Raw genomic sequence first — 42,353 nt, forward strand, 5'->3', positions numbered from 1 at the left:
GGACAAGGCCGATCTGCACAGGATCCGGATGGAGGCGGCCCCGCTCCCCCGCCTGGACCTTGATAAGTACTCCGGCGTGATCGTCGGCGGCAGCCCCTTCACTTCCAGCGACCCCGCGGACGGGAAAAGCGCCGTCCAGCACCGGGTGGAGCGGGAACTAGCTGCTCTTCTGGACCGGATTGTGGCTGAGGACTTTCCCTTCCTGGGCGCCTGCTACGGCGTCGGCACCCTGGGCCTGCACCAGGGCGCTGTGATTGACCGGACATACGGCGAGGGGCTGGGCGGCGTCACCATCAGCCTGACGCAGGAGGGCCGGCAGGACCCGCTCCTGCGCGGCCTGCCGGAACAGTTCACGGCCTTCGTCGGCCACAAGGAAGCGTGCACCGTGCTGCCGCCCGGCGCCGTGCTGCTGGCAGGCTCCGCGGCGTGCCCTGTGCAGATGTTCCGGATCCGCGCCAACCTCTACGCCACCCAGTTCCACCCCGAACTCGACGCCGAGGGCCTGATCACCCGGATCGACATCTACCGGCACGCCGGCTACTTCCCGCGCGACTCGGCCGAGGACCTGATGGACGACGCCCGGCAGTTCAGCGCGACGGAGCCGATGAAGATCCTGCACAACTTCGCGGAGCGGTACGCCCGCTAGGGCCTTCGTGGAGCGGTACGCGCGCTAGGTAGTTAGTCCGGCGTGCCGGGCGCGCCGCCGTCGTACACCCGCACTGGTGTCCCGGCCCGTATCCCCGCGCCTGCCGCGACACGCAAATGCCCGGCGTGTTCAGCGAACACACCGGGCATTTTTCGCCAGCCAAGGCCGGAGCGTCAGGCTACGTTGTTCTCGTAGTCCAGGTCGCGGGTTTCCTTGCTTACGAACAGGGCGACCAGGGTCAGGACGGCCATAACGGTGAGGTAGACGCCCACCAGCACCGAACTGCCCTTGGCAGCTTCCCAGAGCCAGACGGCGATGAACGGTGCCACCGCAGCGCCCAGGATGCTGGAGAAGTTGTAGCTGATGGCCGAACCCGTGTAGCGGACGTTGGTCGGGAACAGTTCCGGCAGCAGCGCACCCATCGGTCCGAACGTCAGGCCCATCAGCGAGAAGCCGATGATCAGCAGGGCCATGGTGCCCACGAAGCCGCCGCTGAAGAGCGGAACGAACAGCAGGCCGAAGACGAAGATGCCGGCGGTGACCGCGATCAGCATCTTGCGTCGGCCGTACTTTTCAGCCAGCGGACCGGAGACGAGGGTGAAGATGCCGAAGAAGACGACGCCGGCAATCAGCATCCAGAGGAAGTCGTTGCGGGTGAACCCCAGGCCCGGGACGAAGGCGGCGGCTGCCGCATCGGTCATCGGCTTGCCGGCCTTCTCCGCGGCGGCCTTAGCGGCATCCAGGCTGGATGCGCGGGTGCCGTAGGTCAGGGTGAACGTGGTCATCAGGTAGAAGAGCACGTAGGTGGCCAGCATGATGAAGGTGCCCAGGATCAGCTGGCGCCAGCTGCTCTTGAAGACCCGGCCCAGGGGCAGCTTGGCGACCTCGTTGGACTCGATGACCTTGGTGAAGGCCGGGGTTTCGATCAGCTTCAGGCGGACGTACAGGCCGATGATGACCATCACGGCGCTGACCAGGAACGGCACACGCCAGCCCCAGGACTCGAAGGCCGCAGGGGTCAGTGTGTAGCTGAAGACCAGGAAGATCACGTTGGCGATGATGAAGCCGATGGGGGCGCCCAGCTGCGGGAACGTGCCGTAGATGGCGCGCTTGTTGGCCGGGGCGTTCTCGGTGGCGAGCAGGGCTGCGCCGCTCCATTCACCGCCGAGGGCCAGGCCCTGGGCGAAGCGCATGACCACCAGCAGGGCCGGGGCCCAGAAGGACCAGCCAGGGACGGTCGCCGTCGGAAGGCAGCCGATCAGGAAGGTGGCGATGCCCATGGTGAGCAGGGACGCCACGAGGGTGCCCTTGCGGCCGAACTTGTCACCAAAGTGGCCGAACACGATCGAGCCGAGCGGGCGGGCGATGAACGCGACGCCGAAGACGGCGAAGGAGCTCAGGAGCTGGGTGGTTTCGTTCTGGCCCGGGAAGAAGAGCTTCGGGAAGACCAGCACRGCGGCSGTSGCGTAGACGTAGAAGTCGTAGAACTCRAYSGWSGTGCCGATSAGGCTGGCGACGATCACGCGGCCGCGCGAGTTCACCTTCTTGGCAGGCGCCTGCTCCGTCGAAGTGGCAGTGGATGACATGTAGTGACGCTTTCATCGAGACCGGCTGGCGACCGCACAGGCTGCGCGGGGACGTCCGGCAAGGGAGTGGATATATGTCTGATAATAGTTCCCCCCGTCCAGTCAATGGACAAATGTTCCACTATTTGGACGCGGCGTGTCGTCCCGCGTCATGGACACCCCGACGGCGGCCTGCACTAACGCCTCACACCGTCACAAAAGCGCCGATAGCCAAACGTCACAGCACGTTAACAAAGCGCGAGCGTCCCGGAAACGCGGCCTCCCTAGTTTGGAGGGACACCTGAAGGAGGTCCCCGTGACTGTTGACCGCATTGCAGACGCCGCTACCGGTGTTTCCCCGAACCACAACGCCGGCCCCGACGGCGGCTCCGTACGCACCGCAGCCGGCGCCCCCGCACTGGAGTTCCGCCCGGGCCGCTGGATCGCCAACTGGGACGCCGAGAACAAAGCCCAGTGGGAGTCCGTGGGCCGCGGCATCGCACGCCGGAACCTGAACTGGTCCATCTTCGCCGAGTTCCTGGGCTTCGTGGTCTGGCAGCTCTGGTCCATTGTGGTGGTGCAGCTTCCCGCGGCCGGGTTCCGGTTCTCCACCAACGAGATCTTCTGGCTGATCTCCATGCCCAGCCTGGTGGGCGCCACCCTCCGGATCCCCTACACATTTATGGTCCCGCGCTTCGGCGGCCGGAACTGGACCATCGTCTCGGCCATGCTGCTGCTGGTCCCCTCGACCGGGCTGGCGCTGTGCGTCGCGAACCCCGGCACACCGTTCGGCGTGATGTTGCTGGTGGCCGCCCTGGCCGGGTTCGGCGGCGGCAACTTTGCCAGCTCGATGGCAAACATCACGTTCTTCTATCCGGCCCGCGAAAAAGGCTGGGCGCTGGGACTGAACGCCGCAGGCGGAAACCTGGGCGCCGCCGTCGCACAGCTCGCCGTGCCCGTGGCCATCACGGTCCTGGCCGCCGGGGCCGTGAACCTGCCGGTGGCCGGGCTGATGTGGATCCCGCTGATCCTGCTCGCCGCGTTCGGTGCATGGAAGTACATGGACAACCTGACCAGCGCCAAGGGTGACGTCGCGGGCTCACTGGCGGCGGTCAAGGAACCGCACCTGTGGGTCATGGCGCTGCTTTACATCGGCACCTTCGGTTCCTTCATTGGCTTCGCCGGAGTGTTCCCGAAGCTCATCAAGGACTACTTCCCGGCGTTCTCCACCTTCGGCGTCGGGACCGTGGCCCTGTCCCTGGCTTTCCTCGGCCCGCTGGTGGGATCGCTGGCCCGGCCCTACGGCGGCCGGATGGCGGACCGGCTCGGCGGGGCCCGGATGACCGTGACCGCGTTTGCGGCGATGGCGGTGATCACCCTGACCATGGTCTGGACCCTGCCGCTGGGCAACTTCTGGCTCTTCCTCGTCCTGTTCCTGGCCCTGTTCACCGCCAGCGGCTTCGGCAACGGCGCCACCTACCGGATGATCCCGGTGATCTTCGCCCTCCACAGCCGCGCCGCCCTGTCCGGGGCCAGCACGGTGGCCACACAGCGGCTGGCATCGTCGGCGCTGGGCCTGATCTCCGCGATCGGCGCCTACGGCGGATTTGTGATCCCGCAGGTCCTGAACGCCTCCAACACGGCCAGCGGATCCTACACACCGGCGTTCTACGGCTTCGTCGCCGCCTACGTGGTGATGCTGGCCGTCTGCTGGGCCTGCTACCTGCGCCCGGCCACCCGCCACGGGAAGGACCACGTCTAAATGGCCGACGGCGCCGCGACCCACTGCCCGTACTGCGCGCTCCAGTGCGCCATGACGCTGACCGTTCCGGCCGGAGCCGCCGGGGCTCTAACCCCCGGCGCGCCGGCGGACGCCCCGCCGTCGGACGCTCCACTGGAGGTCGCCGGACGGGACTTCCCCACCAACCGCGGCGGCCTCTGCCGCAAGGGCTGGACGTCGGCGTCGTTGCTGGGCCACGCCGGGCGCGTCACGGAGCCCCTCCTCAAGGGCCCCGACGGCGTGCACCGCCCGGTCAGCTGGGACGCGGCGCTGGAGCTCATCACGGCGGCCGTCACCCGCACCCGCGCCACGTACGGTCCGGACGCCGTCGGGGTGTTTGGCGGCGGCGGACTCACCAACGAGAAGGCGTACCAGCTGGGCAAGTTCGCCCGGCTGGCGCTCGGAACCTCCAGGATCGACTACAACGGCAGGTTCTGCATGTCCTYGGCGGCCGCGGCGGGGATGCGCGCCTTTGGCTTGGACCGGGGCCTGCCGTTCCCGCTGACGGACCTCGATACCGCCAGCACCATCCTGCTGCTGGGCTCGAACGTCGCCGAAACCATGCCGCCGTTCGTCCAGCACCTGCAGGGTGCCCGCGACGCCGGCGGCCTGATCGTCGTCGACCCCCGCCGGTCCGCGACCGCGGCCTTTACGGCCGACGGCGGCGGACTGCACCTGCAGCCGCTGCCGGGCACCGACCTCGCCCTGCTGCTGGGCCTCGCCCACGTGGTCATTCACGAGGGCCTCGCGGATGAGCTCTACGTCGCGTACCGGACCACCGGCTACGCGGCCCTGGCCCGCAGCGTCGCCCCGTTCTGGCCCGAGCGGGTGCAGACCCTGACCGGGATTCCGGCCGGGCTGCTGCGCGACACCGCCCGGCGGCTGGCCGACGGCGCGCGGCGGGGCGGCAGCTACATCCTCACCGGCCGCGGCGTGGAGCAGCACGTGGACGGCACGGACACCGCCACGGCCGCCATCAACCTTGCCCTGCTGCTGGGCCTGCCGGGCTCGGCGCGCAGCGGCTACGGCACCCTCACCGGGCAGGGCAACGGCCAGGGCGGCCGGGAGCACGGCCAGAAGGCGGACCAGCTTCCCGGCTACCGCAAAATCACCGACCCCGCTGTCCGCGCCCACGTGGCCGCAGTCTGGGGGGTGCCGGAGTCCGCCATTCCCGGCCCAGGACTCCCGGCCGTCCAGCTCCTGGCCTCGCTGGGACAGCCTGACGGCGTCCGCTGCCTCTTCGTGCACGGCGCCAACGTTGCGGTCTCCGCCCCGGACGCGAACGCGGTGATCGCAGGTCTGCGCAGTCTGGACTTCCTGGTGGTCTGCGACTTCTTCCTTTCCGAGACGGCCGCCGAGGCGAACCTGGTCCTGCCGGTGACCCAGTGGGCCGAGGAGGAAGGGACCCTGACCAACCTCGAGGGCCGGGTGCTGCGCCGCCGCCGGGCCATCGCTCCCCCGCCGGGCGTCCGCAGCGAGCTCTGGATCATGACCCGCGTCGCAGCGCTCCTGGAGGCGCCCTCAACGTTCAGCGAGGACCCGGAGACGGTGTTCGAGGAGCTCCGGCTCGCCTCGGCCGGCGGGCTGGCCGACTACTCCGGGATGGACTACGCCATGCTGGACCGCGGCGAGGAAGCCTACTGGCCCTATCCGGCCGGCAGTACGGGGACCCCCCGTCTCTTCCGGGACTCGTTCGCGCATCCGGACGGCCGGGCCGTGTTCACTCCGGTGGCGCCCCGCCGTCGCCCGTCATCTGCCGCGGAGTCAGGCACGTCGGGAGCGGCCGGGACGCCCATGACCCTGATCACCGGGCGGCTCCTGGAGCATTACCAGTCCGGCGCCCAGACCCGCCGCGTCCCGGCCCTGGCCGCCGCRCAGCCCGAGGCCCGGCTGCAGATCCATCCCGCCGCCGCCGCGGCCCAGGGCATCGCCGAGGGCGACGTCGTCGCCATAACCAATGGCCGCGGCGAAGTGCTCTGCCGGGCGGAACTGAGCACCACGATCCGGCCCGAAACGGTGTTCCTTCCCTTCCACTTCCCGGAGCTTGGAAGCGCCAACCGGCTCACCGAGGCGGCCACTGATCCCGTCTCCGGAATGCCTGAGTTCAAGACCAGCAACGTATGGGTACGGGCGGCCGCGGCTGGACTGCGCGCCGACGTGCCGCAGATGGAAGGTGCCCTGTGACGGAACGGATTGTGGTGGTGGGCTTCGGCCCGGTCGCGGCACGGCTGATCGACGAGCTGCTGCCGGCAGTGCGGGACGGATCCGTGGAACTGACTGTGGTCGGAGAGGAAACGGCGCCGGCCTACAACCGTGTCCTTGTGGCCGACCTCGGGGTGGGCCGGACCACGGCCGGCGCCCTGGCCCTCGCGGACGCGGCGGCCCTGGTTGCCGACGGTGTGGACGTCCGGCTCGGCGTCCGGGTCCGCCGGGTGGACCGGGCCCGGCAGCGGGTCGTGCTGAGCGATGGCACCTCCCCCGGGTACGAGCGCCTGGTTTTCGCCACCGGTTCCCGCCCYGTGATTCCCAATCTCACCGGGCTGAACCCGGACCCGACAGCCCCGGTGCTCCCCGCTGGCGTCACGGCGCTGCGGGACCTGGCCGACGCGGCAGCGCTGCAGGCCGCGGTGGCCGGCGGCAAGCGCGTGGTGGTGCTCGGCGGCGGAGTGCTCGGCCTGGAAACAGCGCTGGCCGCGGCCGAGGAGGGCGCCACCGTCACCGTGGTGCACAACGGCCCGCACCCCCTGGGCCGCAACATCGACCGCGGCGGCGGGGCCGTCCTTGCGGCGTCCCTGCGGAACTGCGGGGTGCGGGTGGCCGGCAACGCGCGCTCGGTTGCGGTGGAGACCGGGCMCGACGGCGGGTTCTCGGCGCTGCTGCTGGCCGACGGTTCCGCGATCGACGGCGACCTGCTGGTGCTCTCCTGCGGYGTCCGGCCGCGGACCGAACTCGCAGTCGGCTGCGGCCTGTCCACCGCTGCCGGCATCCTGGTGGACCACCGGCTGCGGGCGCACCACGAGCCGCACATCTTCGCGATCGGCGACTGCGCCGAAGTCCGCTGCCCCGACCCCGACTGCCTCCCCTGCCGGACCGCCCGGGGCCCGTCCGGCCTGGTGGGACCGGGCTGGCGGCAGGCCGAATGGCTCGCCGGGTACCTTACTGCCCTGGCCTCCGGCGCCACCGCCGAGGCGGAAACCCTGGCGCCGCTGCCGGCCGAAAGGCCGGGGGTGGTGCTCCTGAAAGCCCGCGGGCTGACCATGGCGGTGGCCGGCGACGTCGCCGCCGAGCCGTGGGACGRGGACGCTTTGACGGCCGGCGCCGTGACCGGCCGGCCCCGGCTGCAGGTAGCCCAGTGGTCCGATCCCGAGCACGGCCGGTACGTCAAGATGACCACCCGCGCCGGGGTGCTGGAGGGCCTGGTGGCAGTGGGCATGCCGCGCACTGCGGCCGAGCTGGTGCAGTTGTTCGAACGCGGAGCGGAACTCCCCGCGGACCGGTCGCTGTTGCTGCGCCTGGACGGGCCGGACCAGGAAACGGCTGCCACGGCCGACCCGGAACGGACCGTGTGCCGGTGCGCCGGGGTGAGCGGCGCGGCCATTGCCGGCGCGGTGACCGGCGGGTGTGGGACGGTGGCCGAGGTCTCCGCGTCCACCCGCGCCGGGACCGGCTGCGGCGGCTGCCATGGGGACATCAAGGGGATTATCGAGAAGCACTTCCAGGGCGCACCCGCCTAGGCGGGCGAACTCGCCTAGGAAGGGCCCGGGCGGAAGTGGTGCCGGCTAGAACGGGTTCAGCAGCCGGTCCACGAACTRCCGGGTGCGTTCCTCGCGCGGGTCGCGGAGCACCGTGTCCGGGTGGCCGCGTTCCACCACAACGCCGCCGTCCATAAAGATGACCTCGTCGGCCACCTCACGGGCGAACGCGAGCTCATGGGTGACCACCACCATGGTCCAGCCCTCGTCCGCGAGTTCCTTGATGACCGTCAGGACGTCGCCCACGAGCTCCGGGTCCAGCGCCGACGTCGGCTCGTCAAAAAGCAGAAGCTGCGGCCGGAGGGCCAGTGCGCGGACGATGCCGACGCGCTGCTGCTGGCCGCCGGAGAGTTCAAAGGGGTAGCTCTTTTCCTTGTCGGCGAGCCCCACCCGGGCCAGCAGCTCGCGCGCCTCCTGGGCGGCCTCGGCTTTGGGCCGCTTCTGCACCTGGACCGGGCCCTCGATGACGTTCTCCAGGACGGTTTTGTGCGGGAACAGGTTGTAGTGCTGGAACACCATCGCGCTGCGGTCCCGCATGGCCGCCAGCTGCTTCTTGGACACGGCCGCGGAAAAGTCCACGGTGAGGTCACCGGTAAACGCGACCACGCCGCCGTCGGGCACTTCGAGTCCGTTCAGGCACCGTAGGACCGTCGTCTTGCCCGAGCCCGAGGGCCCGATCAGGGTGACCACCTCGCCCCGGCGCACGGTGACGTCGATGGATTTGAGGACCTCGTGGTCGCCGAAGGCCTTGCGGAGTCCGCGGACTGAAAGCAGCGGCGCGGAGTCCGGGAGACCGGCGTCGGGCTGGCCGGATTCAGTGGGCGACATAGCGGTCCAATCTCTTCTCGAGGACGGACTGTCCGCCGGCGAGGACCAGGCAGATGATCCAGTAAATGACGGCCGCTTCCAGGTACAACAGCATAAATTCCTGGCTGAAGGCGGCCACCTGCTGGGCCTGGCGGAACAGCTCGGTTACCAGGATCAGCGATGCCAGGGAGGTGTCCTTGACCAGGCTGATGAACGTGTTGGACAGGGGCGGGACCGAGACCCGCGCGGCCTGCGGGAGGATGATCCGGATCAACGACTGGCGCCGGGACATGCCGATGGTGTGCCCGGCCTCCCACTGGCCCTTCGGGACAGACAGGATGGCGGCCCGGATGACCTCGGCCGCGTAACCGCCCACGTTCAGGGAGAAGGCGATGATCGCGCTGGGCCACGGGTTGATGGTGACCCCGATGGACGGCAGCCCGTAGAAAATCACGAACAGCTGCACCAGCAGTGGCGTCCCGCGGATCACCGAGATGTAGACCCGGGCGATCGCGGACAGGACCGGGTTCCGGCTGAGYCGCATCAGGGCGACCATGAGGGCCAACAGCAGCCCCAACGCGAAGGAGGACAGCGCCACGGGGATGGTGCCGGTGATGGCGCCGGAGAGGATGGGGCCCAGGGAGCCCCAGACGAGGTCCCAGTTCACCGTCATGGCGTTGCGCTGCGTTCTTCGGCGGTCTCCATCGGGTTACTTGGAGATGTCGGCGTCGAAGTACTTCTGCGAGATCTTCTTGAGGGTGCCGTCGGCCTGGAGTTCGGTGAGGGCCTTGTCGACGGCGGCGGACAGGCTGGTTGATCCCTTGCGGAAGGCGAAGGCGCTGAGCGACTTGTCGGTGGTTTCGGCGGCGATCTTGATGCTGTCGTCGTGTGCCGTCTTCTGCTGGTCAAGGTAGGTGAGCTTGTCGTTGATGGTGGCGTCCACCCGGCCCTGCTTCAGCAGCGTGATCGCCTGGGCCCAGCCCTCGACGGACTGCACGTTGGCACCGCTCTTCTGGGCCAGCTTGTACCAGTTGCTGGTCAGCGACTGCGCCGTGGTCTTGCCCTTGAGGCTGTCGAACGAGGTGATGTCGGAGTTGTCGGACTTCGTGACGATCACACCCGTGCTCACGGTGTACGGGGTGGAGAATTCGTACTTCGCCTTGCGCTCATCAGTGATGGACACCTGGTTGGCGACGACGTCGAACCGCTTGGCTTCGAGGCCGGCGAAGATGGCGTCGAACTGGGTCTCCTGGAACGACGGCTTCACGCCGAGCTTGCCGGCGACGGCGGTGATGACCTCGACGTCGTAGCCGGTCAGTTCGCCATTGCCGTTGGCGTGGAAAGAGAACGGCTTGTAGGTGCCCTCGGTGCCGACGCGGAGAACGCCGGCGCTCTTGACGTCGCTCAGGGAGGTGTCCGGACCGCCGGCCGGCGCCGAGCTGGCGGGGGTGGTGGACGCCGACCCGCACCCGGCCAGGGCCAGTCCTGCAGCTGCAATCAGGCCGATGACGGAAAGTCGTGTGCGCTTCATGATGGTCCTTCGTCCAGGCGCCCTTACCGGCTCGCCAGCTTAGCCGCAGGGCGGCATTCCTACCTGCGACGATAGCAAGTTCGCCCGTCGATGGAAGACCCTGAATGACGGCATGTGACGCGCGGGCGTGAGACGGAGTTGACGGGGGCCGGGATTCCCGCGTTACCCGCGCGAACGCCCTCCGTCGGGAGGACCTGCTGGCCGATGCCCCGCCGGAGTGAGGGTGCTGGCAACCACGGCGAGGGCGATCTTGGGGCTTTGCAAAGCGCCCAACTCGGCTAGGCCGAAACCCTGTCAAGCACATCTCAAGTAGATGCTCCAGGCCGAGGTCTGACGTCGTAAGTAGCTCGTGCGTGTCGGGTCAAAGGGCACCATCTCCCTCTAATACATTCAATGTATGTATCCGATGGATGGCAGCGCCCCTGACAACTTCTCCGGAGTCGACTATGCGGCTCTCGTGAGCGCCGCTCAGATATACGACGAGCGGAAGCTTGAGGGCCAAGTGGCCAAGGTCGTTGAGGACTTCTTTGAGTCGCGTGGGGTGCCAACCCGCCGCTGCCTCATTGGCGGTTTGGGCGCCGCCGCGGGCGGCCCATGGATGGATGTGTACCTGTGGGTTCAAGAAAATTGGGAAGCCTTGCAGAAGATCGCGTCCGCTGCGATTGGCTTCGCCCTAGGAGTCACCGCCAAGTGGAGGGCGGTCAGGAAGAAGCTCGACAACAAAGTTCTCGACCGACACGTACCTACGGTCGTTCTTGAACTCGGCGCTCGCACGAAAGGCACGGGCCCAGGTTTGGATGGGGAGGCCTCGCGATCCTTCAACAGCCTCTTGAGGCTGGTGCCTGCTCTTGACGAGTCCCTTCGCACTCAGTTTCCCAGCCAGAAGTTCTCCGTGCGCGTTCTTGGCGCTTCGGAGCAGAACGCGGGTCGTGACGCGCTTTTCAAAGCCGGGGGCATAACCGACTCGGACGTTGCTAGGGTTCTGCGCTACTTCGGGAAAATAGAGCGCCAGCCCGATACGGGCACCGTCCTGCTCTATCGACAGTTTGGTTTCATTACTCGGCTGCGGCGTGCGCGAGGCCTCTCCGAGAGCACGAGTCTCATGATGGGAACCAATCCTTGATGGGCCAAGAATCCTTGCACATCCCGGCTCATTATCGGGCTCACTAAAGGAGGTAGTAGGCTCTGCTGGAATCTGACCGAAGGCAGTCGAGCCTGTTCGGCAGGCTGATTAGGCAGGTATTTGGGGATGCTTCGAAGGGCCGACAATGTCACCTACTCGCTGGAGCGAGTCAACTTCCTGACCGGGCGGGGGCGGGCCGTGCTTGCAATTGGTAGGAGCGTCTATGAACTAGGCAAGTGGACCCGTGAAGAATTTGCCGAGCGTCTAGACTTCCAACGGAGACGCCCGCTGAGGATCACCACCATAGGCGGTAGACGCTATTGGATGTTCGCGAACCGGATGTACTGGGAAAATGACGGGCTTACTGCTGACGAAGTACACGCCCTGGCGGTAACTCGACAGCAGCGTTCCAGGCAAACTATCGACCGGGCCCAAGCCACTGTCGCCATGGGGGCCACGCCACGGAGTTCCTCAGTTCGGCGGGCTATTCCCGATGATCTGAAGCAGTACATCTGGACTCGCGATGAGGGTCGATGCCGGTCCTGCGGATCAACAACCGAGCTGCAGTACGACCACATCATTCCGCTCAAGATGGGCGGGAGTAGTAACGCTGAGAATCTCCAGGTACTTTGTGGGCCATGCAACCGTTCAAAGTCTGCTGGGCTTACTACCCGTCGGTGACAGGGACGCCCAGGAGGCGACGCCCTTCAAAGGACAATGTACTCGGCGATCCGGGCGGTCTGGCCCTCCACCGTTCCGTACGGAATGTATACGTTGGCCATGCCCCACTGTCTTCGCGGCCCATGGCGGGGTGCTAGGGCCGAATGTCACGGCCCCGGGCCGCACCGCAACTACATGTGGACGTGCAGGCGCCGGGCGGCCTCGGAGATGGAGCCGCTCAGTGACGGGTACACGGTGAAGGTGCTGGCGACGTCGTCGACGTGCAGCTTCTGCGTGACGGCCAGCGAGATCGCGAAGATCAATTCGGAGGCGTTCGGGCCCACCACAACGCCGCCGATCACTGTTCCGGAGCCCTTCCGGGCGAAGATCTTGATGAAGCCGTCCTTGTGGTTGCGCATCTTGGCGCGGGCGTTGCTCTTCAGCGACAGCTTGACCACGGTGCCCTGGTACTTGCCGGAATCGATCTCGGCTTCAGAGACACCCACGTTGGCGATTTCGGGCGAGGTGAAGATGTTCGACGCCACCTGGTGCAGCTTCAGCGGGGTGACACTGTCGCCCAGGAAGTGCGCGATCGCGATCCGTCCCTGCATGGCCGCGACCGAAGCCAGGGCCAGCACGCCCGTGCAGTCGCCGGCAGCGTAGATGTTCGGGGCTGTGGTGCGGGAGACGCCGTCGACCTTGATATGGCCGCTCTCGGTCAGCGCCACGCCGGCTTCCTCGAGGCCGATGCCCGCGGTGTTCGGGATGGAACCGACGGCAACCAGGCAGTGACTGCCGGTGACCTTGGAGCCGTCGCCGAGGGTGACCACAACGCCGTCGTCCGTGCGCTCCACGGTCTCGGCGCGGGCCCGGGACAGCACCTTCACGCCGCGGCGTTCGAAAACGCCCTCGAGGACCTCGGCGGCGTCCGTGTCCGAGCCGGGCAGCACCCGGTCACGGGAGGAAATCAGGGTGACTTTGGAGCCCAGGCCGTTGTAGGCGGAGGCGAACTCGGCGCCGGTAACGCCGGAGCCCACCACGATCAGTTCCTCGGGAAGCTCGTCCAGGTTGTAGATYTGCGCCCAGTTCAGGATGCGCTCACCGTCGGGGCGGGCCGTGGGCAGCTCGCGCGGGTGGGCGCCGACGGCGAGGAGGACGGCGTCGGCTTCGATCGTCTCGGTACCGTCGGCGGTGAGGACCTCGATGGTGTGGCTGTCCAGCATCCGGCCGGAGCCCAGCAGGATGCGCACACCCTGGCCCTCCAGGCCCTTCTGGATGTCGGAGGACTGCTGCCGGGCCAGGCCGAGGAGGCGGTCGTTGATGTGTTTCAGGTCCGCCCGCATCGTCGGGGTGCAGTCTCCGCCGTCGAGGTCGAACTTGACGCCCAGCTCCCCTGCCTCGCCAACGCGGGTCATGAGGTCCGCCGTCGCGATCAGGGTTTTGGAGGGCACAACGTCGGTCAGCACGGCGGATCCGCCGAGTCCCGCGCGCTCAATGATGGTGACCTGCGCTCCCAGGGAGGCGGCAACGCTGGCGGCTTCATAGCCGCCAGGACCTCCGCCGAGAATTGCGATACGGGGTGCGTTGAAATCGGGATGCGTAGTCACAATCATCCATTCTCCATCATCCGAACCGGCGCCACCAATAAAGGTGCTGGGCAGCGCGGGACCGGCACGGTAGCTTGTACCAGTGAGTAATACAGAATTCCTGAACACGGACCCCTTCGACGCCGCCCGCGCGGCCGCGGACTACATTGCCTCGGAGACCGGCGTTGACAGCCACGACGTAGCACTGGTGCTCGGCTCGGGCTGGGGCGACGCCGCCGAACTGATCGGCGAGACCACCGCCACCCTGTCCGCGGACGAGGTCCCCGGCTTCTCCTCCCCCTCCGTAGTGGGCCACGTGGGCACCATCCGCTCGGTGCTGACCCGCGAAGGCAAGCGCGCCCTCGTCCTGGGCGCCCGCACGCACTACTACGAGGGCAAGGGGGTCCGCGCGGTGGTGCACGGCGTGCGCACCGCAGCGGCTGCCGGCTGCAAGACCCTGGTCCTGACCAACGGCTGCGGCGGCCTGAATGAGGACTGGGCGCCCGGCACCCCCGTGCTGATCAGCGACCACATCAACCTCACCGCCACGTCACCGCTCGAGGGCGCCACGTTCGTGGACCTCACCGACCTCTACTCCTCGCGGATACGCGGACTGGCCCGCGAGGTGGACCCCAGCCTGGACGAGGGCATCTACGCCCAGTTCACCGGCCCGCACTACGAAACCCCCGCCGAGGTGCAGTACGCCAAGCGGATCGGGGCCTCGCTGGTGGGTATGTCCACCGCCCTTGAAGCCATCGCGGGCCGCCACGCCGGTATGGAGGTCTTCGGCATCTCCCTGGTGACCAACCTCGCGGCCGGCATCAGCCCGGTGCCGCTGAGCCACGCGGAGGTCCTCGAGGCCGGCCAGGCCGCCGGCCCGCGGATCTCCAAGCTGCTCGCGGAGATCATCGCCAAGCTCTAGGACACGTCAGCCGGGGGCTGCCGTTCGGGGGCTCCTAATCAGGGGCCCCTGTTCGGGGGCTCCTGTCCGGCGGTTCCTGTCCGGGGGTCAGCCGGCGGCGAGGTGCCGCACAGCCTTGTCCCGGTCCCCGGGCAGCCGGCGGTCCATGGAATCGGCGATCCCGGCGATGGTCTGCCGGGCCAGGGCCTGCCGCCACGCCAGCTCCGCCTGCCGCATGGTCTGCGAGATCAGGCACGTCCGCATAAAATTCTCCTGCCTGTCTGCTTCCGGCGCATCACCCAGGATCGCCTCACAGCGGAACGCCGGCTCCTGGCCCTCGAGCGCCAGGACCACATCCAGCACCGTGATGTTCTCGGGTCTGCGCGCCAGGTGGAATCCGCCGCGCGGGCCGGAGACCGAGGTCAGGATCCCGGCGCGCACCAGGGCCTGGAGCTGCTTGTTCAGATACGCTGCAGGAAGTTTGTAGTAGGCGGCCAGCCGGGCGCTGTTCACGGCCTCCCCGGGCGGAGTCCAGGACATGTTGACGCACGAGTGCACGGCCCATTCCACCCCACGGCCCATTTTCATATTCCAGACGTTACGTGTCCGGAAAATTGGGTGTCAATGACCCGAACCCCCGCCGCCGAACTCCTGCGCGGATCCTTCGCCGGCCCTGCGCCGCGCCGCCCGGGAATCGCTCCGGCGGGGCCAGTGTGATGGAACTGTGAGGCGGGACCGCGCTTGTCGGCGCGCGCCCGCCCCGGGTTTGGCGCTAGTTTGGTACCCATGACGTCTTCCGATGCCGCATTGACCCAACTCCTCAGCGACGCCCGGGCCTGGGCTGCCCAGGATCCGGATCCCGCCACCGCGGCCGCCCTGGCCGAGCTGGTCCGCCTCGCCGACGAGGGGACGGCCGGGGCCCGGCAGGAACTTGCGGACAGCTTCAGCGGCACGCTCCAGTTCGGCACCGCCGGCCTGCGCGCGGCCCTCGGACCGGGACCGAACCGGATGAACCGCGTGGTGGTGCGCCGCGCCGCCGCCGGGCTCGCCGCCTTCCTGGCCGACGCCGTCGCGAAAGCCGCCCCCGGAACCACACCACGCGCCGTCGTCGGCTACGACGCCCGCTACAACTCGGACATCTTCGCCGAGGAAACCGCCGCGATCTTCACGGCCGCCGGGATCGACACGTTCCTGATGCCCGCGGCACTGCCCACTCCCCTGCTCGCCTACGCGGTCCGCGCCCTGGACTGCGACGGCGGCGTTATGGTCACGGCCAGCCACAACCCGCCGCAGGACAACGGCTACAAGGTCTACCTCGGCCGGCACGCCGTGGAGGAAAGCGGACGCGGCGCCCAGATCGTGGCGCCCTACGACRCCCTGATCGCCGCCCGCATCGACGCCGTCGGTGAACTGGACTCGATCACCCTCGCCGGGCAGGGCTGGACGGTCCTCGACCCGTCCATCGCCGACGACTACCAGGCCGCCGTCGCCGCCCTGGCCCTCCCGGAGCCGTTCCCGGCCCGCGACCTCAAAATTGTCCTGACCCCCATGCACGGGGTGGGGGGCGAAACCGCGGTCGCCGTGCTTAATGCCGCCGGCTTCGCCGATGTCACGCTGGTCGCCGAGCAGGCAGACCCGGACCCCGACTTCCCCACTTCAAGTGGATTGCCCGCGTGCCGGGGCTGCTCTACGGCTACGAGGAAGCGCTGGGTTACTGCGTGGCGCCCTCATTGGTGCGGGACAAGGACGGCATTTCGGCCGCCGTCCTCATCGCCGAACTCGCCGCAGCCGCGAAGGCCGAGGGCAAGACCATCTTCGACACCCTGGACGAGCTCTACCTGGTGCACGGCCTGCACGCGAGCGACCAGCTCAGCATCCGGGTSGCSGACCTGGGCYTGCTGGACGCCATGATGAACCGGCTGCGCGTGAGCCCGCCGGAATCGTTCGGCGGATCCGCCGTCGAGACCGCCGCGGACCTGGCCGAGGGCAGCGAACAGCTGCCGCCCACCGACGGACTGCTCTACCTGACCAGGGACCGCACCCGCGTCATCATCCGCCCGAGCGGCACCGAACCCAAACTCAAGTGCTACCTCGAGGTGATCCGCAGCGTCGGTTCCGCCGCGGAGCTGCCGGAGGCCCGGCTCGAGGCCCGGGCCGCCCTGGACGGGGTCCTGGCCGACGTCCGCGAGGCGCTGGGGCTCTAGAGCTCCACCTCGACGTACCCGTCCGCGATCCGGGCGGGAAACGTGCCAAGCCGCAGTTCCGGGTTGCCGAGGCACTCCCCCGTCGCGAGGTCGTAAACCTCCTTATGCAGCGGTGAGGCCAGCGTCGGGCGGGCGCCGCGGGACCCGGTGATTCCGCGGGCCATCACGTGCGCACCGGTGGCCGGGTCGGCCTGCTCGACGGCGAAAACCTCACCGGCGGCGGTGCGGATCAGGGCCACTTGGCGTCCGGCGATCAGCGCCGCCTCACCCCAGCCGGGCTCGAGGTCCTCGACGGAACAAACGCGGTGCCAGGCCGTCCCGCCGTCGCCCGCGATGCGCTCCACAAAACTGCGGGCAGCGCTTTCCAGTACGGCTGTCATCTGATGCCCCTCTCAAAGGTCCCGGCCACGGCTGCGGCCATGCCTCCACGCTAGGACCGCGGTGTTTCAACGGCGTGCGGCCAATGTGTCCGGCCGGTAAAAGAGACCTCACGCCGCCGGAAATGTATCCGTGATGCAGAAGTTAAGATGACGAAACAAAAGGGAAACTGACGCGAAACTGCGGCTCCCTAGGCTGAACGGACCAGCTGATGGACCCGCTGAACTCACCTGCAGATCAGCACAGCTGGCTTTGAACCGTTGCAGCGCACCGCCTGCGGCCCAACGAAAGGCCACCCGTGACCGGACAGACCGCCAGCCCCGAGAACGAAAGCCCCCGGGCTTCCCGGCAGACCCCCCGCCGCGTCGTCGTCGCCGGCGGCGGCCCCGCCGCGCACCGCTTCGCCGACGCCATGCATGCCCGCGGACTCGACGGCTGGCACGTCACGGTCCTCACCGAGGAAACGCACCTCCCCTACGACCGGGTGGCGCTCAGCAAGGCACTCACGGACTCCACAGTGGACCTCACGCTCGGCAGCGCCTCGATGTGGGACCACGACGCACTGGAGCTGCGCAGCGGCGAGCGCGTCACCGGCATCAACACCACCGCCCGCACCGTGGAAACCGCCGCCGGCACGGTGTACCCGTATGACGAGCTGGTGGTCGCCACCGGCTCGGATGCCGCCCGCCTGCCCATCCCGGGCGCCGAACACACCCACGTCTACCGCACGCTGGAGGACGTCTGGGCCATCAACCAGGCAATCGCCGGCCTCACTGCCAAGCTCGGCCGCAAAGTCAACGCGGTCACCATCGGCGGCGGCCTCCTGGGACTCGAATCGGCGGCCGGCACCGAACAGCTCGGCGCCACCCCGATTGTCATCAACGGCTCCCCGTGGCTGATGAACACCCAGCTGGACGAGGGCGCCGGCCAGGCGCTCGGCCGCCTCATCGAGGCCAAGGGCTTCACCGTCCACGGCGGGGTGTTCCCCTCCGAGGTCCTCKCCGACGACGACGGCCAGGTCACCGGCGTCCTGATGGCCGACGGCCGGATCATCGACGCGGACATCGTGATCGTGGCGATCGGCGTCAAGCCGCGCGACGAGCTGTTCCGCGCCCCCGAAGGCACCGCCGGGCAGTTCCAGCTCGGCCCCCGCGGCGGGGTGGTGATCGCCGAGGACTGCTCCACCGAGGTTCCCGGCATCTGGGCAATCGGTGAGGTCGCCAACTTCGGCGGGATGTGCCTGGGCCTCGTGGCCCCGGCCAACACCATGGCCGAGATCGTGGCGGACCGGCTGCACGGCGGCGACGCGACCTTCCCCGGCTTCGACACCGCCACCAAGCTCAAGCTCTCCGGCGTCGACGTCGCCAGCTTCGGCGACGCGTTCGCCCGGACCGAGCACGCCCTCGAAATCGTCTACGCCGACCCCGCCCGCGGCGTTTACCAGAAGATCGTCACCACGGACGACGCCAAAACCCTCCTCGGCGGCATCTTCGTCGGCGACGCAGGGCCCTACACGTCCCTGCGCCCCATGCTGGGCCGCGAACTGGCCGCCGAACCGGGCGCGTACCTCACCGCGGCCGGCGGCGGAAACGCCCCGGAAACCGAACTGCCGGACGACGCCATCCTGTGCTCCTGCAACAACGTGGCCGCCGGAACCATCCGGGACACCGTCAACGGCTGCGGGAGCTGCGACGGCAACGCCCCGGTCCGGGAACTCGGCGAACTGAAAGGCTGCACCCGCGCCGGCACCAGCTGCGGTYCCTGCGTGCCGATGCTCAAGAAGCTGCTGGAGACCGAGCTGACCAAATCCGGCGTCGAGGTCTCCAAGGCACTCTGCGAACACATTGAACTGTCCCGCCAGGAACTCTTCGAGACCATCCGCGTCCTGGAACTAACCTCCTTCGAGGAGATCATGGCCAAGTACGGCACCGGGGCCGGCTGCGACATCTGCAAACCGACCATCGCCAACATCCTGGCCAGCCAGAACAGCGCCTACGTCCTGGACGCCGGCCGCGGCACCCTGCAGGACACCAACGACCGCGCCCTGGCCAACATGCAAAAGGACGGCACCTACTCGGTGGTCCCGCGGATCGCCGGCGGCGAGATCACCCCGAAGAAACTCGGAGTGATCGCGGCGGTGGCCGAGGAATACGGCCTCTACACCAAGATCACCGGCGGCCAGCGGATCGACATGTTCGGCGCCCGGCTGGAGCAGCTGCCCGAAATCTGGAAGGTGCTGGTGGACGCCGGCTTCGAATCGGGCCAGGCCTACGGCAAGAGCCTGCGCACCGTAAAGTCCTGCGTCGGTTCCACCTGGTGCCGTTTCGGCGTCCAGGACTCGGTGGCCATGGCCATCCGGCTGGAGCTGCGCTACCGCGGCCTCCGCAGCCCGCACAAGCTGAAGATGGGCGTCTCCGGCTGCGCCCGCGAATGCGCGGAGGCCCGCGGCAAGGACGTGGGCGTGATCGCCACCGCCGACGGCTGGAACCTGTACGTGGGCGGCAACGGCGGAGCCACCCCGGCGCACGCCCAGCTGCTGGCCAAGGACCTCGACGACGAGACCCTGATCAAGTACATCGACCGCTACTTTATGTACTACATCCGCACCGCCGACCGCCTGCAGCGCACCGCACGCTGGCAGGAAGAGCTCGACGGCGGGATCAGGCACGTCGAGGACGTGGTGGTACACGACACCCTCGGCATCGCCGAGGACCTTGAGGCCGCCATGGCCAACCACGTGGACACCTACGTCGACGAATGGGCCGACACCCTCAAGGACCCCGAGCGCCTGCGCCGGTTCCGGTCCTTCGTCAACGCCCCGGACCAGAAGGACGACTCCATCACCTTCGTCCCCGACGAACGCGGCCAGATGCGCCCCGCCACGGCCGCGGAAAAGGCACAGCAGCCGGTCCTGATCGGGGCCTCCATTCCCGTCCGCAGCGCCTCCGCGGACCTGCCCGACGAGAACGAGGTATAACCATGCAGCTCAGCATCGACCCCGCCGGACGCGACGTGCTTGTCACCGGCTCCGACGACGCCGCCCGGCAGGCCGTGCGCCGGTACGCCGCGGCCGGCGCGGTGGTCCACCGCCAGCGCACCCCGGAGGGCACGGTCCTCGACGGACCGCCGCCCGCACGCCCGTTCCTGGTCGCCGCCGTCGACGACGGCCGGCCCGGCTGGGAGCCCGTCCTGGACCGGTACCGCGCCGCCGGCGTCCCGGTCGCCGCCGAGTCGGCAGCCGGCCCGGCAGGACACGTCACGCTGGTGGGCGGCGGACCCGGCACCGCCGAGCTGCTGACCGTCGCCGCGGTCGACGCGCTGCGGGACGCCGACGTGGTCTTCTACGACCGGCTGGCCCCCTACCAGGAACTGGCGTCCCTGACCTCCGCGGAACTTGTGGACGTGGGCAAGAAGCCCGGCCACCACAAAGTCAGCCAGGCCGACATTGAAAAGCTCATGGTGGACAGTGCGCTGGCCGGCCACAACGTGGTCCGGCTCAAGGGCGGGGACCCGTACGTGTTCGGCCGCGGCGGCGAGGAGGTCGCGTCCTGCGTGGCCGCCGGGGTTCCGGTCCGTGTGGTGTCGGGGGTGACCAGCGCCATCTCGGTGCCGGCCGCCGCCGGGATCCCGGTCACGCACCGCGAGGTCAGCCACATGTTCACAGTGGTTTCCGGCCACGCCCCGCTGACCGGGGACGAACTGCAGCACCTGGCCGGACTGGGCGGCACCATTGTGGTCCTGATGGGCATCGGCACCCTGCACCACCTCGCAGCGGGCCTCCGGCGAGCAGGGATGCGCGCCGATATGCCCATGGCCGTCGTCGAACGCGGTTACCGGCCCGGGCAGCGCACCACCATCGCCGAACTGGGCACCATCACTGCGGCGGCCGCGGGCTGCAGCAACCCCGCGGTCCTGGTCATCGGCGAGGTCGTAAAGGTGGCCGAGGCCAACCGGAGCTGCGCCGAAGCGGACCTGGGCCGGCTCGCCGCGTCCCTGGTGGGGGCGTGAGCGCCGTGGGTGCGCTGGACGCCCTGGTCGACACCGCAGAGGCACCCGCCGGAAAGGCCGAACTGCCGCTGCAGGGATTCCGGATCGGGGTCACCTCGCACCGCCGCTCCCAGGACCTGATCGAGGCCCTGGAACGGCGCGGCGCGGAGGTCCTGCACGCCCCGGCGCTGAAGATCGCCCCGGTCCAGGAGGACCTCCGGCTGATCGAGGACACCCGCGCCATCATCGAGGCCCGGCCGGAGCTCTGCATCGCCACCACCGCCTACGGCATGCGCCGCTGGTGCGAGGCGGCGGACACCTTCGGCATCGGCGAGCAGCTGCTGGAGACTCTCTCCGCGACCCGGATGTTTGTCCGCGGGCCGAAAGCGCGGGGCGCCGTGCGTGCCGCCGGGCTCGCCGACGTCGGGATCAGCAGCGACGAGACCACGGCCACGCTCGTGGACATGCTGCTGGCCGAGGGGGTGCGCGGCAAGACCGTCGCCGTGCAGCTGCACGGCTACACCGATGTCCGCCAGCTGGAACGCCTCCGGATGTCCGGCGCGCACGTTATGACGGTCACCCCGTACCGCTGGGTCAAACCCGACGGCGCCGACCGGCTGCCGAAGCTGATCGAGGCGGCCTGCAGCGGCAACCTGGACGTGCTGACCTTCACCAGCGCCCCCGCCGTGGACGCGCTGTGGAGCACCGCGCACGAGATGGGCCTCTACAAGCAGCTGGTGGAAAGCCTCAAGTCCACTGTGGCCACCGCCGTCGTCGGCCCCATCACCGCCCAGCCGCTGGTCGACGCCGGCGTGCAGCCGCTCATCCCGGAACGGTTCCGGATGGGTGCCCTCATCCGGCTGGTCAGCGAACATCTGGCCCTGAACCACGTGCGGCGCCTGGACACCAGCAGCGGGGCGGTGGAGCTGCGTGGCCGTTCCCTCCGGATCGACGGCGAGGCCGTGGAACTCGCCCCGGCGCCGCTGCTCCTGCTGCGTGCCCTCCTCGGCGCCGGCGGGGCCGTCCTGTCCCGCGAGGCCCTCTCGGACCTGCTGGAACTGCGCGGGTCCGTCCATGCGCTGGATATGACAGTCAGCCGGCTCAGGTCCTCCCTGCCGGACGGCAGCCTGGTGGAAACAGTGGTGAAACGCGGGTACCGGATCCGCGTGTGACCCACGGCATTACCAGCTGGTAACAACTGGCGAACGGCCGGGCTAAATACTGCAACAGCCCGGTAACCTGCGCGAAAAAACAGCCTCCTACGCTGGGGAACATCAAGAACACGGGCCACAACCAGCGGCCCGCCAGCGAAAGGGCCAGCACATGTCCGTTACCGAAGCCACCGCCACGCCGTCCGCCACTTCCCAGACCCGGCCGCGGATCGTGATCGCCGGCGCCGGGCCCGCGGCGCAGGCACTGGTCCGCCAGCTCACCCGCACACCGTTCGCCGGCGGCATCACGGTTCTCAGCAACCGGGACGACGCCCCTGAAGAACTGCTGGAACTGGCCGCGCTGCCCCAGGTTTCGGTCCGCTTCGGCCAGCCGGCCAGTTTCATCGACGCCGCGGCGCAGCGCGTCACAACGGCGGACGGCATGGAATTCGGCTACGACCAGCTGGTGATCGCAACCGGGTCCGCGCCCGCCCAGGCCCCGATCGAAGGTGAGGGCCGCTGCCTGAGCTACTCCACCATCGATGACGCGACCCGGCTGGGCGACGCCGTCAAGGATGTCACCCGGGTCCTCGGCCGGCGGCCGCTAGGGATCCTGGTGGGGACCGGAACGGCCGCGGGCCAGGCCGAGGCGGTGCTCAGGGCCCGCGGGGTGCGGCCCGTCCGCACCACCCTCCGGCCCTCCGCCGTCGTTCCCACCCTCGCCGGGTCCGCGCTGCCGGCCGCCGGCATCGTGTTCGAGGACGGCTCCAGCATGAGCGCGGACCTGGTGGTCCTCGCCGAGGAGCGCGTTTCGCGCGACGGCCTTGCCCGCACCGCCGGCCTGGCCACCGCGGCCCAGGGCGGGATCGTGGTTGGCAAGGACTTCAGTACCTCCGTGCCCGGGATCTGGGCGATCGGCGACGCCGCGGCGTACGACGGCGTCCGGCTGGGACTGCTGGTGGCCGCCGCTTCCGCGGCCGGGGCCTGCGCCGCCGGCCTGCTCCAGGCAGGCCTGTCCGCGCCCCTGGTCCAGGCCGCCTAGTGCCGACGCGGGCCGCGGCTGTTATGGCAAGATGGTGCACTGAGAAGCCACGACACACGMCGTGTCAGCAGGCCGGACCGGGCACCATCCAGGTCCGCCACGAAAGGGACCACCATGAGCAACGAAGCCACCACGGCGGCCGGCGCCGCCAGCACCGGGAACCAGGGCGCCGGAGGCAACATTGCCTCGTACATTGACCACACCCTGCTCAAGCCGGAGGCCAGTGAAGCCGAAGTCCTCAAGGTCTGCGCCGAGGCCGCCGAGTACCAGTTCAAGTCCGTCTGCGTAAACCCGATCTGGGTCAAGTCCGTCAAGACCGCCCTCAAGGGCTCCGGCGTGCTGACCTGCTCCGTCATCGGGTTCCCGCTGGGCGCCACCCCCAGCGACGTCAAGGCCTTCGAGGCCCGCGGTGCGGTGCTGGACGGCGCGGACGAGATCGACATGGTCATCAACATCGCGGCCGCCCGCGCCAACGACAAGGGCGCCCTGGTCGATGACATCCGGGCAGTGGCCGAGGCGGTCCACGCCGGCGGCGCCATCCTGAAGGTCATCATCGAGACCGCGCTTCTTGACGACGCCCAGAAGGTCCTGGCCTGCGAGGCCGCCGTCGAAGCCGGCGCGGACTTCGTCAAGACCTCCACCGGTTTCAACGGCGGCGGCGCCACCGTCGAAGACGTGGCCCTGATGCGCCGCACCGTGGGTGCCGGTCTCGGTGTCAAGGCCTCGGGCGGGGTGCGCTCCCTCGCCGACGCTCAGGCTATGATTGCTGCAGGTGCAACACGTATTGGCGCCAGCTCCGGCATCGCGATCGTCAAGGGTGAACAGGGTTCATCCGCGTACTGACCCGCACGAGCTACTGCCGCTGCCGCCACAGTTTTTGAGCCCCGCGGGGCCGAGGAGGAACGAATGTCCAGCAACACCACCAAGACCCCGCAGGGCGAGAACACCCTGGCATCCAGCGTTGTGATCTTCGTGATCATGATGGCGCTGTTCTTCGGTGCCCTGTACTCCCTGTCCTTCCTCACCCTGGGCAACCCCTGGCCGATGGCCGCCTGCCTGATCCTCTTCGCCCTGGCGTTCTGGATCCCGCAGACCATCACGGGACGCTCCGACTCCGCAGGCGAGAGCTAAGACCACCCCCGGATTTTTCCGCTGAAGCTCCGGTTATCCGGGGCTTCAGCTGTTTAACGGCCGGTCCGACGGCGGTTGGTTGCTTGGGCCCCGGCGTCTTGGGCAGCAGACCCCCTGGGCGGCCTAGCCGGCCCCGACGGCGCTGAGCAGCCGGTTCACCAGGGCGGTGCCCAGGGCCAGGGCGGCCGGGAAGTGGCCCTTGGCCAGGGCGAGGACGGCGGAAAACACCCCGATCATCGCGTAGGCGCTGACCGGGATGAGGACAAACCACTCGCGCCGCGACCCGGCACGGCCCAGCAGCGGGATGGAGAACGCGCCGTTGGCCTTCCAGATGTCCTTGACCAGGGGCAGTTTGCGCAGGAACTTCGGCGGCTTGGCGACCAGCGGCCAGAGCAGCGGCACTCCCCCGGTGGTGATCATGTCGCCCACAATGTGCACGAGGACGCCGGTGAGCATGGATACCGGCAACCAGGACCACTGGTGCGGCGCGAACCAGGTGACCAGCCCGGCCATGGCCAGGGCGAAGATCCAGTTGCTGACCCAGCCGTACTTGGGGAACAGCTTCAGCGCCTTCGCTGCGATGTTGATCATAAACATGCACAACAGCCCCGCGCCCACCGAGAGCAGCCCCCAGTCCGTCTGCAGCTGGAGCTGCCCGGCCATCGCGGCGAGGATCACGAAGAACGCCGCGCCGACGATCGAGTGGGTGCCCTGGCGGTGGCCGCCCGAGGCGTTCTCGATCCCCACGGCGATCAGGTTTGAGACCGGCGGCAGGGCGTGCGCCACAGTGCTGGAGCGGTGGTCCCAGTCGCAGACCAGGGCCGTGCCCGCCGTCGCCATCGCGCCGATCACGATCCCGGTGGCATCCAGCGGGTACCAGCCCAGGGCGTACGGCCCGGTCGAGGCGATAGCCACCCACGCCGCGGCCCCGGACGCGGCGTGGTGTCCTCCCATCACGGCCTATCCCACTGAGAGCGGGACGTCGGAGAAGATCGCCTCGATGACGCTGTTGGCCCAGGCCAGGATTTCGGCGTCCTGCAGGTCGCGGCCGCCGATCCGTGCCGTCTTGGGCTTGGGGATCAGCACCGCGTCCAGGGCCGGCTTGGCCTGGGACCCCGGGTACATCCGGGCGAGCCGCATCAGCTTGGACTCCGGCAGCTGCGCCGGGGAGAACTTGATGAAGTTGCCCTGGAGCGCGACGTCGGTCAGCCCGGCCTCGCGGGCGCCCACCCGGAAGCGGGCCACGGCGACGAGGTTCAGGGCGGGCAGCGGCAGCTCGCCGTAGCGGTCCACGAGTTCGGCCTCGACTTCGTCGATGGCCTCGTGGCTAAGGGCTGCGGCCAGTTTCCGGTACGCCTCCAGGCGGAGCCGCTCGCCGGGAACGTAGTCGTGCGGCAGGTGCGCATTGACCGGCAGCTCGATCTTCATTTCAGCGGCCTTCTCCTCGGCCTCGCCGCGATAGTCCGCCACGGCCTCGCCCACCAGCCGGATGTAGAGATCGAATCCGACGCCCTGGATGTGGCCGGACTGTTCACCGCCGAGCAGGTTGCCGGCGCCGCGGATCTCGAGGTCCTTCATGGCCAGCTGCATGCCGGCGCCGAGCTCGTTGTGCGTGGCCACGGCCTTGAGCCGTTCGAGCGCCACTTCGCCCAAAGGTTTCTCCGACGGGTACAGGAAGTAGGCGTAGGCCCGTTCCCGGCCGCGGCCCACGCGCCCGCGCAGCTGGTGCAGCTGGGAGAGACCGTATTTGTCCGCGCCGTCCACGATCAGGGTGTTGGCGTTGGAGATATCCAGGCCGGTCTCGATGATGGTGGTGCAGACCAGCACGTCGAAGCGCTTCTCCCAGAAGTCCACGATGATCTGCTCCAGCCGGCCCTCGGACATCTTGCCATGCGCCACCTCCACGCGGGCTTCCGGGACCAGTTCGCGGATCTTCGCCGCGGTGCGTTCGATCGTGGAGACCCGGTTGTGGACGAAGAAGACCTGCCCCTCGCGCATCAGTTCGCGGCGGATCGCGGCCGAGGCCTGTTTGTCCGTGTACGGTCCCACGTAGGTCAGCACGGGGTGCCGCTCCTCCGGCGGGGTGGCCAGTGTGGAGGTCTCCCGGATACCGGTCAGGGACATCTCAAGCGTGCGCGGGATCGGGGTGGCGCTCATGGCCAGGACGTCCACGTTGGTGCGCATCTTCTTGAGCGCTTCCTTGTGCTCGACGCCGAAGCGCTGCTCCTCGTCCACGATCACCAGGCCGAGGTCCTTGAACGCGAAGTCCTTGGACAGCAGCCGGTGCGTTCCGATGACAACATCGACGGCCCCCGACTTGACCCCTTCGGCCGTTTCCTTCGCTTCCTTGGCGCCCTGGAAGCGCGAGAGCGGCTTGACCCGCAGCGGGAAGCCGGAGAACCGCTCGGTAAACGTCTCATAGTGCTGCTGGGCCAGCAGGGTGGTGGGCACCAGCACCGCCACCTGCTTGCCGTCCTGGACCGCCTTGAAGGCGGCGCGGACGGCGATCTCGGTCTTGCCGTACCCGACGTCGCCGGAGACCAGCCGGTCCATCGGGATCTCCCGCTCCATGTCGGCCTTGACCTCGTTGATGGTGGTCAGCTGGTCCGGGGTCTCCACGTAGGGGAAGGCCTCTTCGAGCTCCCGCTGCCACGGGGTGTCCGGGCCGAAGGCGTGCCCGCGGGAGGCCATCCGGGCCGAGTACAGCCGGATCAGCTCACCTGCGATTTCCTTGACGGCCTTGCGTGCCTTGGACTTGGTGCTGGCCCAGTCCGAGCCGCCCATCTTGCTCAGGACCGGGGTGTCGCCGCCGACGTAGCGGGTGACCTGGTCCAGCTGGTCGGTGGGCACAAAGAGCCGGTCGCCCGGAGCGCCGCGCTTGGAGGGCGCGTATTCGAGCACAAGGTATTCCCGCACCCCGTCGCCGCCGCCAGCGACCTTGCGCTGGATCAGCTCCACGAACCGGCCGATGCCGTGCTGTTCGTGCACCACAAAGTCTCCGGCCAGCAGCTGCAGCGGGTCTACGGCGTTGCGCCGCTTCGAGGGCATCCGCCGCATGTCCTTCGTTGACCCGGCGGAGGTCCGGCCCAGCAGGTCGGCCTCGGTCAGCAGGCCCACCTTGAGGCTGTCCAGGACAAAGCCGCGTCCGACGGCGGCGGTGGTCACCTCGATCAGGCCCGGCTGCGGCTCGGCGTCGAGGGTGTCCACCCGCGCGCACGGGATGTCGTTGTCGTGGAACAGCTCGGCGAGGCGCTGCGCCGGCCCGGGGCCCTCGGTGGCGACCACGATCCGCCACTGGTTGCGCACATGCGAGCCGATGAATTCCATCATTTCGGCCACGTCGCCCTGGTAGCCGCGGGGTTCGCGGGCGTGCAGGTTCAGCACATCGACGTCGGGCAGCAGTTCCTCGTCGCTGGCGAGCGAAGTGATGGACCACCATGACACCCCGTGGGCCAGCGCGGTGGTGCGCGTCTCGCCCAGCGAACGGAAACTGGCCGAGTGCAGGGCCTCGGAGGCGGCGGAGCTGAGATCCAGTGGTGCCGTTCCGCCGTCGGACGCCGTGGACCAGGCCGCCTCGAGGAACTCCTCGTTGGTGGCGGCGAGGTCATGGGCGCGGGTAYGGACCTTTTCGGGCTCGATCACCACCGAGATGGAACCGGCCGGGAACTGGTCCAGGAACGGCACCATGGCATCAACCAGCACCGGGGCCAGGGATTCCATACCTTCAACGGCGATGCCCCCGGCGATCTTCTCCAGCATGTCCGCCGCGGCCGGCAGCTGCGCCTTGAGCGTGGCAGCCCGGGACATGACCGAGGGCGTGATGAGGATTTCGCGGCACGGCGGGGCATGGAGCTCAGTGGGGTGGTGCACGCCCGGGGCGGTCAGCGAGCGCTGGTCCGCGACGGCGAACCAGCGCATCTGCTCGACCTCGTCGCCGAAGAACTCCACCCGGATCGGGTGGTCCTCGGTGGGCGGGAAGACGTCCAGCATGCCGCCGCGGACCGCGAATTCGCCGCGCCGGGTCACCATGTCCACCCGGGCGTAGGCGGCGTCGGCGAGGTTCCTGACGACGTCGCCGAACGGGGCATCCTGCCCCACGTGCAGGGTCACGGGGCCCAGCTCACCCAGTCCGGCCACGATGGGCTGGACCACGGCGCGGACGGGCGCGACGACGACCCGCAGGGCGCCGCCCGCAGTGTCGGGGTGTGCGAGGCGGCGGAGCACGGACAGGCGCCGGCCAACGGTGTCCGAGCGCGGCGAGAGCCGTTCGTGCGGGAGGGTCTCCCAGCTGGGGAACTCGGCAATGGAGTCGGCGGGCAGGAAGGCGCCCAGGGCGGCGGCCAGGTCCTCGGCTTCGCGGCCGGTGGCGGTGACCGCCAGCACCACGGGGGTGCCGCCGTCGTCGGATGCCCCGCCCGCGGCTGCCAGGCCGTCGGCCATCTCCGCGAGCAGCGCCGCGCGCAGGCCCGCGGGGGCGCTGATCTGGTAGTCCTCGGAGCGGGTTGTGAACGGCCGGGAGGCGGCTGCCTGCACCCGGGCAAAGGTTGTGTCCTCGGCGAGGACACGCCGCAGACCGGTGAGGGAAGGGCCGTTGAGGCTCATGGCGAACTCCTGAAGTGATCACGGGCATGCAGGCAACACGAATACCCGAAATTCGCAAGAATCCCGGGTTCTTCCAGCCTACCGCTACCCGGCGGCGGGGCTCGACCCGGGGCTAAGCTGGCGGGACGGGCTATGGTCCGGCAGGCTGCAGTCCGGCCGGGCCGGCGCTCCGAACCACTTATAGGCGCCAGCTGACATCCCCGACGAGAAGGAGCCATCCATGAACGGCACTCCCCAGGTGAACGGCACTCCCCCGGCTTCGGCCGCCAGGACGGTGCTGGTCACCGGAGCCACCGGGTACATCGGCGGCAGGCTGGTTCCCCGGCTGCTCGAGGCCGGGCACCGGGTGAAGGTGCTGGTGCGGACGCCCGCGAAGATCGCCGGGGTTCCGTGGCTGGACCAGGTGGACGTGGTCCAGAGCAGCCTCGATGACGGCGCGGCGCTGGAAGAGGCCCTGGCCGGCGTCGACGTCCTCTACTACCTGGTCCATTCCATGGCCGGCGGCGCGGGCTTCGAGGCCAAGGAGAAGGAGATGGCCGGCACGGCGGCGCGGGCTGCTGCGGCGGCCGGGGTGGGAAGGATTGTCTACCTCGGCGGCCTGCACCCCTCCGGGACCGCCCTGTCCACGCACATGCGCTCCCGGGAGGCCGTGGGCAAGGTCTTCCTCGACGGGCCGGTGGACGCGATCGTGTTCCAGGCCGGCGTGGTGATCGGCTCCGGGTCGGCGTCCTTTGAGATGATCCGGCACCTCTCCGAGACCCTTCCCGTGATGCCTGCCCCCAGCTGGGTGCGGAACAAGATCGAGGCCATCGCCGTGCGGGACGTGCTGCATTACCTGGTCGGCGCGGCCGCACTCGAGGGGCCCATCAACCGCACTTTCGACATCGGCTCCCGGCAGGTGCTCAGCTACGCGGGCATGATGAAGGAGTATGCGGCCGAAACCGGGCTGCCCCTGCGCTGGGTCCTGGCGCTGCCCGTCCCCGCCCCGAAGCTCGCCGGGCTCTGGGTGGCGCTGGTGACGCCGATTCCGCTGTCCATGTCGCTGCCCCTTGTGGAGTCCCTGCAGCACGACGCCGTGTCCCGGGAGCATGACATCGATGCCTACATCCCGGTGCCCGAGGGCGGACTGACCCCCTACCGGCGCGCCGTGGCCCTTGCCCTGGGCCGGGAGCGGGACGGCCAGGTGGAGACGACGTGGGCCAGTGCGGGGGCCGACGCCGATCCGCTGCCGAGTGACCCGGAGTGGTCCGGCCACCGGGTCTACGTCGATGAGCGCAGCTACTCCAGCGCCGTGGACCCGCAGCATGTCTGGACCATCATCGAAGGCATCGGCGGCCGCAACGGCTGGTACTCGCTGCCGCTGGCCTGGAGTGTGCGCGGCTGGCTGGACAAGCTCACGGGCGGCGCCGGCCTGGCCCGCGGCCGGCGGCACCCGCACCTGTTGGCCGAGGGTGAAGTGGTGGACTGGTGGCGGGTGGAGCGGATCGACCGCGGCCGGCTCCTGCGGCTCCGCGCGGAAATGCGGGCACCCGGCCGCGCCTGGCTGGAACTCTCGGTGGAACCTGAGGGCACCGGCAGCCGCTACCTCCAGCGGGCCATTTTCTTCCCGAAGGGCCTGAGCGGGAAGCTCTACTGGCTGGCCGTGCTGCCATTCCACAGCCTCATCTTCCCCGCCATGTCGCGGAACATCGCGGCGGCGGCCCAGCGTCTCGCAGAGACAGGGCCAGCTGCCGAATCGGAACCGGCAGAGCCAACCGCGTAAGATGTTGGGAGCCCAAAACGTCCAGACCCCCCATGGAGGACCCCCAATGGCCCTGAGTGCATCCACCACCCTTCCGCACAGCGTTGAGAGCGTCACGGCAGTTTTTGTCAACGAGGACTTCCTGCGCCACACCAGCGAACTCGTCGGCGGCACCCTCGAATCGTTCACGGTCGACGGCGACCCGGCCGGTGCTTTCAACACCACCACCGTCCGCACCATCCCCACGACGCGGATGCCCGACCTGGCCCGCAAGTTCGTCGGCGAGAGCCTCAAGGTGACCCAGCTGGAAAGCTGGGCGGCCCCCGAGGCCGACGGCTCGCGGCAGAGCACCATCTCCCTGAAGGTCGCCGGCGCTCCGCTGGACGTCAACGCCGTCCAGCGTCTGGTCGCCGACGGCGGCAGCACCCGGATCGAACTGGAGGGCACCGTCACCTCCTCCGTGCCGCTGCTGGGCGGCAAGATCGCCGACGCGGCGGAGCCGATGGTCGGCAAGGCCCTCAACATCCAGTCCACCCAGGCCCAGGCCTGGCTCGAGAGCCACTAGCCGGTGGAGCTTCCCGCCGCCCTCGCCGTTGTCCTGGTCATCGCCGGCATCTGGTCCCTGGTGGTCTGGCCGCAGTTCCTGCGCCGGGTCATGAAGGACCCGCGGGCGCGCGACGCCGGCGGCAAAGCCACCCGCTTCCTGACCGTCCATGTGGTCCTCGTCAGCATTTCGATGCTGCTCGGGGCGGCGACGGCGGCCATCGGGATCGCGGGACTGCTGAGCTGACCGGCCCCGGCCCCGATTACGCTACTGGCCCGCAGCCGTTTTTAACCCGGGCCGCGTACCGGGACACCCCTTCGAAAGCCGCTGCGTCGCCGAGGACCTCGGGGTCGGCCGCGACCTTGCCGCGCGAGCGCAACACTTCGCGGAAACTGTCGATCACCCGGTGCAGCTCATCGGCGTCCAGGCCTTCGGCGAGCTCGGTCAGCACGGAGGCCGAGGCCATGGAGATCGAGCAGCCCTCCCCGTCCCAGCGCAGCTCATTGACTTTGCCGTCCGCCACCGAGACGCGGAGGGTGATTTCGTCACCGCAGACCGGGTTGAGCTGGTGCGACTGGCCGCTGCTGGCGCCCTCCGGCGTTTCCGCCCCTGCCAGGCCGCTGCCGTGCCGTGCCTTGGAGTGCTCCAGGATGATCTGTTGGTACAGCTGGTCAAGACTCATACGGGGCCGTCCTTAGGCTTGGAAGTACGTGCGGACACCGGCGACGGCGTCGAGGAACGTGTCGACGTCGTCCGTGGTGTTGTACAGGTAGGTGCTGGCCCGGGTGCTGGCCGTGAGCCCGAGCCGGCGGTGCAGCGGCTGGGCGCAGTGGTGCCCCACCCGGACGGCGACCCCGCGGCTGTCGAGGAACTGCCCGACGTCGTGGGCGTGCACCCCGGCGACGTCGAACGCGGCCAGGCCGATCCGTTCCTGGCCTGCAGCGGGGCCCAGCACGCGGATCCCGGGAATCGCTTCGAGGCCTTCCACGAGGCGCTGGCCCAGTACCGCTTCCCACGCGTGGATGCGGGCGACGCCGGTCTCGTTCAGGTAGTTGGCGGCCGCGGCGAGCGCCACCGCCTGGGAGATCTTCTGGGTCCCGGCTTCGAAGCGCTGCGGGCTGGGCAGGAAGCCGGCGCGTTCCATGGTGACGGTGGTGATCATGGAACCGCCGGTCAGGAACGGCGGCATCGCGTTGAGCAGTTCGGAGCGTCCGTAGAGGCCGCCGATTCCGGTGGGGCCGAGCATCTTGTGCCCGGAGAAGACGGCAAAGTCCACGTCCAGGGCCTTGACGTCCAGGACCAGGTGCGGGGCGGACTGGCAGGCGTCCAGCACCACCAGCGCTCCGGCGGCCCGGGCCAGCGCGACCAGCGCGGACACGGGGTTGATGGTTCCCAGCACGTTCGAGGCGTGGGTGAAGGCCAGTACCCGGGTCCGGCTGCCGATCAGGCGGGCGGCGGCCTCGAGGTCCAGGGCCCCGGCGTCGTCCACCGGGATGAACTTCAGCGTGGCGCCGGTCCGTTCGGCCAGCTGCTGCCAGGGAATCAGGTTGGCGTGGTGTTCCATCTCGGTCACCACAATCTCGTCGCCCGCGGCGAGGGCGAACCGGGCGGCTTCGGCCGGGGCGCCGGGCAGGGAGGCGTTGAGGAACGAGTAGCTGAGCAGGTTCAGGCCCTCGGTGGCGTTGGAGGTCCAGATCAGTTCGTCCGGGTCCGCGCCGATGAAGGCAGCCACGGTCTCGCGGGCGTCTTCGAACACTTCGGTGGCCTCCACCGCCAGGTAATGCGCGCCGCGGTGCACGGCGGAGTTCCGCTGCTCGTAGAACTCCTGCTCGGCTTCGAGCACACTGAGCGGGTTCTGCGAGGTGGCACCGGAGTCCAGGTAGACCAGCGGTTGCCCGTTGACGGACCGGTGCAGGATCGGGAAGTCGTTGCGGATCCTCATGACTTCCTCGTTGCCCAGCGCCGTGGCGGAGCGGAGGAGATGGGCTGGTGTGGCAACCATGGGCGGGACTCCTGGATCGGCTTTCGCTGCGGCGCAGCAGGGGTCCCGGCGGGCCAGCCCTATTACGTCACGCAGATTAGACCTAATTATCCCACGTCCGCGCCGTGCCTTGTTGCCGAGGTCCGGACGGGCCTGCCGGAACGCTGGCGCGCCCCGCCTGCGGGTGGTAAGCCCGGGCGGGGCGCCAGTTGCAGCGTTACCGCTTTCCACGTCTTTCAGTGGTGCAGACCGTTGAAGGGAGCCGGCGGCGGCTGGGGGGAGAGCCTCGGTCTCAGAAGGCTCTGACGCCGCCGGCTCCGACTTTGGGGTATGGCTGCCGGTTTCGGCACCATACGGTTCCATTGAAGGAGTGTGAGGTGGTTCTTGGGACTGACTTAAGTCAATCGTGGAGCCATTATCTTCACACGAGTAGCATTTACCCGACTTCTCCCCTGGCGGGTCCGCGGCACTACTTGGCCATACTTGTCCGGTTCCCACGGCTCACTCTGGCCCCGGGAGCGGGGGCCGCGGGCCGGAGCGGCGGGTGTGTGGCTATGGCGGCTGCAGGTCCTTCTGCATGTCCACGAGTTCGCCGCGGCGGCTGACGCCGAGTTTCCCGAAGATCCGGTACAGGTGGCCCTCCACGGTCCGCTGGGACACGGTCAGTTGCTCGGCGATCTCCGCATTCGAGGCCCCGCCGGCCACAAGCTTCAGGATTTCCGATTCCCGGGCGGTCAGTTCCGAGTGGTGCTCGCCGTGGATGATGGTCAGCAGGCCCGACATGCCGGTGGCCAGCATCCGTTGGTGCACCTTGCGCTGGACGGCGGTGAGCTTCCATTTTTCCGGATCGTTTTCCAGCAGGCGTGCTGCCTGCTGGGCGGCTTCAAGGGCCAGCAGCAGGTGACCGGCGGCCATGGCCCGGTCACTGAGGGCGGTCAGCTCCGTTGAGTCCGACGCCGCCACGGCCAGCGCGTAGGCGTGCAGTGCCCTCGCCTCGGCGCCCTCGACGGCGCCGCTGCTCGCGGCCAGGGCCTCCGCGGCCCCGGCGTTCCCCCCGCGCACGGCGATCCGGCGGATGTCCGTCTCCACGGCGCGAAGGCCTTGCCGCTGCGCCTCCGCTGCGAGCCGTGCCAGTTCCGGTCCGACCTCTCCGCCGTCGTCCCCGGCCGCAGCGGCGCCCGCCACCAGGTGGATCGCCGCGCCCGTGGCAACGCCGGTTGCCGCCGGGACGGCAGACCTGGCAGCCGACTCCGCGGCTGCACAGTACGCCTCGGCGAGGAGGCGGAGGGTCTCCGGCTCCCGGTAGTCCGTCTGGCGGTACGCCTCCGCCTGTTCGGCGGCTTCCTCCGTGCGGCCGACGGCGGCGGCCGCGTAGGCCGTGATGGCCCGGGCAAAACCGAGCAGTTCCCAGGGGTCCGAGATCAGGAGTTCTTCCACGCCGAACTGCAGCTCGGCCAGGCACTCCGTGATCCGGCCCTGCCGGAGCCGGGAGTAGCCGCGCATGACGTGCAGCAGGCCGCCGCTGTTCAGCAGGCGGGAGGGAAGACCCGCGGAATAGTCGTCAAGGACCGTGGCGAGTTCCTCCCATTCCCCGGCGCGGATCAGGCACAGGCAGTGCCGGCCCAGCACGTCCTCGTACACCAGGGGAAGGGCCACGCCGTCGTCCCTGACCCCGCGCCAGGCCTCCCGGTGAAGGCTCAGGGCCGCCAGCGTGAACCCCTGGGCGGTCTGGAGGGCGGCGAGGCGGGACTGCGCGGGGACCCGGATTTCGGGATTCCCTGCGGCGGCGGCGATGAGTTCGTGCAACCGGCCCGCGAGCTCGGCCGGACGCCCCGACCACTCCTCCGCCAGCACGGCGCAGGCCAGTCCCGTAGCTGGTGCTGCCCACCCCGGCTGCTCCGGTGGACCGGCGCCGGCGCCGGTCTCCGCCGCCCCGGCCTCCCCGGGGGGTGCTGCGCCGGCCACGGCCGCCCCGAGGGGTGCTGTACCGGTTCCCGCGGAGCCCGCTGCCCCCTGCGGCTGGATGTCGATCTCCGGGACGAGGGCGCCGAGCCGGTGGGCCAGGAGTGCCCCGAGATACGCGGCGCGCCCGTACGGGAACGGCTGCGCGGCCAGGAGGTCTGCGGCCGCGTCTTCGTCCGCGCCGAGAATGTAGTGCGCGTAGGCGAGCTGGACCCCGGTCTCCGGACGGCGTTCCTCCCGGATGGCCCCCGCTGCCCGGAGTGCCGTGGCGGCGTCCAGGCGGATGTTCGCCGCGGATGCGGCGTCCAGCAGCTCGGCATCCGCCGGATCCGTGCCGGCGTCGAGCGCCCAGCGCAACTGGTTCTGGACGGCGTCGGGAACCACTGCCCCGACCCGCGGCAGCGACTGCAGGCTGGACCGGAGGCTGGCGCTCCGGCCGGCGGGCACACGGGTGCGGATGATCTCGCCGATGACGGGGCTGGCCGGGCTGACGATGCGGTCGTGGTCACGTGAGATCCGGATGATTCCGGCCATTTCGAGGGCATCGACGGCCCGGGGGCTGCTGAATCTGAGGAGCTGGCCGAGGGACAGCGGGCCGGCGAGCGCGACGATGGCCGCCGCTGTCCTCTCCTCCGGCGGCATGGACCGGACCTGATGGTCCACGAGGTCCGCGGCCGGAATGTCACCCAGGTCCGGCCGGGCCAGCAGGAACCAGGTTCCGTGCCGCTGGCCGATGGCTCCAGTGGCCCGTGCGTGCTCGACCAGGGATGTCAGCATTGAGGGGCTGCCCTCAGTCAGCTGGGCGAAGAGTTCACTGACCCATGGGGAGACATCCGCCTGGAGCATCTGCTCGCAGAGCTGGTGCACCTCGGCGCGGCTCAGGGCCGGCAGATCGAACTTGGAGATGATGCCGTCCCCCCACAGGGCCAGGAACTCTTCGGGGACCAGCGGACCGGGACGGCAGCTGGCGAGCAGCCGGGCCGCGCCGGTGGCCACAGACTGCGCCACCAGCTGGATGGTCCCCTGGTCCAGGTGCTGGGCGTCGTCAATGACGAACAGCGCCAGGGCCGGTTCGGACCGGAGGCTCGCCGTCACGGCGCCCAGCACGGCCGGGTAGGAGTCCAGGTCATGGGACGGCAGGCCCGCCAGGTACGGTGCCAGGGCCCCGAACGGAACGGCCGCGAGCGCCGGGGTCGCACCGAGCCTGATCACCCGGCCCTGCGGACGAAGCTCGGCCAGCACGGCTTTGACGACGACGGTCTTGCCCGACCCCGCGCTGCCGACAATCAGCGCCCCAGTTCGGCCTTCGTCGCGCAGGCAGTGCACGATCTCCCGGACGATCCCCGAACGGCCGATCAGGGCGGCCGCCTCTGTCAGGCTTTCCATGGCCAGCCTCCCAGGCCATGCTCAAGCGGCCCCGGGGCACCCGGGGTCTTGAGGTCCTGGTCAGCCGATGCGGGCACTGGCCGACGGCGCTGCGATGACATCTTTGAGCTCCGATCGGCTGGCGACGTGGAGTTTCGAGTAGACCTGGTAGAGGTGGCCTTCCACTGTCCGGACCGAGACGTGCATCTGCTCGGCGATCTTACGGTTGGATGTTCCCGCGGCGGCCCGGACCGCCACTTCACACTCCCGGGCTGTCAGGGTGGAGGTGGTCAGTGAGTGCAGCCCGTTGCCGGGGTTGCCGAACCTGTCATCAAGGGACTGCTCGGTGCGCTGGGAGATGCGCAGCGCGATCCGGTTTCCGGCTTCGTTGGCGCAGTACACCGCCCGCCGCGCCACGTCCCGGGCAAAGATGGCGTTCCCTGCGGCGTCCGCGTCTTTAGCCACTGCCAGCAACTGCTCGCCGGAGCCGTCCTTGACCCCGTCGGCCAGGCGCTGGCAGAGCTGGGCAAACTGGCCCGAGACCTGGCCGGCCAGCCCGGACAACCGCTGGCACAGCTGGCGGTCCCCCAGCCTGGCCGCCGCGGACAGGAAGAGCAGTGCGGTAGCCGGCGCGCCGGCGTCGGCCTCGCTGCCTGCCTCGGCGGACAGCGCACGGATGGCAGCGGCACGCTGCCCGAGTTCCGCCATCGCGGAAAGCTCGAAGTAGCGCGTCATCCGGCCGACCAGCCAGGAATTGTGCCGCTGCGGCTGCGCCACTTCCTCGAGCAGCACCATGGCCCGTTCCTCGTCGCCGGACAGCCCGGCCGCGTACGCACACGCGGCCGTCGCCAGGCCGGAGAGCCCGTCCGGGTCCTGGGTCCGGAGCTGCCACATGCCGGCCTCAAGCCACGGAATTGCGCTCTCAAGGCGCCCGGCATGCAGGTCCAGGACACCCTGCCCGATTTCGAACATCCCGCCCAGCCGGGACTGCGGCTCCGCCGAGCCTGACGCGGCCGCAATGAACGCCGCCGCCTCCCGGAACTTCGCGGACAGCAGCAACAGGAGGAGGAACCGGCCCCGGATCTCCCGGGCCGTGCGGTCGGACAGCGGGAGGGTGGCGGCCGCGGCCATGATTTGTTTGCCCAGCGCCATGGCGCCCAGCACGTTGCCGCCGACGGCCATCGTCTCGCAGAGCAGGCTCGCGGTCTGGAGGCCGGTTTCGCTGTCGAGCTCCGGGTCCAGGCCTGCCCGGACCGCCAGGACGTCCTCGTAGCGGCCCTCGAAGACGGCGAGCTTGGCCTCTGCCAGGCGCACCTGCCCGCGGGACCGTTCCAGGGCGGCGGAGCTCTGCACGGGAAGACCGTAGAGCCGTTCCCTGACCCGGCCCAGTGTGGCGAGCGCCCCGGCACCGGCCATCGGACTGCGCTGGTCCAGTTCCACCCGCAGGAGCTGCAGCGCGACCCACTCGTGCAGCGGGTACTCGCCCCCGGCGGGTTCGTCCAGGCTGTGCAGCACCCTTCGCGCCGACTCGTTGTCGTTGGCGGCGATGTGGGCGCGGACCGTTTCGACGGCGGCCCCCGCCAGTCCCCCGCATCCCTCGATTTCCTGGATGAAGCGCAGCGCCGACTCGGGGTCGGAGCCGTTGTTGGCACGGTGCGCGGCGGCCAGGGCAGTCTCGGCGCTGATCCGCTCCCCGCAGTCCAGGGACCAGGCGAGGTTGGTGGCCGCGCCGGCGTCGGCCAGCTCGGCGTCCGTGAGCACGGCAGTGAGCCGGCGCCGGAGCTCCGCGCTGCGGCCGGGCGGAACCACGCTGGCCACGATGGCCCCGGTGACCGCATTGGCGACGCTGACCATGGGCGGATGGTCGTGGCTGACCTGGATGAGGGCGCGCTCCTGGAGGGTGTCCATGTCCTGCGGGTTGAAGATCCTCATGAGGGTCTGCAGCGGGACAGAGCCGGCGAGGGCGAGCAGTTCAAAGACATCGCGCTGGCCCGGGCTGAGCCGGTTCAGCCGCGCCTTGACGACGTCCCGGATCTCTCCGGTCAGGGCGATGGGGCGCCCGTCGAGCACCCACGCCCCTTCCTGCTGGACAATCGTGCCGAGCTTGATCTGTTCCCGTGCCAGGGAATGCAGGAACAGGGCGTTCCCGCCGCTGGCGCTCCACAGCGCACGGGCCGCCGACTGCGAGAAGTGGCCGCCGTATTCCTGGTTGAGTGTCGCCACGGTCTCGCCGAAGTCGAACGCCGCCACGTCCACGCGGCGGAGCATGTCATCCTTCCAGAGGCCCATGATGTCGCTGCCCACATGGTGCAGGTCCACGCAGGCCGCCAGCAGGGTCACGTGGCCGCCCGCGCTGAGCTGGGCCACCATCATGCACGAGAGGTCATCGAGGTCGTGGGCGTTGTCCACGAACAGCATGATGGGGCGTCCCTGCGCCTTGGTCTGGAGCAAATGCGTGAGGCCCCGCAACACCATCAGGGGGTGCTCCAGGTGGGCCGCGTCGAGGTCGTTGAGCAGGACACTCAGTGCCCCGTAGGGCAGCTTCGACGCGATGGAGCTGCCCCGGACCTGGACCACCAGGTAGTCATCGGCCAGCTGTTCCAGGGCACGCTGGGCAATGAAGGACTTTCCGGCCCCGTGCTCCCCGACCAGCACGACGCCGCACCCCGCACCCCCTGTGAGGGTTTCGACGATATCCGAAACTGTCTGCTGCCGGGTGAAGGGCTTTTCCTGCCTCCCCCGGGTTGCCCGTTGCGCTGGAGAGACCACGTCCGATTTACCGCTGCCGGCAGGCACGCCAGCTTCTTGCTGAAACATAGGAGAGACCTTTGCTATCAATGTTTAACCAGTGATAGGTCCACGCTAGAGACCGGCCAATGCCACGGCATCCGTAGGTAGTACTCGAATGCCGGGCGGGTATCGGATGCCTTCCTACCCGGCAGTACTCAGAAATCCCCGGCCGTCCCGGAGTAGAAAACCAAGTAGTCGGCCGGGGCCTTAGAGTGCAGTCGGCGAGGTGCGGGCGCGCAAGGCGGCAAACACCTACTCGGCGGCGATTYGGCGGAGCTCGTCGCGTCCCTTGATGTTCAGTTTGGCGTAGCTGCGGTACAGGTGGCCCTCGACCGTGCGGACCGAAACATGCAGGTCGGCGGCGATTTGGCGGTCGCTCAGCCCCCGGATGGCCAGCGCCACGATGTCACGCTCCCGGCGCGTGAGCAGGCCCAGGCTGTCCCCCTGGCCGGTAGGTTCCCCGCCCGGCAGGCTTTGGGCGTAGTCCTGGCAGCGCTGCCGCTGCGCCGCCGCCATACGTTCCCGGAGGCCGTCCCCGGCCGCGCGGTAGGCGCCTGCTGCGGCCCCGTACGCCTGCGCGGCGAAACCCCACAGCTCGGCGTCCTCGCAACGCTTGGCGGCGTCCATCAGATCCGCGGGCCGCTCCGTCCCCAGTGCCTCCGCGTAGCCGCAGACGGCCGCGGCACGCCGGCCTTCGAGCTGGGGTTTGAGTTCGCGCAGCCGCCCGGCCGCTGACAGGTCCCCGAGGGCCAGCCGGAAGAAGAGGGAGTCGAACTCGAGCCCGGCGGTGTTGCCGGCCCCGTCCGGCCGTCCGAGCCGCTCCAGCTCCTCGGCCGCATGCCCGAGCCCGCCGAGCCGGGCCTTGCCGTAGACCACGGCCATTTCGGACAGCGTCCGCAGGTACCTTGAAACGACCGGCATGGCGGCTTCATAGTCTGCGAGGTGCCCGGCAGCCTTGTCCGGAATACCGGCGTCGGCCGCGGCGGCGAACGCCATCGCGGCCGTGACGGAGAACAACTGCTGGGGATCCGAGAGGCGGAGCGCCTCGATTGCGGCGCGCAGGGTCCGCTTGGCCTCCAGCGATTTCCCCTGGTACAGCAGGACGATGCCGGTAGCGGCATGGACCCCGCCGCCGAAGGAGATCAGGCTGGGGCCAAAAGCCGCCACAAATCCGCCAAGCAGGTTCTCCACGGCGCCCCAGTCCCCGCCATGGATGACTGCCGTAACGGCCCGGACCACCAGGAAGTCCGAGAGGAAGTAGAGCTCGTCGTGTTGGTCGCCGGCCGCTGCCAGCGCGGACCGGGCCGCGGCGTAGGCGCTCTCCGGCTTGCCCTGGACCAGGAGCTGCTCGGCTTCCAGGGCCAGCCGGAAGGCTTTTTCCAGGTTGCTGGCGGGCGGCCGCTCCCCCGTGTGATCCCCGCTCCCGTCCGACGCCGCGGCGCCGCCGTCGAGCGAACCGGCGGCGCCGCCGTCGCCGGCAAGCGCCAGGACCATACTGCGGATGGTACGCACTCGGTCGCGGGTGGCGGCGAGGATGACGTCCGCGGTGGCCGGGTTGGCAGCCGCGAGCCGCTCCCCGGCGTGCACCAGCGCCTGGGCGCGGTCAATGATCTCGGCCGGGCTGTGGCCCAGCGCGGACAGGACCGCGGCCCACAGCAGCGAGCCCGTCAGGAGGCTGGCGACGGTGGTCCCCTTGGCGAAGTCCGCCTCCAGGATGTCCCGTGCCGCCGCATGCTGGGAGCTGTTGTAGTGCGTCCGTGCTATCACCGACCGCGCGGCAATCTGCAGGTCCGGGTCCCGGACCTGGGAGGCTGCCCTGCGGGCCAGGTCGTCTTCGAACAGCCTGCTGGCTAGGAGCGCGGCCCGGAGCAGCTGCCGGTCCTCGACTTCGACGCCGCATTCCAGCGACCAGCTGACATGGCGCAGGAGCCCTTCGGCGGAGGTTGGTTCGCGGTCCATAAGCCGCAGCAGGCTTTGGCGGAGCTCGAGGCTGCGGGCCGGTGAGATCAGGTTCCGGATGGTGTCCCCGTAAACCGAATGCCACAGGCGCAGCTCGTGGTCGGGTGTGTCCGCAACCCGGATGAGCTCCTGCTCGATCAGGTACGCGACGGCCGTTTCATCAACCAACGCCTCGATCAGGCGCCGGGACACGGGCTCGGCGAGCGCCACGAGGTTCAGCGCCTTGCGTTCCTCGGAGGAGCGGCGCAGCAGCTGGCGGCGGACGACGTCGGTCAGCCGCTCGCCGTGGCTGTTGAGCTGGTGGGTCAGGAGCCAAACCCCGTTGCGCTGCAGCAGCGTTCCGTCACTTTTGGCGTCGTCGATCAGGCAGCTGAGCAGCAGCGGGTTGCCCGCGGACGCCTCCCACAGGACATCGGCGGCGTTCGAGACCACCTGCGGGCCGAGCTTCTGGGCCAGGAGTTCGTCCGTTTGTTCCCGGGTCAGGGGCCGGAGGTCGTGCCGTTCGGCGATGCCCTCGAACCAGAGCTGCAGGAGCGGCTCGGGCAGGCCCGGCCGGGTGGCGGCCGCGACGAGGAGTTTCGCCCAGCCGGCCGCGGCCAGCTCCACGAGGACACCTGCGGTGGACTCGTCGAGGTCGTGGGCGTCGTCCACCAGCAACAGGAGCGGCTTCTGGGTGGCCCGCCGCTGCCCCTCAAGATAGCTCCAGAAGGTCCGCAGCACGGCCAGCTGGGAGGTGGCCTCCTCCACGGGCAGGTCCACGATGAACGGCGCGAGGATGCCGTAGGGGACGTGGCTCAGCGCCGGGCTGCCGTGCAGGCGCACGGGGGTCATGTGGCCGCCGAGCTCCGCAGCCACGGTCTCCATGATCGATGACTTGCCGATCCCGTGGTCGCCCAGGAGCAGGACCGCGACGTGCGCTCCCCCCTGCAGGGACTCGACGGCGGATGTCACGTCCTCCGCCCGGCCGGCGAGGGCAGGGCGCTTTGCGGCGGGGTTCTCCCCGCTGGCTCTAGATGAGTCCAAGCAAATCACTCCGCGAGGACACCCCGAGCTTGGTGAAGACCTGGTAAAGGTGCCCCTCCACGGTCCGTATCGAGATGCCCACCTCGAGCGCGATGTCCTTGTTGGAGACCCCGTTTCCGGCGAGGGCCGCGATTTGCCGTTC

General features: G+C 69.3%; 31 protein-coding genes and 1 pseudogene. 17 read left to right on the forward strand and 15 right to left on the reverse strand.

Annotation, left to right across the window (positions count from 1 at the left end; all coding sequences use genetic code 11):
- A partial coding sequence (locus AC1DHD_RS05980; protein WP_476878831.1) for a glutamine amidotransferase occupies positions 1–646 on the forward strand: 646 nt, incomplete at its 5' end.
- Positions 647–819: 173 nt separating this feature from the next.
- Here AC1DHD_RS05980 and AC1DHD_RS05985 read toward each other — a convergent pair.
- The gene (locus AC1DHD_RS05985; RefSeq protein WP_476878832.1) at positions 820–2,232 is read right to left on the reverse strand and encodes an MFS transporter; all 1,413 of its coding nucleotides are present in this window, start codon (positions 2,230–2,232) and stop codon (positions 820–822) included.
- A 295-nt stretch (positions 2,233–2,527) separates the two neighbouring features.
- On the opposite strand from AC1DHD_RS05985, the gene AC1DHD_RS05990 reads away from it, so the two are divergent.
- The 3 genes from AC1DHD_RS05990 to AC1DHD_RS06000 are packed head-to-tail and all read left to right on the forward strand — an operon-like array spanning position 2,528 to position 7,725.
- Entirely contained in the window at positions 2,528–3,973 is a 1,446-nt protein-coding gene (locus tag AC1DHD_RS05990; protein WP_476878833.1) for an MFS transporter, read from the forward strand.
- Positions 3,974–6,175 (forward strand): molybdopterin oxidoreductase family protein, encoded by a 2,202-nt coding sequence (locus AC1DHD_RS05995; RefSeq protein ID WP_476878834.1) that lies wholly within the window; start codon positions 3,974–3,976, stop codon positions 6,173–6,175.
- Complete coding sequence (locus AC1DHD_RS06000) at positions 6,172–7,725, forward strand: FAD-dependent oxidoreductase (RefSeq protein ID WP_476878835.1); 1,554 nt, start codon at positions 6,172–6,174, stop codon at positions 7,723–7,725. Before AC1DHD_RS05995 ends, AC1DHD_RS06000 begins: the two co-directional genes overlap by 4 nt.
- A 45-nt stretch (positions 7,726–7,770) precedes the next feature.
- On the opposite strand, the gene AC1DHD_RS06005 is transcribed toward AC1DHD_RS06000, so the two are convergent.
- From AC1DHD_RS06005 to AC1DHD_RS06015, 3 genes are read right to left on the reverse strand one after another with little or no spacing between them, the layout of a single operon-like run.
- Complete coding sequence (locus AC1DHD_RS06005) at positions 7,771–8,571, reverse strand: amino acid ABC transporter ATP-binding protein (protein ID WP_476878836.1); 801 nt, start codon at positions 8,569–8,571, stop codon at positions 7,771–7,773.
- Positions 8,558–9,223, reverse strand: a complete 666-nt coding sequence (locus AC1DHD_RS06010; protein WP_476878837.1) for an amino acid ABC transporter permease — start codon at positions 9,221–9,223, stop codon at positions 8,558–8,560. Before AC1DHD_RS06010 ends, AC1DHD_RS06005 begins: the two co-directional genes overlap by 14 nt.
- A 36-nt stretch (positions 9,224–9,259) precedes the next feature.
- A complete protein-coding gene (locus AC1DHD_RS06015) occupies positions 9,260–10,081 on the reverse strand; it encodes an amino acid ABC transporter substrate-binding protein (protein ID WP_476878838.1) in 822 nt (273 codons plus the stop codon).
- A 397-nt stretch (positions 10,082–10,478) separates the two neighbouring features.
- On the opposite strand from AC1DHD_RS06015, the gene AC1DHD_RS06020 reads away from it, so the two are divergent.
- Positions 10,479–11,204, forward strand: coding sequence for a hypothetical protein (locus AC1DHD_RS06020; RefSeq protein WP_476878839.1), 726 nt, complete (start codon positions 10,479–10,481; stop codon positions 11,202–11,204).
- Between the two features lie 447 nt (positions 11,205–11,651).
- Positions 11,652–11,885 (forward strand): HNH endonuclease, encoded by a 234-nt coding sequence (locus tag AC1DHD_RS06025; RefSeq protein WP_476878859.1) that lies wholly within the window; start codon positions 11,652–11,654, stop codon positions 11,883–11,885.
- Positions 11,886–12,055: 170 nt separating this feature from the next.
- Here AC1DHD_RS06025 and AC1DHD_RS06030 read toward each other — a convergent pair whose 3' ends face one another.
- On the reverse strand, positions 12,056–13,471 hold the full coding sequence (locus AC1DHD_RS06030) for an NAD(P)H-quinone dehydrogenase (protein WP_476878840.1): 1,416 nt from the start codon (positions 13,469–13,471) through the stop codon (positions 12,056–12,058).
- A gap of 82 nt (positions 13,472–13,553) precedes the next feature.
- Between AC1DHD_RS06030 and AC1DHD_RS06035 the strand changes: the two genes are divergently transcribed.
- The gene (locus AC1DHD_RS06035; RefSeq protein ID WP_476878841.1) at positions 13,554–14,372 is read left to right on the forward strand and encodes a purine-nucleoside phosphorylase; all 819 of its coding nucleotides are present in this window, start codon (positions 13,554–13,556) and stop codon (positions 14,370–14,372) included.
- 87 nt (positions 14,373–14,459) lie between these two features.
- Here the strand turns inward: AC1DHD_RS06035 and AC1DHD_RS06040 are convergent, their stop codons facing one another.
- Complete coding sequence (locus AC1DHD_RS06040; protein ID WP_476878842.1) at positions 14,460–14,933, reverse strand: RrF2 family transcriptional regulator; 474 nt, start codon at positions 14,931–14,933, stop codon at positions 14,460–14,462.
- 204 nt (positions 14,934–15,137) lie between these two features.
- Between AC1DHD_RS06040 and AC1DHD_RS06045 the strand changes: the two are divergent.
- Positions 15,138–16,555 (forward strand): annotated as a pseudogene (locus AC1DHD_RS06045) (phosphohexomutase domain-containing protein).
- Here AC1DHD_RS06045 and nirD read toward each other — a convergent pair.
- Positions 16,552–16,935, reverse strand: coding sequence for a nitrite reductase small subunit NirD (gene nirD / locus AC1DHD_RS06050; protein WP_476878843.1), 384 nt, complete (start codon positions 16,933–16,935; stop codon positions 16,552–16,554). The pseudogene AC1DHD_RS06045 and the gene nirD sit on opposite strands and share 4 nt — an antisense overlap.
- Before the next feature lie 296 nt (positions 16,936–17,231).
- On the opposite strand from nirD, the gene nirB reads away from it, so the two are divergent.
- From nirB to AC1DHD_RS06080, 6 genes are all read left to right on the forward strand, one after another.
- The gene (gene nirB / locus AC1DHD_RS06055; protein ID WP_476878844.1) at positions 17,232–19,910 is read left to right on the forward strand and encodes a nitrite reductase large subunit NirB; all 2,679 of its coding nucleotides are present in this window, start codon (positions 17,232–17,234) and stop codon (positions 19,908–19,910) included.
- A 2-nt stretch (positions 19,911–19,912) separates the two neighbouring features.
- The gene (cobA, locus tag AC1DHD_RS06060; RefSeq protein ID WP_476878845.1) at positions 19,913–20,941 is read left to right on the forward strand and encodes a uroporphyrinogen-III C-methyltransferase; all 1,029 of its coding nucleotides are present in this window, start codon (positions 19,913–19,915) and stop codon (positions 20,939–20,941) included.
- Positions 20,938–22,092 carry a uroporphyrinogen-III synthase gene (locus AC1DHD_RS06065; protein WP_476878846.1) on the forward strand — a complete coding sequence of 385 codons (1,155 nt, stop codon included), beginning with the start codon at positions 20,938–20,940 and terminating at the stop codon, positions 22,090–22,092. The genes cobA and AC1DHD_RS06065 overlap by 4 nt, the downstream gene beginning before the upstream one ends.
- A 151-nt stretch (positions 22,093–22,243) precedes the next feature.
- Positions 22,244–23,113, forward strand: coding sequence for an FAD-dependent oxidoreductase (locus tag AC1DHD_RS06070; protein WP_476878847.1), 870 nt, complete (start codon positions 22,244–22,246; stop codon positions 23,111–23,113).
- A 114-nt stretch (positions 23,114–23,227) separates the two neighbouring features.
- A complete protein-coding gene (gene deoC / locus AC1DHD_RS06075) occupies positions 23,228–23,956 on the forward strand; it encodes a deoxyribose-phosphate aldolase (RefSeq protein ID WP_476878848.1) in 729 nt (242 codons plus the stop codon).
- Between the two features lie 63 nt (positions 23,957–24,019).
- Positions 24,020–24,244, forward strand: coding sequence for a hypothetical protein (locus tag AC1DHD_RS06080; protein WP_476878849.1), 225 nt, complete (start codon positions 24,020–24,022; stop codon positions 24,242–24,244).
- A gap of 123 nt (positions 24,245–24,367) precedes the next feature.
- On the opposite strand, the gene AC1DHD_RS06085 is transcribed toward AC1DHD_RS06080, so the two are convergent.
- On the reverse strand, positions 24,368–25,198 hold the full coding sequence (locus AC1DHD_RS06085; protein WP_476878860.1) for a metal-dependent hydrolase: 831 nt from the start codon (positions 25,196–25,198) through the stop codon (positions 24,368–24,370).
- A gap of 6 nt (positions 25,199–25,204) precedes the next feature.
- Positions 25,205–28,846, reverse strand: a complete 3,642-nt coding sequence (mfd, locus tag AC1DHD_RS06090; RefSeq protein WP_476878850.1) for a transcription-repair coupling factor — start codon at positions 28,844–28,846, stop codon at positions 25,205–25,207.
- 220 nt (positions 28,847–29,066) lie between these two features.
- Between mfd and AC1DHD_RS06095 the strand changes: the two genes are divergently transcribed.
- Genes AC1DHD_RS06095 through AC1DHD_RS06105 form a run of 3 tightly spaced genes read left to right on the forward strand, consistent with a single transcriptional unit; the run spans position 29,067 to position 31,377 of the window.
- Entirely contained in the window at positions 29,067–30,608 is a 1,542-nt protein-coding gene (locus tag AC1DHD_RS06095; RefSeq protein ID WP_476878851.1) for an SDR family oxidoreductase, read from the forward strand.
- A 46-nt stretch (positions 30,609–30,654) separates the two neighbouring features.
- The gene (locus tag AC1DHD_RS06100) at positions 30,655–31,152 is read left to right on the forward strand and encodes a DUF2505 domain-containing protein (RefSeq protein WP_476878852.1); all 498 of its coding nucleotides are present in this window, start codon (positions 30,655–30,657) and stop codon (positions 31,150–31,152) included.
- Between the two features lie 3 nt (positions 31,153–31,155).
- Entirely contained in the window at positions 31,156–31,377 is a 222-nt protein-coding gene (locus AC1DHD_RS06105) for an SCO4848 family membrane protein (protein WP_476878853.1), read from the forward strand.
- Between the two features lie 16 nt (positions 31,378–31,393).
- On the opposite strand, the gene sufU is transcribed toward AC1DHD_RS06105, so the two are convergent.
- The 6 genes from sufU to AC1DHD_RS06135 form a co-directional block, all read right to left on the reverse strand.
- A complete protein-coding gene (gene sufU, locus AC1DHD_RS06110) occupies positions 31,394–31,813 on the reverse strand; it encodes a Fe-S cluster assembly sulfur transfer protein SufU (RefSeq protein ID WP_476878854.1) in 420 nt (139 codons plus the stop codon).
- A 12-nt stretch (positions 31,814–31,825) separates the two neighbouring features.
- Positions 31,826–33,133: a SufS family cysteine desulfurase gene (locus AC1DHD_RS06115; RefSeq protein ID WP_476878855.1), complete on the reverse strand. Its 1,308-nt coding sequence runs from the start codon at positions 33,131–33,133 to the stop codon at positions 31,826–31,828.
- A gap of 531 nt (positions 33,134–33,664) precedes the next feature.
- Complete coding sequence (locus AC1DHD_RS06120) at positions 33,665–36,460, reverse strand: LuxR C-terminal-related transcriptional regulator (RefSeq protein WP_476878856.1); 2,796 nt, start codon at positions 36,458–36,460, stop codon at positions 33,665–33,667.
- A gap of 60 nt (positions 36,461–36,520) precedes the next feature.
- Positions 36,521–39,235, reverse strand: a complete 2,715-nt coding sequence (locus tag AC1DHD_RS06125) for a helix-turn-helix transcriptional regulator (protein ID WP_476878857.1) — start codon at positions 39,233–39,235, stop codon at positions 36,521–36,523.
- 246 nt (positions 39,236–39,481) lie between these two features.
- Complete coding sequence (locus tag AC1DHD_RS06130; protein ID WP_476878858.1) at positions 39,482–42,211, reverse strand: helix-turn-helix transcriptional regulator; 2,730 nt, start codon at positions 42,209–42,211, stop codon at positions 39,482–39,484.
- Positions 42,198–42,353 (reverse strand): helix-turn-helix domain-containing protein (locus AC1DHD_RS06135; protein WP_476878861.1); only part of this gene is annotated, 156 nt, incomplete at its 5' end. The genes AC1DHD_RS06135 and AC1DHD_RS06130, both read right to left, overlap by 14 nt.

The sequence above is a fragment of the Arthrobacter sp. 05L45_2 genome, from assembly GCF_056397525.1.

Bases quoted from the DNA above. Each gene is read 5' to 3' on its own strand.
- cobA (WP_476878845.1), top strand. From the start codon at position 19,913: ATGCAGCTCAGCATCGACCCCGCCGGACGCGACGTGCTTGTCACCGGC.
- AC1DHD_RS06070 (WP_476878847.1), top strand. From the start codon at position 22,244: ATGTCCGTTACCGAAGCCACCGCCACGCCGTCCGCCACTTCCCAGACC.
- AC1DHD_RS06100 (WP_476878852.1), top strand. From the start codon at position 30,655: ATGGCCCTGAGTGCATCCACCACCCTTCCGCACAGCGTTGAGAGCGTC.
- AC1DHD_RS06015 (WP_476878838.1), bottom strand. From the start codon at position 10,081: ATGAAGCGCACACGACTTTCCGTCATCGGCCTGATTGCAGCTGCAGGA.
- AC1DHD_RS06115 (WP_476878855.1), bottom strand. From the start codon at position 33,133: ATGGTTGCCACACCAGCCCATCTCCTCCGCTCCGCCACGGCGCTGGGC.
- AC1DHD_RS06080 (WP_476878849.1), top strand. From the start codon at position 24,020: ATGTCCAGCAACACCACCAAGACCCCGCAGGGCGAGAACACCCTGGCA.
- AC1DHD_RS06025 (WP_476878859.1), top strand. From the start codon at position 11,652: ATGGGGGCCACGCCACGGAGTTCCTCAGTTCGGCGGGCTATTCCCGAT.
- AC1DHD_RS06095 (WP_476878851.1), top strand. From the start codon at position 29,067: ATGAACGGCACTCCCCAGGTGAACGGCACTCCCCCGGCTTCGGCCGCC.
- AC1DHD_RS06085 (WP_476878860.1), bottom strand. From the start codon at position 25,198: ATGGGAGGACACCACGCCGCGTCCGGGGCCGCGGCGTGGGTGGCTATC.
- AC1DHD_RS06020 (WP_476878839.1), top strand. From the start codon at position 10,479: ATGTATCCGATGGATGGCAGCGCCCCTGACAACTTCTCCGGAGTCGAC.
- sufU (WP_476878854.1), bottom strand. From the start codon at position 31,813: ATGAGTCTTGACCAGCTGTACCAACAGATCATCCTGGAGCACTCCAAG.
- AC1DHD_RS06040 (WP_476878842.1), bottom strand. From the start codon at position 14,933: ATGGGCCGTGGGGTGGAATGGGCCGTGCACTCGTGCGTCAACATGTCC.
- nirD (WP_476878843.1), bottom strand. From the start codon at position 16,935: ATGACAGCCGTACTGGAAAGCGCTGCCCGCAGTTTTGTGGAGCGCATC.
- AC1DHD_RS06120 (WP_476878856.1), bottom strand. From the start codon at position 36,460: ATGGAAAGCCTGACAGAGGCGGCCGCCCTGATCGGCCGTTCGGGGATC.
- deoC (WP_476878848.1), top strand. From the start codon at position 23,228: ATGAGCAACGAAGCCACCACGGCGGCCGGCGCCGCCAGCACCGGGAAC.